General features: G+C 73.1%; 51 protein-coding genes and 1 tRNA gene (2 of these 52 cut by a window edge). 35 read left to right on the top strand and 17 right to left on the bottom strand.

Annotated features, from left to right (window positions below; all coding sequences use genetic code 11):
* The 4 genes from LPC08_RS16510 to LPC08_RS16495 form a co-directional block, all read left to right on the top strand.
* Positions 1–1,444, top strand: the 3' portion of a protein-coding gene (locus LPC08_RS16510) for an ABC transporter ATP-binding protein (RefSeq protein ID WP_230449327.1). 278 nt of this gene lie to the left of the window's left edge; 1,444 of the gene's 1,722 nt are visible here — the last part of the coding sequence; the start codon falls outside the window, past its left edge; its stop codon occupies positions 1,442–1,444.
* A gap of 124 nt (positions 1,445–1,568) precedes the next feature.
* Positions 1,569–2,411: an ABC transporter ATP-binding protein gene (locus tag LPC08_RS16505; RefSeq protein ID WP_230449326.1), complete on the top strand. Its 843-nt coding sequence runs from the start codon at positions 1,569–1,571 to the stop codon at positions 2,409–2,411.
* A gap of 4 nt (positions 2,412–2,415) precedes the next feature.
* A complete protein-coding gene (locus tag LPC08_RS16500) occupies positions 2,416–3,159 on the top strand; it encodes an ABC transporter ATP-binding protein (protein WP_441295818.1) in 744 nt (247 codons plus the stop codon).
* Positions 3,160–3,309: 150 nt separating this feature from the next.
* The gene (locus tag LPC08_RS16495; RefSeq protein WP_230449325.1) at positions 3,310–3,516 is read left to right on the top strand and encodes a hypothetical protein; all 207 of its coding nucleotides are present in this window, start codon (positions 3,310–3,312) and stop codon (positions 3,514–3,516) included.
* Between the two features lie 254 nt (positions 3,517–3,770).
* Here LPC08_RS16495 and LPC08_RS16490 read toward each other — a convergent pair whose 3' ends face one another.
* The 7 genes from LPC08_RS16490 to LPC08_RS16460 form a co-directional block, all read right to left on the bottom strand.
* Positions 3,771–4,013, bottom strand: coding sequence for a hypothetical protein (locus LPC08_RS16490; RefSeq protein WP_230449324.1), 243 nt, complete (start codon positions 4,011–4,013; stop codon positions 3,771–3,773).
* Between the two features lie 11 nt (positions 4,014–4,024).
* A complete protein-coding gene (locus LPC08_RS16485) occupies positions 4,025–4,222 on the bottom strand; it encodes a hypothetical protein (RefSeq protein ID WP_230449323.1) in 198 nt (65 codons plus the stop codon).
* A gap of 204 nt (positions 4,223–4,426) precedes the next feature.
* Positions 4,427–4,807, bottom strand: a complete 381-nt coding sequence (locus tag LPC08_RS16480) for a rhodanese-like domain-containing protein (RefSeq protein WP_230449322.1) — start codon at positions 4,805–4,807, stop codon at positions 4,427–4,429.
* Positions 4,808–4,925: 118 nt separating this feature from the next.
* Complete coding sequence (locus tag LPC08_RS16475) at positions 4,926–5,300, bottom strand: hypothetical protein (protein WP_230449321.1); 375 nt, start codon at positions 5,298–5,300, stop codon at positions 4,926–4,928.
* Between the two features lie 174 nt (positions 5,301–5,474).
* Positions 5,475–6,221: a hypothetical protein gene (locus LPC08_RS16470; RefSeq protein ID WP_230449320.1), complete on the bottom strand. Its 747-nt coding sequence runs from the start codon at positions 6,219–6,221 to the stop codon at positions 5,475–5,477.
* Between the two features lie 216 nt (positions 6,222–6,437).
* Complete coding sequence (locus LPC08_RS16465) at positions 6,438–8,435, bottom strand: DEAD/DEAH box helicase (protein WP_255702352.1); 1,998 nt, start codon at positions 8,433–8,435, stop codon at positions 6,438–6,440.
* Positions 8,436–8,586: 151 nt separating this feature from the next.
* Positions 8,587–9,165: a DedA family protein gene (locus LPC08_RS16460; RefSeq protein ID WP_230449318.1), complete on the bottom strand. Its 579-nt coding sequence runs from the start codon at positions 9,163–9,165 to the stop codon at positions 8,587–8,589.
* A gap of 686 nt (positions 9,166–9,851) precedes the next feature.
* Here LPC08_RS16460 and LPC08_RS16455 point away from each other — a divergent pair.
* Entirely contained in the window at positions 9,852–12,002 is a 2,151-nt protein-coding gene (locus LPC08_RS16455; RefSeq protein ID WP_230449317.1) for a family 16 glycosylhydrolase, read from the top strand.
* Between the two features lie 60 nt (positions 12,003–12,062).
* Here the strand turns inward: LPC08_RS16455 and LPC08_RS16450 are convergent.
* Positions 12,063–12,146: transfer RNA gene (locus LPC08_RS16450), tRNA-Leu, on the bottom strand.
* Positions 12,147–12,279: 133 nt separating this feature from the next.
* Between LPC08_RS16450 and LPC08_RS16445 the strand changes: the two genes are divergently transcribed.
* A complete protein-coding gene (locus tag LPC08_RS16445; protein WP_230449316.1) occupies positions 12,280–12,993 on the top strand; it encodes a DUF1194 domain-containing protein in 714 nt (237 codons plus the stop codon).
* A gap of 46 nt (positions 12,994–13,039) precedes the next feature.
* Here LPC08_RS16445 and LPC08_RS16440 read toward each other — a convergent pair whose 3' ends face one another.
* On the bottom strand, positions 13,040–13,963 hold the full coding sequence (locus tag LPC08_RS16440) for an SAM-dependent methyltransferase (RefSeq protein ID WP_230449315.1): 924 nt from the start codon (positions 13,961–13,963) through the stop codon (positions 13,040–13,042).
* 183 nt (positions 13,964–14,146) lie between these two features.
* Between LPC08_RS16440 and LPC08_RS16435 the strand changes: the two genes are divergently transcribed.
* Together LPC08_RS16435 and cysK are read left to right on the top strand one after the other, a co-directional pair.
* Positions 14,147–15,214 (top strand): YihY/virulence factor BrkB family protein, encoded by a 1,068-nt coding sequence (locus LPC08_RS16435; protein ID WP_230449314.1) that lies wholly within the window; start codon positions 14,147–14,149, stop codon positions 15,212–15,214.
* A gap of 264 nt (positions 15,215–15,478) precedes the next feature.
* On the top strand, positions 15,479–16,474 hold the full coding sequence (cysK, locus tag LPC08_RS16430; protein WP_304622031.1) for a cysteine synthase A: 996 nt from the start codon (positions 15,479–15,481) through the stop codon (positions 16,472–16,474).
* Positions 16,475–16,892: 418 nt separating this feature from the next.
* Here cysK and LPC08_RS16425 read toward each other — a convergent pair whose 3' ends face one another.
* Positions 16,893–17,864, bottom strand: coding sequence for a MurR/RpiR family transcriptional regulator (locus LPC08_RS16425; RefSeq protein ID WP_230449313.1), 972 nt, complete (start codon positions 17,862–17,864; stop codon positions 16,893–16,895).
* 184 nt (positions 17,865–18,048) lie between these two features.
* Between LPC08_RS16425 and LPC08_RS16420 the strand changes: the two genes are divergently transcribed.
* The 4 genes from LPC08_RS16420 to LPC08_RS16405 are packed head-to-tail and all read left to right on the top strand — an operon-like array spanning position 18,049 to position 21,078.
* On the top strand, positions 18,049–18,723 hold the full coding sequence (locus LPC08_RS16420) for an extensin-like domain-containing protein (protein ID WP_230449312.1): 675 nt from the start codon (positions 18,049–18,051) through the stop codon (positions 18,721–18,723).
* Positions 18,724–18,776: 53 nt separating this feature from the next.
* On the top strand, positions 18,777–19,619 hold the full coding sequence (locus tag LPC08_RS16415) for an SDR family oxidoreductase (protein ID WP_230449311.1): 843 nt from the start codon (positions 18,777–18,779) through the stop codon (positions 19,617–19,619).
* A 21-nt stretch (positions 19,620–19,640) separates the two neighbouring features.
* Complete coding sequence (locus LPC08_RS16410; RefSeq protein WP_230449310.1) at positions 19,641–20,831, top strand: M20 aminoacylase family protein; 1,191 nt, start codon at positions 19,641–19,643, stop codon at positions 20,829–20,831.
* 10 nt (positions 20,832–20,841) lie between these two features.
* Positions 20,842–21,078 (top strand): hypothetical protein, encoded by a 237-nt coding sequence (locus LPC08_RS16405; RefSeq protein ID WP_230449309.1) that lies wholly within the window; start codon positions 20,842–20,844, stop codon positions 21,076–21,078.
* A gap of 498 nt (positions 21,079–21,576) precedes the next feature.
* Here LPC08_RS16405 and thrC read toward each other — a convergent pair whose 3' ends face one another.
* Positions 21,577–22,983 (bottom strand): threonine synthase, encoded by a 1,407-nt coding sequence (thrC, locus tag LPC08_RS16400; protein ID WP_230449308.1) that lies wholly within the window; start codon positions 22,981–22,983, stop codon positions 21,577–21,579.
* A 173-nt stretch (positions 22,984–23,156) separates the two neighbouring features.
* On the opposite strand from thrC, the gene LPC08_RS16395 reads away from it, so the two are divergent.
* The 11 genes from LPC08_RS16395 (at position 23,157) to LPC08_RS16345 (ending at position 35,192) form a co-directional block, all read left to right on the top strand.
* On the top strand, positions 23,157–24,185 hold the full coding sequence (locus LPC08_RS16395) for a Gfo/Idh/MocA family protein (protein WP_230449307.1): 1,029 nt from the start codon (positions 23,157–23,159) through the stop codon (positions 24,183–24,185).
* Positions 24,182–24,634 (top strand): hypothetical protein, encoded by a 453-nt coding sequence (locus tag LPC08_RS16390; protein ID WP_230449306.1) that lies wholly within the window; start codon positions 24,182–24,184, stop codon positions 24,632–24,634. The genes LPC08_RS16395 and LPC08_RS16390 overlap by 4 nt, the downstream gene beginning before the upstream one ends.
* 34 nt (positions 24,635–24,668) lie before the next feature.
* Positions 24,669–25,946 (top strand): ABC transporter substrate-binding protein, encoded by a 1,278-nt coding sequence (locus tag LPC08_RS16385; RefSeq protein ID WP_230449305.1) that lies wholly within the window; start codon positions 24,669–24,671, stop codon positions 25,944–25,946.
* Between the two features lie 5 nt (positions 25,947–25,951).
* Complete coding sequence (locus LPC08_RS16380; protein WP_230449304.1) at positions 25,952–26,911, top strand: carbohydrate ABC transporter permease; 960 nt, start codon at positions 25,952–25,954, stop codon at positions 26,909–26,911.
* On the top strand, positions 26,908–27,789 hold the full coding sequence (locus tag LPC08_RS16375; RefSeq protein ID WP_230449303.1) for a carbohydrate ABC transporter permease: 882 nt from the start codon (positions 26,908–26,910) through the stop codon (positions 27,787–27,789). Before LPC08_RS16380 ends, LPC08_RS16375 begins: the two co-directional genes overlap by 4 nt.
* 24 nt (positions 27,790–27,813) lie before the next feature.
* Positions 27,814–28,716 carry a nucleoside hydrolase gene (locus tag LPC08_RS16370; protein ID WP_230449302.1) on the top strand — a complete coding sequence of 301 codons (903 nt, stop codon included), beginning with the start codon at positions 27,814–27,816 and terminating at the stop codon, positions 28,714–28,716.
* 13 nt (positions 28,717–28,729) lie between these two features.
* Complete coding sequence (gene nanR / locus LPC08_RS16365; protein WP_255702278.1) at positions 28,730–29,458, top strand: transcriptional regulator NanR; 729 nt, start codon at positions 28,730–28,732, stop codon at positions 29,456–29,458.
* A complete protein-coding gene (locus tag LPC08_RS16360; RefSeq protein ID WP_230449300.1) occupies positions 29,455–31,293 on the top strand; it encodes a D-apionate lactonase family protein in 1,839 nt (612 codons plus the stop codon). Before nanR ends, LPC08_RS16360 begins: the two co-directional genes overlap by 4 nt.
* The gene (locus LPC08_RS16355) at positions 31,290–32,639 is read left to right on the top strand and encodes a ribulose-bisphosphate carboxylase large subunit family protein (protein ID WP_230449299.1); all 1,350 of its coding nucleotides are present in this window, start codon (positions 31,290–31,292) and stop codon (positions 32,637–32,639) included. Before LPC08_RS16360 ends, LPC08_RS16355 begins: the two co-directional genes overlap by 4 nt.
* The gene (locus LPC08_RS16350) at positions 32,639–33,994 is read left to right on the top strand and encodes a four-carbon acid sugar kinase family protein (protein WP_230449298.1); all 1,356 of its coding nucleotides are present in this window, start codon (positions 32,639–32,641) and stop codon (positions 33,992–33,994) included. Before LPC08_RS16355 ends, LPC08_RS16350 begins: the two co-directional genes overlap by 1 nt.
* A 352-nt stretch (positions 33,995–34,346) precedes the next feature.
* Positions 34,347–35,192, top strand: coding sequence for a phosphogluconate dehydrogenase C-terminal domain-containing protein (locus LPC08_RS16345; RefSeq protein WP_230449297.1), 846 nt, complete (start codon positions 34,347–34,349; stop codon positions 35,190–35,192).
* A gap of 84 nt (positions 35,193–35,276) precedes the next feature.
* Here LPC08_RS16345 and LPC08_RS16340 read toward each other — a convergent pair whose 3' ends face one another.
* Both LPC08_RS16340 and tssH read right to left on the bottom strand, forming a co-directional pair.
* On the bottom strand, positions 35,277–35,741 hold the full coding sequence (locus LPC08_RS16340; RefSeq protein ID WP_230449296.1) for an Hcp family type VI secretion system effector: 465 nt from the start codon (positions 35,739–35,741) through the stop codon (positions 35,277–35,279).
* Between the two features lie 64 nt (positions 35,742–35,805).
* A complete protein-coding gene (gene tssH, locus LPC08_RS16335) occupies positions 35,806–38,514 on the bottom strand; it encodes a type VI secretion system ATPase TssH (RefSeq protein WP_230449295.1) in 2,709 nt (902 codons plus the stop codon).
* Positions 38,515–38,750: 236 nt separating this feature from the next.
* Here tssH and tssA point away from each other — a divergent pair, with 236 nt between their 5' ends.
* The 11 genes from tssA to LPC08_RS16280 all read left to right on the top strand — a co-directional run bounded on the left by tssA (position 38,751) and on the right by LPC08_RS16280 (position 51,932).
* Entirely contained in the window at positions 38,751–40,052 is a 1,302-nt protein-coding gene (gene tssA, locus LPC08_RS16330; RefSeq protein WP_230449294.1) for a type VI secretion system protein TssA, read from the top strand.
* A 173-nt stretch (positions 40,053–40,225) separates the two neighbouring features.
* A complete protein-coding gene (gene tssB / locus LPC08_RS16325; RefSeq protein ID WP_230449293.1) occupies positions 40,226–40,735 on the top strand; it encodes a type VI secretion system contractile sheath small subunit in 510 nt (169 codons plus the stop codon).
* Positions 40,736–40,739: 4 nt separating this feature from the next.
* Positions 40,740–42,236 (top strand): type VI secretion system contractile sheath large subunit, encoded by a 1,497-nt coding sequence (gene tssC, locus LPC08_RS16320; RefSeq protein ID WP_230449292.1) that lies wholly within the window; start codon positions 40,740–40,742, stop codon positions 42,234–42,236.
* Between the two features lie 6 nt (positions 42,237–42,242).
* Entirely contained in the window at positions 42,243–43,889 is a 1,647-nt protein-coding gene (tssC, locus tag LPC08_RS16315) for a type VI secretion system contractile sheath large subunit (RefSeq protein ID WP_230449291.1), read from the top strand.
* Positions 43,890–43,931: 42 nt separating this feature from the next.
* Positions 43,932–44,717 carry a type VI secretion system accessory protein TagJ gene (locus tag LPC08_RS16310; protein ID WP_230449290.1) on the top strand — a complete coding sequence of 262 codons (786 nt, stop codon included), beginning with the start codon at positions 43,932–43,934 and terminating at the stop codon, positions 44,715–44,717.
* A 10-nt stretch (positions 44,718–44,727) separates the two neighbouring features.
* Positions 44,728–45,216, top strand: a complete 489-nt coding sequence (gene tssE, locus LPC08_RS16305; RefSeq protein WP_230449289.1) for a type VI secretion system baseplate subunit TssE — start codon at positions 44,728–44,730, stop codon at positions 45,214–45,216.
* Positions 45,213–47,036, top strand: coding sequence for a type VI secretion system baseplate subunit TssF (tssF, locus tag LPC08_RS16300; RefSeq protein WP_230449288.1), 1,824 nt, complete (start codon positions 45,213–45,215; stop codon positions 47,034–47,036). Before tssE ends, tssF begins: the two co-directional genes overlap by 4 nt.
* Positions 47,033–48,265, top strand: coding sequence for a type VI secretion system baseplate subunit TssG (gene tssG / locus LPC08_RS16295; protein WP_230449287.1), 1,233 nt, complete (start codon positions 47,033–47,035; stop codon positions 48,263–48,265). The genes tssF and tssG overlap by 4 nt, the downstream gene beginning before the upstream one ends.
* A gap of 96 nt (positions 48,266–48,361) precedes the next feature.
* A complete protein-coding gene (locus tag LPC08_RS16290; protein WP_230449286.1) occupies positions 48,362–49,009 on the top strand; it encodes an OmpA family protein in 648 nt (215 codons plus the stop codon).
* Between the two features lie 37 nt (positions 49,010–49,046).
* Complete coding sequence (locus LPC08_RS16285; protein WP_230449285.1) at positions 49,047–50,051, top strand: hypothetical protein; 1,005 nt, start codon at positions 49,047–49,049, stop codon at positions 50,049–50,051.
* A 171-nt stretch (positions 50,052–50,222) separates the two neighbouring features.
* Positions 50,223–51,932: a hypothetical protein gene (locus tag LPC08_RS16280; protein WP_230449284.1), complete on the top strand. Its 1,710-nt coding sequence runs from the start codon at positions 50,223–50,225 to the stop codon at positions 51,930–51,932.
* 461 nt (positions 51,933–52,393) lie between these two features.
* Here LPC08_RS16280 and LPC08_RS16275 read toward each other — a convergent pair whose 3' ends face one another.
* The 3 genes from LPC08_RS16275 to LPC08_RS16265 form a co-directional block, all read right to left on the bottom strand.
* Positions 52,394–53,782 carry an amidase gene (locus tag LPC08_RS16275; protein WP_230449283.1) on the bottom strand — a complete coding sequence of 463 codons (1,389 nt, stop codon included), beginning with the start codon at positions 53,780–53,782 and terminating at the stop codon, positions 52,394–52,396.
* A 14-nt stretch (positions 53,783–53,796) separates the two neighbouring features.
* Complete coding sequence (locus LPC08_RS16270) at positions 53,797–54,339, bottom strand: cupin domain-containing protein (protein WP_230449282.1); 543 nt, start codon at positions 54,337–54,339, stop codon at positions 53,797–53,799.
* A gap of 99 nt (positions 54,340–54,438) precedes the next feature.
* Entirely contained in the window at positions 54,439–56,040 is a 1,602-nt protein-coding gene (locus LPC08_RS16265) for an ABC transporter substrate-binding protein (RefSeq protein WP_230449281.1), read from the bottom strand.
* A gap of 192 nt (positions 56,041–56,232) precedes the next feature.
* Here LPC08_RS16265 and LPC08_RS16260 point away from each other — a divergent pair, with 192 nt between their 5' ends.
* Positions 56,233–56,958, top strand: coding sequence for a TetR/AcrR family transcriptional regulator (locus LPC08_RS16260; RefSeq protein WP_230449280.1), 726 nt, complete (start codon positions 56,233–56,235; stop codon positions 56,956–56,958).
* A 15-nt stretch (positions 56,959–56,973) separates the two neighbouring features.
* Here LPC08_RS16260 and LPC08_RS16255 read toward each other — a convergent pair whose 3' ends face one another.
* Positions 56,974–57,293: the end of a M23 family metallopeptidase gene (locus LPC08_RS16255; RefSeq protein WP_230449279.1), read on the bottom strand. The gene runs 526 nt beyond the window's last position; only the last 320 of its 846 coding nucleotides appear in the window; its start codon lies beyond the right edge, outside the window; the stop codon is at positions 56,974–56,976.

The following is a 57,293-nucleotide window of genomic DNA, read 5'->3' as shown; positions in this document are numbered from 1 at the left end:
CTTCGACCATCTCCAGAAGCTGTCCTTCCGCTTCTACGACGAGCAGAAGACGGGCCACCTCGTCGCCCGCGTGACCAAGGACCTGGAGGAGGTGGGCGAGGTCGCGCATCACGGGCCGGAGGACCTGTTCATCGCGGTCATGACCTTCCTCGGCGCCTTCGCGCTGATGTTCACGGTCAACCCGACGCTCGCCCTGCTCACCACGCTGATCGTGCCGCCGGTCGCCATCCTCTCCACCCGCTACGGCAGCCGGCTGACCGCCACCTGGCGCTCGATCTTCGGCCGGGTCGGCGCCTTCAACGCGCGCATCGAGGAGAATGTGGGCGGCATCCGCGTGGTGCAGGCCTTCGCCAACGAGGAGCACGAGCGGGCCCTCTTCGCGACCGACAACGCGCGCTACCGCGACACCAAGCTCCAGGGCTACCGCATCATGGCGGCGAGCCTGTCGCTCTCCTACCTCGGCATGCGGCTGACCCAGATGGTGGTGATGGTCGCGGGCTCGTACTTCGTGCTGCGCGGCGAGCTGACGGCGGGCGACTTCGTCGGCTTCCTGCTGCTGGTCGGCGTGTTCTTCCGCCCGGTCGAGAAGATCAACGCCGTGCTGGAGACCTATCCCAAGGGCATCGCCGGCTTCCGCCGCTACCTCGAGCTGCTGGAGACGCAGCCCGACATCGCGGACGCGCCGGACGCGGTGGCGGTCGGGCGGCTGCGCGGCGAGATCCGCTACGAGGGCGTGACCTTCGGCTACAGCGCCGAGCGGCCCGTGCTGCGCGGCGTGGACCTCGCCATCCGGGCGGGGGAGACCATCGCCTTCGTCGGCCCGTCGGGGGCGGGCAAGACGACGCTCTGCTCGCTGCTGCCGCGCTTCTACGAGGTGCAGGGCGGCCGCATCACCGTCGACGGCATCGACATCCGCCGGATGACGCTGGCTTCGCTGCGCAGCCAGATCGGCATCGTGCAGCAGGACGTCTTCCTGTTCGGCGGCACGCTGCGCGAGAACATCGCCTATGGCCGGCTCGACGCGACGGAGGCGGAGATCCTGGACGCCGCCCGCCGCGCCCGGCTGGACGCGATGATCGCCGGCCTGCCGGACGGGCTGGACACGGTGGTGGGCGAGCGCGGGGTGAAGCTCTCCGGCGGGCAGAAGCAGCGCCTGGCGATCGCGCGCATCTTCCTGAAGAACCCGCCCATCCTGATCCTGGACGAGGCGACCTCGGCGCTCGACACGGAGACGGAGCGCGCCATCCAGCAGTCGCTGGCCGAGTTGTCCCAGGGCCGCACCACCCTGGTCATCGCCCACCGCCTCGCCACCATCCGCAACGCCGACCGCATCGTGGTGGTGGACCGCCACGGCATCGTGGAGCAGGGGCGGCACGGCGAGCTGGTGGCGGCGGACGGCGCCTATCGCCGGCTGCACGAGGCGCAGCAGGGGCTGGCGTCGTAGGGCGACGCCCGCCATCGGCGCCCTGCATCCGGTCCGCGGACCGGCCCGTGGCCCCGGCGGCGGGGGTGGCGGGCCCGGCCCACCCTTCCCGCAGGCCGCGGCGGCGCCTTAAGCTGCGCACCGCATGACCGCACCCCTCGTCGAGATCGCCGACCTCCGGGTCGACTTCGCCTCCGCCACCGGCGTCACCAGCGCGGTGCGGGGCGTCTCCCTCACCCTGGGACGCGAGAAGCTGGGCATCGTGGGAGAGAGCGGGTCGGGCAAGTCCGTCACCGGCCGGGCGTTGATGCGGCTGCTGCCCGGCTCGGCCCATGTCTCGGCGAAGGCGCTGCGCTTCGGCGGCACCGACATCCTCGCCGCCTCGGAGCAGGAGATGCGCCGGCTGCGCGGCGGGCGGATCGGGCTGATCCTGCAGGACCCGAAGTTCAGCCTGAACCCGGTGATCCCCATCGGCCGGCAGATCGCCGAGGCGCTGCGCCAGCACAAGCGGCTGGGCCGTGGCGAGGCACGGGATGCCGCCCTCGCCCTGCTGGAGAGCGTGCGCATCCGCGATCCCCGCCGCGTGCTGGATTCCTACCCGCACGAGGTCTCGGGCGGCATGGGGCAGCGCGTGATGATCGCGATGATGCTGGCCCCCGAGCCGGACATGCTGATCGCCGACGAGCCGACCAGCGCGCTGGATTCCACGGTGCAGGCGGAGATCCTGCGGCTGATCGGCGAGCTGGTGGACAGCCGCGGCATGGCGCTGATGCTGATCTCCCACGACCTGCCGCTGGTCAGCCATTTCTGCGACCGCATCGTGGTGATGTATGCCGGCCGGGTGATGGAGGAGCTGAAGGCCGCCGACCTGCACCGGGCGGAGCATCCCTATACCCGCGGGCTGCTGGCCTGCATGCCCTCCCTCTCGAAGCCGCGCGGGCGGCTGCCGGTGCTGACCCGCGATCCTGCCTGGCTGGGGGCATCCTGACATCATGGCGATGATCGAGGTTGCGGAGCTGCATGTCCGCTTCGGTGCCAACCACGCCGTGCGGGGCGTCTCCTTCGCCGTGGAGGCGGGCGAGACCTTCGGCCTGGTCGGCGAGAGCGGATCGGGCAAGTCCACGGTGCTGCGCTGCCTGGCCGGGCTGATCGAGCCCTCCGGGGGGCGGATGGAGATCGACGGCCGGCCGCTCGGTCGCCGCCGCGACAAGGCCTTCCACCGGCTGGTCCAGATGGTCTTCCAGGACCCCTACGGCAGCCTGCATCCGCGCCAGACGGTGGACCGGCAGCTGTCGGAGCCGCTGGCGATCCACGGCATCGGCGATGCCGACCGCCGCATCGCCCGCGCGCTGGACGAGGTGGCGCTGCCGCAGGCCGCGCGCTTCCGCTTCCCGCACCAGCTCTCCGGCGGGCAGCGCCAGCGCGTGGCCGTCGCCCGTGCCCTGATCGCGGAGCCGCGCGTGCTGCTGCTGGACGAGCCGACCAGCGCCCTGGACGTCTCCGTGCAAGCGGAGGTGCTGAACCTGCTCGCCGACCTGCGCGCCGCGCGCGGACTCACCTGCGTGCTGGTCAGCCACAACCTGGCGGTGGTGGCCCAGCTCTGCGAGCGGCTGGCGGTGATGCAGGGCGGCCAGATCGTGGACCGCTTGACCGAGGCGGAACTGCGGGCAGGGGAGACGCACCACCCGCATTCGGAGGAGCTGGTTCGCCTGTCGCGGGAGCTGGAGGACAGCTAGGCCGTCATCGGGCCGCTGGGCGCTGGGGGGCTGTGGGACCCCTTGGCCGGGGCTGCAGGGCATGCCTGCTCACCGAGTTGGGAACCGGCGATCATGGCATGTGGGATACGCGCTCCCTATGCTGCATTGCAGCAAGAGAGGCGGCCTCCCATGCCGGATGGATGGATCAAGCGAGAGATCGTCAAGCGGATCAAGGACGCGGGCGGCAGGCTGCAAGGCGAACGGCCCTTCGAGGCCGCCGAATATACCTTCCAGGCGCGTCAGGAACGGGCCCTCGCCGAGTTGGTGGCGAAGGGGGATGTCGCCATGGAACGGGGCGAGTGGTTCTTCCCCAAGGGCTCCTCCTATCGGGCGTGACGCGGGGAAGGCCCGGCACGCCGCGCCGGCTTCCCCTTCCGCCCCTGGCTGATCGGGCCTGCGGCCGCCCCCGCCGCGGCAGGGTCCGCCACGGCACCGGCCGCGGGACGACGCCGGGGAGGCACCGGACGCCGCCATCGGGGCCGGCAAACCCACGCCAGCCGCCGGGCTGGCGCGCGATCCTCCCTTCCACCGGTCCCAACGCCCGCTCCCGCGCCCGATCCGGCGCGCCGAAGCCGGGATTGGCGCGGCCCCTATCCCTTGATGGCCGGATCCAGCGGCTCGGGCAGCTTGTCCTCGGCCTCGCGGGGAGCGTCCTCGGCCGCCTTCAGCGCCTGCTTCCGCTGCTCCTTGGCCTGGGCCTTCGCAGCCTTGTCCCGTTCGCGCTGCAAGCGCTCCTGGTTGTAGTTCGGCTTCCGCAAATTCAGTTCCCTTTCGATCAACGCGACCCGTGAGCCGCTCCAGGGCGCTTCGGCGGCAGCTGCGTGCCGTGCCACCGCGCCCGGACTCAACGCAGCATGTAGAGCCCCACGGCCCCCAGGCCCAGCAGGGCCAGGGTCAGGCGGAGCAGGGGCAGGCGCCGTCCGCTGCGCACCGGGCGCGACTGGAGAACGGACCCCGCGCCATTCGCATTCGCCAATCCGATGGCCAGGAGGAGTCCGGGTGCCAGTCGCGCTGCCGGCACGGAAACGGCGAGGCTTTTCATGGGCGGCGCGTCCGGGGAGGGTGGTGCTCTGGTGCTGCGGGCCCACCGCTACCATAGCCGATGGCCCGCGTCTCGGCGCCTGGGAACCCCGTCTCTGGGAACCCCGCCTCGGCTCACCCGGCCCGGTGCGGCATCCGGCGGCGCGGGGGGATGCCGACGGGCGGCGATGGAGGCCTGCCTCCGATGCCGGTTTGCCGGACCGTCCTAGCCGCGTTCCACCGCCCCGCCGGCCTCGACCCAGTCCTTGAACCCGCCCAGGTTCCGCACGTCGCGATAGCCCAGCTCCCGCAGGGTCTTTCCGGCCAGGGCCGAGCGGCCGCCGGAGGCGCAGTAGACCAGCACGGTGCGGTCGGGGTCGAAGGCCGGGTCGTGCGACGGGGCGGAGGGATCGGCGCGGAACTCCAGCATCCCGCGGGAGACGTTCACGGCCCCCGGGACCTTGCCGCTGGCCTGGACCTCGGCGGCATCGCGGACATCCACGACCAGGGCCCGGCCGTCGCGCATCAGCGCCTCCGCCTCCTCGCGGCGGATCGACGGCACCGCGGCGCGGGCGGCGGCGAGCATCTCCTGCACGGTGGTGGGCATGGCGGTCCTCTCCTGAAAAGAAGAGCATCCGCCGGGGCCGGCGCGGCGTCCACGCACCTTGCCGTGCCGGCCCCGGCTCCCCGGTCAGCGCGCCGGGGTGCCGGCCCCGGCTCCCCGGTCAGCGCGCCGGGGTGCCGGCGACCTTGTCGAGCAGCGCCGAGGCGGCGGCGACGCAGGCCTGCATCGGCTCGTTCGGCGCGCAGCGCACGCCGATCTTCACGTCGCCGCGCTCGATGCGGAAGGAGGCCGCGGGCGGCGGCGGCGGGCCGCCGGCGCGCATCCAGGGGCCGTGCGGGCCGCCAGGGCCCCGGGGACCGCCCATGTGATGCCCGCCGAAGCGCGGCCCGCCCGGAGGCGTCGGCGCGGCGCCGGGGCCGCCCGGGGGGGACTCGGCCTGCGCGGCCGGCGGCGGGGCGGGCGGGGTCTGGGCGGTGGCGAGCTGAGCAGCCCCGAACAGGGCCAGGGCGGCGCCGAGGAAGAGTGCCTTCCGCATGCTGCGTCCTTCTACCTTTCTGGCGGCCCGCCCCGGGAGGGGCGGTGCCGGGAGGGAGCCGGGACGCGAGGGAGGCGGCGCCCCGGCGCGGGGCCGGTGGCCTCGCTGTCCCTGATACGGAGGCCGGGCGGAAAACCCCCGCGGCCAAATCGGGCGGGGCCCGGACCGCGCGGGTCAGATGGCGGTGGTGGTGCCCTGACCCGGGGGGTGGGCCGGTGCCGGGGCGCTGCTCGGCGCCGTGGCAGCGGGTGGGGCGGTCTCGCCGGCGGCCGGGGCGGGAAGGGATTCCGTCGATACCGCCGGCGGCGCCGGGGCCGCCGTGCCGGGTGCCGGATTCCCTGCGCCGCCGGGCGATGCGCTGTCGCCAGCAGCGTTGCCGGGCGGCGGCGAGGTGCCGCCCGCGTTCCCCTGGGCCGTATTTCCCTGGGCCGCCGGGCTGCCGGGCTGGCCGGCGGCCGCGTCCTGCACCGTGTAGTCGGGAACGATCCGCGCCTGGTTGCCGGCGATGACCAGCACCTTCTGGCCCAGGGACAGCGGCACCGCATCCACCTGGACCACGGAGACCAGCTCGTTGTTGCTCTTCTTCACGATGTATTCGGTCGCCGGGCTGTCCCCGGCCGCCCGCTCCGTAGCGGAGCCGAGCAGCCCGCCCACCAGCCCGCCGCCGATCGCGGCGAAGGAGCTGGCGACGCCCCCCTGGCCGATGGTCGAGCCGGCCAGCCCGCCGGCCGCGGCGCCGGTCGCGGCGCCGGTGGTGCCGTCGGCGCGGATCTCCACCTTGCGGACGCCGACGATCACGCCCTGCTCGGCCTTGTTGGCCTGCTGCACGGCGCGGGTCGCATAAGTATCGGGGGAGTAGCTGGTGCCGCAGCCGGCCAGGCCGGCCAGCAGTGCGAGCAGCGGAAGGGCGCGGCGCGGCATGCTCAGCGGCTGCCGGTCCGGGGTTGCGCCGCCCGCGCGGATGGGGCTGCTGCCATGCTGCTCACCTCTTGCCCTGCGGGCCCGGGCCCCGGCCCCCGCATCCTCGCTCCAGACGCCCGGCAGGCCGTCCGGACCCGTGCCGCCAGGGACGGTCGGGTCGCGCCGGGGCTGTCGGGAGCGTCTCGGCGCGTGACCTAGGACGGCCGGCGGCCGGCCTCAACCCCGCTCCGTCCCGGCGCGGCCCGTGCCCGCCCCGCCGGACCGGCACCCGGGCGCGTCGCCCGCCGGCCCGCCGCGTGCCGGCCGGGAGGCGGGGCGCCTCGCCGGGCGACCGCTCGGCGGGTGCCAGGGCTGGCGCTGCCGCGCGGCCCAGCCGTAGCGGGCATCCCCCTCGAGCAGGTGCAGGTGGTCGGAGAGGCGGTTGCGCTCCAGCCAGGCGACGGCGGCCTCCAGCTCCGACAGGTGCATCTCCGCCCGGCCCCTGTTGCCCAGCACCCGCTTCAGGGCGGCGTTGTAGGCATGGTAGCTGCCCTGGCCGCGGGGCACCTGCAACCGGCCCTCATCCTCCACCACCTGGGCAGCCACCAGCTCCCCCAGCTGGGCGCGCAGCCGGCGCTCGGCCACCGAGGGCGGGTCGAGCAGCTCCCCCTGGGCCTCGGCGAGGCCAGGGCGGGCGGCGGCCAGCCCGGCGGCGAGGTCCGGCCCGGGCCGCAGGGTCGAAAGGCGCAGCGCCAGGGCGTTGCTCTCCAGCGGCACGATGGCGTCGCGCTCCCTCACCGCCTCCATCCGCTCGCGCAGCCAGAGCGGCAGCATGCCCTGGCGCGGGGCCTTGGGGGCGCGGGCGCGGGTGCCCTGCTCCTCCTCCATGCGCCAGCGGAACTGGCCGAAGAAGGGGTCGTCCGGGTGGAAGACCAGCGCCTGCTGCGCCTCGTAGGGGCCGGCGCGCGGATCGACCCGGGTGGCGCGGGCGACCATCTGCTCCAGCCAGGGGCGGGAGCGGATATGGGTCAGCGCCGCCACCACCGCGACCTCCGGCGCGTCCAGCCCCTCATAGGCCATGGCGACGGTGACCAGGATCGAGGGCTCCGGCCGCAGCCGGAAGGCGGCCAGCGTCTCGTGCGCGTCGCGCTCGTCCGAGGTGGCGAGGCGCAGGCTCTCCGCCTGGGTCCCCGGCACGCGGCGGCGCAGCGTATCGAGGTAGCGCCGCGCCTGGGCCTGGTCCGGCGCCACCACCAGCAGCTTGCCCAGCCCCCGCGCCACCGCGCCGGGCGGCAGGCCCATCGCCGCCCGCCGTTCGGTCCGGACCCGCCGGGTGGCGCGGAACGCCTCCTCCAGCAGCGCCTCGGCGAAGCCGGTGCGCAGCGCGGTGAACAGGGCAGGGCGGGTGGTCTCGGCCGGGTGGCTGCCGGAGAGCCGGTGCGGCCCGGCCTGCGGCCTTGCCCCCGTGGCGTCCGCCGGCTCCAGCCAGGACGCCATGCCGTCCAGCGCGCCGAAGGTCACCGGGAGAACCGCCTTCTCGGCCAGGGCCTGGGCGCGGGAATAGCCCACCACCGCCCAGCCCGGCGCCTCCAGGTCCACCTCGCGGGTGGCGGCCCTGGCCCCGCGCCGGTAGGGCAGCCACAGGATGCGCCGCCCGTCCGCCCGCTCCAGCGTGCCGGAGAGCAGCAGCCGGACCCGCGCGCATTCCAGCAGCGGCAGCAGGGCGGCGGACCACGCGGCCGCCTCGTCGGCCGGTCCGTCGCCCGGCGCCTCGGCGTCGCGGCCGTCCGGGTCCAGCCCGGCCAGGGCGGGGAGGTGATGCACCTCGTCCACCACCAGCAGGGTGCGATGGCGGCGGAACTCGGCCAGGTGCAGGTCGGGCGCCGCGGCGACGCCCTGGTAGGTGGTGACGTAGCCGGACAGCCCGCGGCTGGGATCGGGCGCGTTCTCGGCGGCGCGGACGGAAAGGGCATGGCCCAGCGCCAGCCGCCAGAGCGGATCGGCGAAGGCCTCCTCCGCCTGGAGCCGCAGGCTGTCGCGTGGGACCACCCAGCAGATGCGTTCCACCACCCCGGCCGCGATCAGCGGCTGCGCCATCAGGATGGGAAGCAGGGACTTGCCGCCGCCGGGGGTGACGGCGGCCAGCACGTCCCGCACCTCCGCCCCCTCGGCCAGGGCATGGGCGATGGCGTGGACGCGTCGCTGGTGATCGCGGAGCGGGCGGAGGCTGGACAGGGGAATCGGCGGTGTTGCTGAGACGTTCCGTGAAGAAGACTCCGGAAACGCCTGTCCTGTCCAGCTTCCAGGTGGACGGCCCCGCATCGCTGCGGGGCGGTTCCAAGAATTCGTTGTCGTGGTGGCGGGCGGAAGCGGCCCCGGCGCGTCCCTACTTCGCGACGAGCAGGGTCTTCCGCCGGCTGCGGATGATCTTGTAGGCAAAGAAGCCGATCATCACGATGCCGATGCTGGCCAGGGCCCAGAGCGTGCCCTTCTCGCCCAGCCAGCCCACGGCGAACCAGCCGGCCCAGACGAAGGAGGCGGCCCACAGTCCCGCGGCGATGAAGTTCAGCGAGGCGAAGCGGACCCGGTTCATGCCCGCGATGCCGCAGGCCGCGGCGGCGACGTTGCGTACGCCATAGGCGAAGCGGAAGGTCAGCACGAAGGCGGTGCCGTACTTCTCGAGGAAGCCGATGGCGTTGTTGAGCTGCTTCTCGGCGCCCGGGATCTTCTTGACCGCCTTGACCCCGTACTTCTGCCCCAGGGTGAACCAGGTCTGGTCGCCCAGGAAGGATCCGGCCCAGACCGCGAACATGAGGATCCAGGGGTCGATCAACCCCGTTGCCCGCCCCGCGGCGGAGGCCAGGAGAACGAAGGTCTCACCCTCGAAAAACGCCCAGGCTGCTGCCCCCAGATAGGCCAGCGCCCCCCAGTTCGCCCAGAACTCCGCCACCCCGGAATGCCCCACGCTTTCTTGTTGTGAGGCCAACCTGCCCCATCGGTGGAGCAGATGGAACAAACTTTTGACGTCCGGGCGACTATTCCGCAGCCAGCCCGAATTTCCGGCCCTCAGGAGCCACGGCGGGCTGCCAGGCAGGACGCCTGGTGCCCTGGCCAGTCGCAGCCGGACGGCGGCGCGCCGAGGTGTTCAAGGGCCATGGGCGTAGGAGCGGAATGGCCGCTCCGACAAGCCCGAACCCTTCCCCCTGGCGTCGATCGGGCGCGTGGCCGGTCCGCTGGGTCGGGCCTGGACGGGCATGATAACAGCCAACTCCCGCGCGGTGCTGTCACACGATGCCAAGGTGCGTCCTTCGCGGCCGCAACCTTGGTTGCCGGCTCAGACGGCAGTCGGGAACATGAAGCCTGTCACAAAGCTTTTAATCAAAATCATGTGATGTTACAAAACTAATCGTTACCTCAACCCTCGTCTTTTCGGTTGAACCTGCTTGCTGCGTTGCACAAGATCGGCTGAACAGAATTGTCCAGAAGTTTGGAACTCAGCCTCCAGGGTCGCATTGCGTTGGCACGTCCTACCCAGGGTTGTGTTTCCTCATGCGGCCTGTGTCGTAAGCCCGACGGATGTCACGAATTTTGGACGATTCGGGCGCTGCACTCCGCCCGCACACCGACCTAGCTGCGAATGGGAACACCAACTTGGCGCAGAACAACCCGCTGCTCTATGCAACCGACTACCAGGGCAACGTCCTGCCGCTCAGCGCGGCGCCCACCCGCACGGTCACCGGGATAGGGAAGGGCGAGACCGTCACGGCGGGCGACGGCCCCTATGCGGTCTGGAGCCGGGGCGGCGCGAGCACGCTGGTCGGCGGGCAGGGCGACGACACCTTCTACGTCTCCGACGCCAGGGACATCGTCCTCGCGCAGGACGGCTATGTCCACACCATCGTCTCCTGGTACGCGACGGAATACACCCTTCCCGACAACATCCGGAACCTGACCGTCCGCGGCAACAACTTCTGGGCCAGCGGCAACGACCTGGACAACGTCATCCGCGCCGACAACGCCAGCCAGACGCTCTACGGGGGCAAGGGCAACGACGTGCTGAACGGCGGCGGCGGCCGCGACATCTTCGCCATCGCCCCGGGCGACGGGCACGACGTCATCGTGGACTTCGCCCATGGCAGCTCCATCCTCCGCCTGAACGGCTTCACGGGGCTGCAGACGCTGGCCGACGTGCAGGCCGCGATGGAGCAGGTCGGCGACGACGTGCGCCTGACGCTGGGCGAGGACCAGAGCATCCTGTTCCGCAACCAGACGGTGAACGCCTTCACCGCCGCGGACTTCTTCCTGCCCCTCGATCCCTCCCGCATGACGCTGACCTTCGCGGAGGAGTTCAACCAGTTCGACTGGTCGTCGGGCGGGCAGGGATCGGCCTGGCGCACAAGCTGGGACTACGGGCGGTGGATGCCGTGGCTGGGCGACCAGCAATACTACTCGGATGCCACGATCGGGGTGGATCCCTTCACGGTGCAGGACGGCGTGCTGACCATCACGGCCGCGCCGGGCCCCAACCCGGTGAACACCCCCTACAACTCCGGCATGATCAACAACCAGGAATCCTTCGCGCAGACCTACGGCTATTTCGAGATGCGCGTGGACCTGCCGGCGGGGCAGGGCCTGTGGCCGGCCTTCTGGCTGCTGCCGGTGGACGACACCTGGCCGCCCGAGATCGACATCCTGGAGATGCTCGGCCAGGACCCGACCACGATCCATTTCAATGCCCACTACACCGGCGGCCGCACCGGCACGCAGGTCCGCACGGAGGACATGTCCGAGGGCTTCCACACCTTCGGCATGCTCTGGGGTCCGGACTGGCTGACCTGGTACGTGGACGGCGACGCCTATGCGCGCATCGCCACGCCGGCCGAGATGCACAAGGCGATGCACATCATCACCAACCTCTCCGTCGGCGGCACCTGGGTCGGCCGCCCGGACGAGACCACCCAGTTCCCCGCCGAGATGCACATCGACTACATCCGCGCCTATGCCTACCAGGACCCGGAGAGCCTGGCCCCGCTGTCCGGCACCCCCGCGCCGCCGGCCGTCCCGGTGGCGCCGGTCGTGACCGCGCCGGGCACGCTGACCGCGACCGCGGGCCGCACCCTCTCCTTCGGGAATGCGCTGAGCGTCGCCGATCCGGATGCGGGCGAGTCGCTCACGGTGACGCTGACCACCGGCTTCGGCGTGCTGCAGACCTCCGCCAACGGGGCCGGGGTGACCGAGGCGGGCGACGGCACCTCACGCCTGACCCTGACCGGCACGGCCGAGGCCATCAATGCCGAGCTGGCCTCGCTGACCTATGCCTACCGCAACCACGGCATCATCCCCGGCAGCACGGTGCAGGACTCCGTCACGGTGCTGGTCGAGGATGCCGCGGGGCACCAGGACGTCGAGACCGTCGTCGTCCCTGTCACCGCCCAGTCGGGCATGAAGGTGGTGGAGATGGGCGACACGCCGTCGCGCAAGGCTGCCAACGGCAACACGCTCTTCGTCTTCGACGAGGACATCCCCAGCGGCGGGCTCACCCACATCCTCAACTTCCGCACCGCCGCCCAGCATGGCGGCAGCGGCGACATGCTGCTGTTCAAGGGCTTCGGCGGCGATGCCACCCTGCAGTTCCACCACATCGCCTGGGTCGGCAACCAGCCCAACCCGCTGATGCAGTACTACACCATCGAGTCCGACAGCGGTCAGAGCACGCTGTTCATGGTCCAGCTCTCGCCGGATGCCATCAACCCCGACGGTTCCTACGCGCGGCTGGGCATCGGCGACTACGCCTTCCTCTGACGGCATCCTTCGGCGGCTCCGGGCGGCGGCCACCGTCCCGGGGTTGCCGGCGCGCGAGGATGCCCGCCGGGGGATTCGAACCCCCACGCCCACCAAGGGCCACAGATTTTAAGTCTGGCGCGTCTACCGTTCCGCCAGGCGGGCGAATCCGTCCTTCGCAGAATCGCCCGGACGGGGACGGCCGGCAATGGCCCGCCCCGCCCGGACGGGGCGGGTTTCCGTTGACAGCGGCGCCGGCGTTTCCGGACGCTGGGCGCTTCCCCTGAGGAGACCCGGCGTGACGGAACGGTCCAGCCCTGCGACCCCGCCCACCTTCCGCCGCCGCGGCGCATTGCTGCTGCCGGGCGCGCTCGCCCTCGGCGCTGCGGCGGCCGCGCGGGCCGAGCCGGGCGAGGTGGATCTGCTGCTGGTCCTGGCCATCGACGCCTCCGGCAGCATCGACGCGGACGAGTTCCGCCTGCAACGCGAGGGCTGCGCGGAGGCCCTGGCGCATCCCGCCGTGCTCTCGGCCGTCGCCTCCCGGCCGCTGGGCGCGATCGGCGTGGCCATGGTGGAGTGGGGCGCGCCGGGCGGGGCGGCGACGGTGGTGGACTGGCACCGCCTCGACGGCGTCGTGGCCGCGGAGCGGCTGGGCCGGGCGGTGATGGAGGCGTCGCGCTCGCGCCAGTCCTTCAACGCCATCGGCGACGCCGTGGACCATTCCGCCCGGCTGATCGCCGCGGCCCCGTGGCGGGCGCGGGAGAAGGTGATCGACGTCTCGGGCGACGCGCCCGACATGCGCAGCCTGCGTCCCATCGAGCAGGCGCGGCAGGATGCCGTGGCCCAGGGCATCACGGTCAACGCGCTGGCGATCGAGGGAGGTCGCACGGGGCTGACCGCGACCTACGAGGCGACGGTGATCGCGGGGGACGGGGCCTTCGTCATGACGGCGGAATCCCGTGCCGACTTCGCCCGGGCCTTGCGGGCGAAGCTGGTGCGGGAGATCGCGTGAGGCGGGTCATGGCCGGTCGCCGCAGGGCAGGCGAGCCGGAACTGCGCTAGCCGCCCGGATCGAGCCGCGTGAACATCAGCTCGTGCTTGTTGTTCACCCCGTGCGACAGCACCGCGCCGGGGATGGCGGCGAACTCCGCCGCCACGTCGTGGTCCGTCCCACCCTGGAACTTGATGGTGCAGAGGATGTTGCGCGCCGCGCCGGCCTCGATCCAGCGCCGCACCAGCCCCAGCAGCCGCACCGGGTAGCTGATGATGTCGCTCAGCAGCCAGTCCACCGGCGGCTGGCCCTTCGGGTCCAGGCCGAAGGCGCTCTCCAGCCGCACCGACACGCCCGGCATCGCCGCCACGCGCGGGTCGAGCGGCGCCTTGTCCACCGCCGTCACCCGTGCCCCGAGCCGCGCCACGGCCCAGGTCCATCCCCCCGGCGCGGCGCCCAGGTCCAGGCAGCGCTCCCCCGGCAGCGGCCATCGCCGCGCGTGCAGGAAGGCCTCCTGGAGCTTGAGGTAGGCGCGGCTCGGCGGCCCCTCCCGGTCCTCGGCCAGCACGGGCGCGCCGCCGGGCCAGGGGCTGGTCTTGGTGGGGCTGGCCAGCATCCGGTCCGGCGCCAGCAGGGTCCAGGCGCCCAGCGGCGCAGTGGGGACGGGCGAGGGGAAGACCACCTCGCGCGCCTTGATCGGCGGCAGCGCCTCCTGGATCAGCGCGGCGCGGCGGTGATGGTCCACCGAGACCAGCGACCAGTTGCGCTGCATCGCCCGCAGTGCGGCGGCGGCCGGCTTGATCGCCGTCACCGGCAGGTCCCTCGGGTCGGTCCACACATCCAGCGCCCAGGGGCAGGCCACCGGCGGGTCGGGCGACAGGGCCAGCGGCCCGTGCCAGGCGGCGACCCGTGCCCCGGCACGGCGCAGCGTCTCCGCCACCTCCGCCTCGAAGCCGGCATGCGCCTGGTAGACGGAACGGATCGCGCTCATGGCCAGGACGGGCATAGCCGGGACAGGGGGGGCGGCATGGCCATGCCTTAGCCTGCGCCCGCGTCGCGGTCAGCCCCGGTTTACGACCGGCGTGCGGATCGCGACGGCGCCGCAACCCGGCGCCGCGACCGGTCGTTCAAGCGCCGGAACGGGGCATCGGCCCCGTGGCGGGGGCTGGCTGGGATGTTCGGCAGGATCTGGGCGCTCATCAAGGACACGGTCGAGGGCTTCGTCGCGGACGAATGCATGAGTCGCGGCGCCGCCATTGCCTACTACACCGTCTTCTCCATCGCCCCGCTCCTGGTCATCGCCACGGCCATCGCCGGCTTCTTCTTCGGCGACGAGGCCGTGCACGGCGCGCTGGACGACCAGCTGCGGTCCCTGATCGGCGCCCAGGCCGCCGAGACCGTGCAGACGATGGTCAAGGGGGCAAGCGACACGGGGCGGGGCGCCATCGCGACGATCATCAGCATCGTGACGCTGCTGTTCACCGCCAGCGGAACCTTCGGCGAGCTGCAGGCCTCGCTCAACGCCGTCTGGAAGGCCGAGGCGAAGACCACGGACACCGAGGGCACCGTCTCCCGGCTCGTGCGCGCCCGTGCCGCCAGCATCGGGCTGGTCGCGGCGACGGGCTTCATCCTCCTGGTCTCGCTGATCGCCTCGACGGCCATCTCCGCCGTGGCGGACTGGCTGGGCGGGCTGCTGCCGGGGACTGAACTGCTGCTTTCCGTTCTGAACTTCGCCGTCTCGCTGCTGATGATCACGCTGCTCTTCGCGGCCATCTACAAGGTGCTGCCGGACCGTCGCATGGCCTGGCGGGACGTGCTGGTCGGTGCGCTGGTGACGGCAGTACTCTTCGTCATCGGCAAGTCGCTGATCGGCTGGTACCTGGGCAGCGGGGCGGTCACGACCTCCTTCGGCGCGGCCAGCGCGCTGATGGTCCTGTTGGTCTGGGTCTACTACTCGGCGCAAATCTTCCTGATGGGCGCCGAGTTCACCCGGGCCTATGCCGGGCTGGAGGGCAGCCGCCAGGATGCTCCCATCCCCGCCAAGGCCCAGGCCCCCGGCACCAGCCGGGGCGCGGTCAGCGCCACTCCCGCCGCCATCGCGCCGGAGCCGCTGTTGCCCAAGACCAGCACGCTCTGGACCGTCGCGGGCGGCGCATTGGTTGCCATGGCTGCGGTGAAGCAGTTGCGCCGTGGTGGAACCGTGGTGCCGGCCTTGATGCGTCGCTTCGCACGACAGGGTTGAGGCAAGGGATTGGCCGGCCTCCGCCCGGCCGTCCGGGGGAGGCCCCTTTCCTCAACAACCATCGACCGGAAGCTGAGTAGCGGGGTTCCTGTCATAGGTTTGCGGAGGTCCGGGCATGGCACCCCCCTCCGTTCCGGGCCGCGGCGATGCCGTTCCGCAGACCCGGCCCGCCGCCGGTCGCAACACGGAACTCTGCAACGCCGCGCGGGTGATCCAGGTCCAGGGGGACTGAACCACGGCGTGCCGTTGTGGTAGGCATGCGTCATGCCCGACGGAAACACGCCAGCCGCCCGTTCTTCGGACCACGCCGCGGCCCCGCCGCGCGGCCGGATGTTCGGCAGCGTGCTGGAGGTGGTGGGCGGCACGCCGCTCGTCCGCCTGCCGCGGCTGGAGGCGCAGGAGGGACTGGCTGCGCGGCTTGCCCTGAAGCTGGAATATGCCAACCCGCTCGGCTCGGTGAAGGACCGTATCGGCCTGGCGATGGTCGAGACGGCGGAGCGGGAGGGGTTGATCGAGCCGGGACGGTCCGTGCTGGTCGAGCCGACCTCGGGCAATACCGGGATCGCCCTGGCCTTCGTGGCGGCTGCCAAGGGCTATCGGCTGATCGTGGTGATGCCCGATGGCGCCAGCATCGAGCGGCGCCGCATGATCCGCCTCCTGGGCGGAGAGGTGGAGCTGACCCCGGCCCGCAAGGGCATGGCCGGGGCGATCGCCCGGGCGGAGGCGATCCTGGCAGAGACGCCCGGGGCCTGGATGCCACGCCAGTTCGACAACCCGGCCAACCCCGCCATCCACGCCGCGACCACGGCCGAGGAGATCTGGGCCGATACCGGGGGCGAAGTGGATGCCGTGCTGGGCGGGATCGGCACCGGCGGCACGCTGACGGGCATCGCCCGCGCCCTGAAGCCACGTCGCGCCGGGCTGCGGGTGATCGGCGTTGAGCCGGCGGAATCCGCCGTGCTGTCTGGCGACGAGCCCGGGCCGCATGCGCTGCAGGGGATCGGCGCCGGCTTCCGCCCGGCGGTGCTGGAGCTGGAGGCGCTGGACGGGGTGATGCGCGTGAGCGAGAGTCAGGCCTTTGCCGCCGCCCGCCGCTGTGCCCGGGTGGAGGGGCTGCCGGTCGGCATCTCCTCCGGCGCGGTGCTGCATGCGGCCATGGACGTGGCCCGGGACCCCGCGATGCAGGGCCGGCTGGTGGTGGGCATCGCCGCCTCCTTCGCGGAGCGCTACCTGTCCACCGAACTGTTCACGGGCCTTTGATCCCGACGGCGGAATGACCTGACGCGTCATGCTGTGATGTTGCAGCGTCGGACCGGGAGGGGACGCCGGCCTGCGGTATCGACGCCGTGCGTCGATCCCCGTCCCATACCCTCCCCCTCGGGGGCCACAGGCGGGCCCCGGTCCCCGCTGGGAGTTGGCTCTTCACGGTAGACATCAGCCTCTGGGCTGAACCCTGACGGAGCACGGGCAGGCGGGACTCCGAAAAAGCTCAGAAGGCGTCCGCGAGGGCGGTGGCCGTACCCGCCGAGGAGCATGGCTCCTCGGCGCCTCGACCCCGTCGCAAGCTGTCCCGCGGCAGCGCTGATCGGGTCCAGGGCCCGCAGGGTCCTGGCGGAGTGGGGGTACGGGGGCGAGGCGGAGCCTCGCCCCCGGGACAGGGGCGCCAGTTCGGCACGGATCAACGTATTCCGCCGTCCGTATGAGACCGGCCTGCCGGGTCTTCCGCCACGTCGGCCGGCATCGCGGGCGGGGCCGCCGCGTGCCGGGGCCGCTCAAGGGGTGGGCGAGCCCCTGCGGTCGGTGCCGCGTCGCCCGCAGGGGCGCTCTCCTGCCGCCGCTCCGCGGTCAGCACCGCCAGGGTCAGCGCCACGGCGAAGCTGGCGGCCAGGGAGCGGAAGGCGCCGCTGTCGGCTTCCACCACCTCCAGCCAGGCCTTGGCCATGGGTACCAGCGGGCTGAAGTCGGAATCGGTGATGGCGACGACGGCCACGCCGCGCCGGGCGGCGGCGGCGGCCATCTCGACGGTCGAGGGGGTATAGGGGGTGAAGCTGATCGCCAGCAGCGCGTCCCCCGGTTCCGGCAACCCCGCCTGTTCCGTCAGCAGCCCGCCGACATTATCCAGCAGCACCGCCCGCAGGCCCAGCTTGGCGCAGGCATAGGCAAGGTAGCTGGCGATCGGGAAGGCGCGCCGCTGTCCCAGCAGGTAGATGGTGCGCGCCCCGGCCAGGGCGGCGGCGGCGCGGTCGAGTTCCTGCGTGCTGACGCTGTCGCGCAGCCGGGCGAGGGAGGTCACGGAGGCATCGACGAAGCCGGCCAGGAGCGTCGCGGCCCCGCCCTCCGCCTGTGCCGCGGCGCGGAGCGAGTCCAACCGTTCGCGGTATTCCGGCCAGCGTTCGCGCAACCGGGTGCGGAAGACCTGCTGCAGGCCGGAGAAGCCGGAGTAGCCCAGGGCCTGCGCGAAGCGGACCAGGGTCGAGGGCTGCACGCCCGCCCCCCGCGCCACCTCCGCCACCGTGCCCAGCGCCATGTCGTCCGGGTGCTCCAGGACGTAGCGGGCCACCTGCTGCAGGCGGCGCGGCAGGCCCGCATGGCGCTCGACCAGGCGCTCGCGCAGCGCCCTGAACTCGGCATGCTCCGTCTCGGACCTCATGACCTCCCTCCCTGGACCGGGGGCCGTGGCCATGCCCGTCCGCGTCGCGGTCGTTGCCGCGTCGCCGGCATTTGGAACACGAATTCCATGCGGGGGACAACCGGCACCATCCGGAGCGGGAACGAAGTGTTACCGGCCCGCGCCGGAGCGGCGGCGCGATCCCAGATGATGGCGGGTGCGCCCGTTGCTCCTGATCCTCCTGATTCCCCTCGCCCTGGCCGGCCTCGTCCTCAGCGGCGCGCTGCGCCTGCCGCCGGCCTGGGACCCCTTCGCGCCGCTGGACCTGAAGGCGGCACCCAATCCGTTGACGCGCTGGAAGCTGGCCCGGATGGAGTGGCAGCCGGAGGCCTGTTTCGCCGCCTTCGCCGCCTCCGGCCTCTCCGTCGCGCGCTTGCCCGGCCGCGCCTCGGGCGAGGGCTGCACGGTGGAGGATGCCCTGCGCCTGGGCGGGACGCCCGCCCTGTCGCCCCCGGCCCCGATGGCGACCTGCCCCCTCGCCGCCGCCTGGACGATCTATGCCGGGCAGGTGCTGCAGCCGGCGGCCGAGCGGCATCTGGGCCAGCCGGTGGTCCGGGTGCGGCAACTCGGCACCTATGCCTGCCGCGACGTGCGCGGCGGCACGCGGCGCAGTCAGCACGCGACCGCCAACGCCATCGACGTGGCGGGCTTCACCCTGGCGGACGGGCGGGAGGTCAGCCTGGCCCGGGACTGGGACGATCCCGGCCCGCGCGGGGCCTTCCTGCGGGACGCGCGGGACGGCGCCTGCCGGCTCTTCGACGCGGTGCTCGGGCCGGACTACAACGCCGCGCACCGCGACCACTTCCACCTGGATCGCGGACCCTGGAGGACCTGCCGCTGAGCGACGATCCCTCTGCTCCCACGCCGCTCCCGCCCGAGGCGGGCCCCATCGCCGTGCTGGGCGCCTCCGGCCGCTCCGGCGCCGCGCTGTGCCGGGCCCTGGCCGAGGCGGGCGAGCCCTTCATCCCCGTGGTGCGGGACGTCGCGCGCTGGGCCTCGACCGGGCTGCCCGGCCAGGCCCGCGTCGCCGACCTGCGCGATCCGGCCGCGCTGCGCGATGCCCTGGCGGGTGCCACGCGCGTCGCCTCCACCGCGCATGCGCGCCACACCCGGGCGGTGATCGCCGCCGCGCCGCCAGAGGCGCGTTTCGTTCTGATGGGCAGTACGCGGCGCCACTCCCGCTGGCGCGACGACCACGGCGACGGCGTGCGCGCCGGCGAGGCGGCGTTGCTCGGCAGCGGCCGGCGCGGCGTGATGCTGCACCCGACGATGATCTACGGCGCGCAGGGCGAGGACAACGTGCAGCGCCTCGCCGCGCTGCTGCGCCGCCTGCCGGTGGCGCCACTGCCGGGCGGCGGGCGGGCGCTGGTGCAGCCGATCCATCAGTCGGACGTCACGCGCAGCCTGGTCGCAGCGCTGCGGCGCGACTGGCCGACGCCTGCCACGGTGATCGTCGCGGGTCCCGTGGCCGTTCGTTACGCGGACTTCCTGCACGCCGTCTGCCGCGCCGCCGGCGTGCGCGCGCCCCCGGTCGTTCCGGTTCCGCTTACGCCGCTGCTGGCCCTGGCCCCGCTGACGCGGCTGCTTCCGGGCGTCCCACGCATCCGCATGGACGAGCTGCGCCGGCTGACGGAGGATAAGGGCTTCGGTATCGAAACGATGCGGCGCGAACTGGGTATCGAGCCGATCGGCCTCGAGGAAGGGCTTGCACGCACCTTCTCGGCTCCCCAAAGCTGAGCGGAACAGTTGGAGATCGCGATGCCCGTCCTGAACCGCGTGGCAGAGTTCCACGACGAGATGACGGCTTGGCGGCAGGATTTCCACCGCCATCCGGAGCTGGCCTACGAGGAGATCCGCACCAGCGGCATCGTGGCGCAGCGGTTGCGCGACTTCGGCGTGGACGAGGTGATCACGGGCATCGCGGGCACCGGGGTGGTCGGCGTGCTGCATGGCCAGGGCGGGCCGGCGACGGGCGAGGCGAAGGCGATCGGCCTGCGTGCGGACATGGACGCGCTGCCGCTGGAGGAGGAGACGGGGCTGCCGCACGCCTCCACCGTCCGCGGCAAGATGCACGCCTGCGGCCATGACGGGCATACGACGATGCTGCTGGGCGCCGCCAAGTACCTGGCGGAGACGCGCAACTTCGACGGCACCGTCTACCTGATCTTCCAGCCGGCGGAGGAGAACCTGGCCGGTGGCGACCGCATGGTGAAGGAGGGGCTGTTCCGCCGCTTCCCGATGCAGCGCGTCTTCGGCATCCACAACTGGCCCGGCGCCCCGGCGGGGCATTTCCTGTGGCGCGTCGGGCCGGTGATGGCGGCCGTGGCGAACATCGAGATCCGCGTCATCGGCAAGGGCGCACACGGCGCCATGCCGAACAACGGCAACGACCCGATCGTCATCGCCGCGCAGATCGTCACGGCGCTGCAGTCCATCGTCGCCCGCAACATGGAGCCGGTGGAGGCGGGCGTCGTCACCATCGCCCACATCGCCGGCGGCCACACCTTCAACGTCATCCCCGAGAGCGTGCTGATGCAGGGCACGGCGCGCTGGTTCGAGCCGGAGGTGGGTGACCTGCTGGAGCGCCGGGTGCGGGAGATCGCGCTGGGCATCGGTGCCGCCTTCGGCGCCACGGTGGAGGTGATGTTCCAGCGCGCCTACCCGGCGACGGTGAACGAGCCGGAGAGCACGCGCCTGGCCCGCGACGCCGCCCTGTCCGTGGTCGGCGCGGACCGGGTGCACGAGATGGCCAAGCCGACCATGGGCGGCGAGGACTTCTCCTTCATGCTCAACGTCAAGGATGGCGCCTACCTGATGCTGGGCGGCGGCCGGACGGAGAACGACCCGCAGGTGCATCACCCGATGTACGACTTCAACGACGAGATCCTGCCGGTCGGCGCCTCCTACTGGGCCCGGCTGGCCGAGCAGCTGCTGCCGCGCCAGGATTGAGGAAGGGCCGGTGAGGCACGGCCGGGCCCTGCTCCTGGCCTCCCTGGCCCTCCTGTGCCTGGGCGGCTGCGTCCAGGTGACGGTGCCCGACCCCTATGCGCCAGGCCCCTACGGCATGGGCCAGGCCGCCGCGGCGGGGGCGCTGCTCGGCGGCATGATGGGCGCGGCTCTGGAAGGCGCCGCCCGCCCCCTGCCGCCCATCTATCCGCCACCCCCGCCCGGTGGAACAGGACCGCTCAAGGAGTAGCGGCCGGGCGGCATATCCATGCGCCCGGCGCCAGGAAGGCAGCACCGCGGCGCGACCGGTCAGCGGAAGACCCGGCGCGTCTCATACGAACGTCGCGATGTCTTGACCCGTCGCGCTGCGGTGTTCCGGCGGCGGACCGGGAGGGGACGCCGTCCCCTCCCGGACCCTCCCCTGCCGGGGCCACAAGCGGGCCCCGGACCCCGCTGGGAGTTTGGTGCTTCCGATAAGCGTCAGCCTGCGGGCTGAACCCTGACGGAATGCGGACAGGCGGGACTCTGGAAAACATTCAGAAGGGGTCAGCGCGAGCGGCGGCCGGTCCCGCCGAGGAGCATGGCTCCTCGGCGCCGTGACCCCGTGTCCGGCTGTCCCGCGGCAGCGCCCATCGGGTCCAGGGCCCGCAGGGTCCTGGCAGATAGGGGGGATGGGGGGAAAGACGGCGTCTTTCCCCCGGGCCACGGGTGCCAGTCCGCCAGACGTCAACGCATCACGCCGCGCCGATCAGGCGGCGTTGCGCCGCGCATGTCCGCGCACGGCCGCCTCGATCTCCTCCAGCCGATTGGGCAGGACGCTATAGCGTTCCTCCCGTTCGTAGAGGTCCGCCAGGCGCGGCGGCAGTGCCGGGCGGAAGCCGACCGCCTGCTCCGCCGCGTCCGGGAACTTGGCCGGGTGGGCGGTCGCGGCCACCACCACGGGGATCGCCGCGTCCTCGGGCAGCAGCAGGCGGGCGGCGGCGGTGGCGGTGGCGGTGTGCGGGTCGGGCAACCAGCCGGTGGTGGCGTGGACGCGCCGCATCTCCTCCAGCGTGCCGGCGTCGTCCAGCGCCGCGCCGTGGAACAGCGCGGTCGCCTGCCGCCAGGCGGCGTCGGGCACCGGCATGCGGCCGGTTTCGCGGAAGGCCCGCATGGCGGCGCCGGTGGCGGCGGCATCGCGGCCCAGCAGCTCGAACAACAGCCGCTCGAAGTTGGACGAGACCTGGATGTCCATGCTGGGGGAAAGGGAGGGTTCGACCGGTCGCGCGGTCATGTCGTTGGTGGCGAGGAAGCGCACGAGGATATCGTTGCGGTTCGACGCCACGATCAGCCGCTCGATCGGCAAACCCATGCGCCGCGCCGCCCAGGCCGCCAGCACGTTGCCGAAGTTGCCGGTGGGAACGGAGAAGGCCACCGGCCGGTCCGGCGCGCCGAGCGCGAGGGCGGCATAGGCGTAGTAGGGGATCTGCGCCGCCACCCGGGCCCAGTTGATCGAGTTGACGGCGGAGAGCCGCATCTCCCGCCGGAAGGGGGCGTCGGCGAACATCGCCTTCACCAGGTCCTGGCAGTCGTCGAAGTCGCCCCGCACCGCGATGTTGCGCACGTTGGGCGACAGGACGGTGGTCATCTGCCGCCGCTGCACCTCGCTGGTGCGGCCTTCCGGGTGCAGGATGACGATATCGACGTTCGCCCGGTCGCGGCAGGCCTCGATGGCCGCGGAGCCGGTGTCGCCGGATGTCGCGCCGACGATCGTCACCCGCTCCCCGCGCTTCTCCAGGACGTGGTCGAAGAGCTGCCCCAGCAGCTGCATCGCCATGTCCTTGAAGGCGAGCGTCGGGCCATGGAACAGCTCCAGCGCATGGGTGCGGTGGTCGAGCTGCACCAGCGGCGCCACGGCGGCATGTCCGAAGCCCGCATAGGCCACGCGGGTCATGCCCTGCAGCGTCGCCTGGTCCAGGCTGTCCCCGGCGAAGAGGCCGACGATCCGTGCCGCAAGATCCGGATAGGGCAGGCCGCGCAGGGCACGCCATTCGGCGGCCGACAGCTCCGGCCAGGTCTCGGGCACGAAGAGGCCGCCATCCTCCGCCAGGCCGGCGAGCAGGACAGCTTCGAAGTCGCGGGGCGGGGCTTCGCCGCGGGTGGAGACGTAGCGCATGGCGGCACAGTAACGGTCCCGCCCCGGCGGCACCATCCGGCCCCGGCCCTGCCGCGGGAGAGGCGGCCATGCCGCCGGCGCGGCCCGGCGACAGCCGGCGGCGGCGAAGGCTTGCGGCGGATCGTTCACTGGTATAATGACCATACCAACGTCCAAGACAGACAGGTCAGCCCATGACCGTTCGGGGAGCGCTGGTTGGCGCCGGGTTCTTCGCCCGGAACCACTTGGCCGCCTGGCGCGAGATCGCCGGGGTCGATGTCGTCGCCATCTGCGACCGGGAGGAGGACAAGGCGCGTCGCCTGGCCGGCGAGTTCGCCATCCCTCGCCACTACGCCGATGCCGCCGCCATGCTGGAGGCGGAGCGGCCGGACTTCGTCGATATCGTCACCACCGTGGAATCGCACGACGCGCTGGTGCGGCTGGCCGCGGCGCATCGCGTGCCGGCCATCTGCCAGAAGCCCTTCGCTCGCAGCCTGGAGGAGGGGCGCGGCATGGTGCGCGCCTGCGCCGGGGCAGGCGTGCCGCTGATGGTGCACGAGAACTTCCGCTGGCAGTCGCCGCTGCGGGCCGCGAAGGCCGCGCTGGAGGACGGCGCGATCGGCACGCCGGAGGTGGCGCGGATCAGCTTCCGCCACGGCTACGACATCTATGCCGGCCAGCCCTACCTGCTGCGGGAGGAGCGGCTGGCCATCATGGATATCGGCATCCACGTGCTCGACGTCGCGCGCTGGCTGCTGGGCGAGGTCACGCGCCTCTCCTGCCTGACGCAGCGGATCGACCCGCGCGTGGCGGGCGAGGACGACGTCTCCCTGCTGCTCGACCATGCCGGCGGCGTGCTGTCCTTCGTGGATTTCTGCTTCGCCGCCGTGCGGCACCCCGATCCCTTCCCGCAGACGCTGCTGCGCATCGACGGCAGCGCGGGCCGGCTCGCCCTCGACGCGGGCTATCGGCTGACGGTCGAGGGGCGGGAGGGGCGGCGGACGACGGAGGTGGAACCCGCTGTCCCCGACTGGGGCGCGAAGCCCTGGCACGGCATCCAGGAGAGCGTGCGGTCGATCCAGCAGCACTGGATCGACGGCCTGCGCGAGGGACGGGAGCCCGCGACCTCCGGCGCCGACAACCTGCGCACGCTGGAGCTGGTGGAGCTGGCCTATCGCAGCGCCGGGGCCGGCCGCGCCCTGCCGGTGGGAGAGGCCGCGTGAGTGCCGCCTCGGTGGCGGCGCTGCTGTCGGCGGGGGGGATCGGCGAACCCTTCTTCTGCCACCTGCGGCTGGAGGGGCCGGCGGCGGGCGACGAGCAGGCTGCTGCCCTGCTCGCCCTGGCCGAGCGGCCGCTGGGTGAGGTGGGCAGCCTCGTCCTGCGCCGGCGCGACGGCGCCGGCGGCGCTTCGCACTGGCTGGTGCAGGCGCGTCACGCCCGCGGGGTGACGCAGCTCCACCTCCACCTCGGTGTCGCCATGACGGTGATCGAGGCCGCGCTGGACGGGCGGGAGGGCACGCTGAGCCTGGAGCGGGACGGCACCGTCCGGCGGCAGGGCCGCGCGGGCGCGGAGACGATCCGCCTCCCCGGGGCGCCACCGGCCGAGGCGGCCGCCTGCCGCCGCCTGCTCGCCCTGCTGCGCGCCACCATGACGGAACCAACGGCCGCCTGAGACGGCCAGGACAACCACCGAGGGAGGATTGCCGATGACCACGCTGCGCCGCCGGGACCTGTCGCTGGGGCTGCTCGGCCTCGCCGCCACCGGGGGGCTGGCCCGCCCCGCCCTGGCGCAGACCGCGCCATCCGGGCCGGTGACGGTGGAGCTGTTCGGCCTCGCCACCAATGGCTGGGACGGGGTGATCGAGGGCTTCCAGAAGGAATACCCCAACGTCACCATCCGCTGGACGCGCTTCGGCACGGACGAGATGAAGCAGGCGCTGCGCGTCGGCGCCGGATCGGGCAAGATGCCCGACCTGTGGTTCAACTGGGGCGGCAGCCTCGCCTCGCCCTACAACCGCGCCGGGCTGGCGATGGACCTGACGCCGCGGGTGAGCGAGCTGAAGCTCGACCAGACGCTGATCCCCAGCGCCATCGCCCTGGCGCAGGATCAGGGCAAGCTGTTCGGCGTGCCGAACCGGCTGGTGCCGATGAGCATCTTCTACCGCAAGGAGATGGTCGAGAAGGCGGGCATCAAGGAGGCGCCGGCCAGCTTCGCCGCGCTGGAGGAGGCCTGCGAGAAGCTGCGCGCGGCGCGCATCACGCCCTTCTCGCTGGGCGGCAAGTTCAGCTGGATGACGATGCGCTTCACCGACTTCTTCATGGAGCACTTCGCCGGGCCGGAGGAGCACGACCGCATCAAGGCCATGGAATCGTCGTGGGATTCCGAGCCGGTGATCAAGGCCTTCGCCAAGCTCAAGGAGTGGGTGGACAAGCGCAACTTCAACCTGGGCTTCCTGAACACCGACCCCGCGACGAACATGCAGCTGGTCTACCAGGGCCGCGCCGCCATGGTCTTCGAGGTGCCGACCATCGAGCTGACGCGCATCAGGCGCGAGGGACTCGACCCCTCCACCTACGGCACCTTCCCAGCACCCAGCGACCACGCGAGGAAGCGCGTCTCCGGCTTCCAGCAGCAGCTCCAGGTCTCCGCCAAGGCGCCGCGCGAGGTGCAGGAGGCGGCGCTGCTCTACGCCACCTACGTCGTGCGGCCGGATCTCGCGGCGAAGCACATGCAGTTCATCGGCGGGCCGAGCGCGGTGCGCGGCGTGATGCCGGGCGAGGAGTTCCCGCTGCAGCGGCAATGGGCGCAGTGGCTGCAAGGCGAGGTCAGCCTCTATTTGCCCGGCGACCAGGCGCTGCCGCAGGAGGTGGTGGCCGCCTATTTCGAGGCCCAGGATTCCGTCGTGCTCGGCTCGCTCTCCCCGCGCGAGGCGGCGCAGCGGGTGCAGCAGGCGATCGTGGCCTACAAGGCCCGCCGGAACTGATCCGCATGGCGGGGGAGGGGATGGGCGCGGCGACGGCCGGGTTGGGGATGCGGGCGGCGGCCCCTCGCCCCATCCTGGGGCTGCGCGCGCGGGACTGGCGGCGGACGGGGGCGGCGCTGCTCTTCCTGGCGCCGGCGCTGGCGGTCTATGCCACCGTCATCCTCTACCCCATGGTCTATTCCGCCTGGCTCAGCCTGCACGACTGGGACGGCGTCGGGCCGCAGAAGACCTTCGTCGGGCTGGACAACTACCGCATCCTGCTCACCGAGAACCGCGTCTTCTGGGTCGCGCTGAAGAACACCGCCGTCTGGACGGTGGTGGCGCTGACCGTGCCGACCTCGCTCGGTCTGCTGCTGGCCCTCGCCTTGAACCGAAGGCTGCGCGGCATGGCCTTCTACCGCAGCGTCTTCTACTTCCCCGCGCTGCTGTCGATGAGCATCACGGGGCTGATCTTTACCTGGATCTACCACCCCAGCCTGGGCTTCCTGAACCAGATGCTGGAGGTGCTGGGCATGCCGGACCTCCAGCGGGCCTGGCTGTCGGAGCCCTCCATCGCCCTCTACGCCGTGATGGTGGCCGCCGCCTGGCATAACACGGGCCTGCCCATGCTGCTCTACCTCGCGGGGCTCCAGACCATCCCGGGCGAGGTGCTGGAGGCGGCGGAGGTGGACGGCGCTCGCCCGATCCGCCGCTTCTGGAGCATCACCCTGCCGATGCTGCGCGAGACGACCTTCGTCGTGCTGGCCATCACCTTCATCAACGCGCTGAAGGTCTACGACATCGTCTATGTCATGACCTTCGGCGGGCCGGCCAACACCACCCAGGTGCTGGGCACCTGGATGTACTTCCTGACCTACAACTTCAACCGCGTCGGGCTGGGCACGGCCATCGCCGTCATCCTCTTCGCGCTGACCATGATCTTCGCCATCCCCTACCTCCGCCGCGTCGGGAAGGACGCGCCGTGAGCGCCGCGCTGGACAGCTTCCCCGGCGCGGTGCCGCTGCGCCGGCGGCGCCGGACCCTGCGGCGGGACGGCGGCAACCTCGCCTTCTACCTGGCGCTGACCATGGGCGCGCTGGTCTGGATCGCGCCCATCGCCCTGCTGCTGATGACGGCGATGAAGTCGGCGGCCGAATTCGCCCATGGCGACACCTTCGCCTTCCCCGAGACGATCGAATGGGCGAACTTCGCCCGCGCCTGGGCGGCGGGGGTGCGGACCTACTTCCTCAACTCCCTGCTGATGACGGCGGTCAAGGTGCCGGTGGGCGTGGTGATCGCCGCCATGGCCGCCTTCGCCCTGACCTGCATGCCGATGCGCGGGGCGCGGCCGGTCTTCTTCCTGTTCCTGATCGGGCTGGTGGTGCCGATCCAGATGGCGCTGGTGCCGCTGACCATCCTGCTGCGCAACCTGGGCCTGCTGGACAGCCTGGTGGGGCTGTTCTGGCTCTATCTGGGCTTCGGCCTGCCCTTCGGCATCCTCGTGCTGCGCGGCTACATGCGCACCCTGCCGAAGGCGCTGATCGAGGCGGCGGTGATCGACGGCTGCTCCTGGTTCGGCGTGTTCTGGCGCATCGTCCTGCCGCTCAGCAAGCCAGCCGTGGTGGCACTGCTGATCTTCGACGGCATCTCCACCTGGAACGAGTTCATCCTGGCGCAGATCTTCCTGCGCACCGATTCCATGCGCACCCTGCCGCTCGGGCTGGTGAACTTCCAGACGGAGTTCTCCACCGCCTACGAGCTGCTGGCCGCGGCGCAATGCATCACCATCGCCCCGCTGGTCGTCGTCTACCTGATCTTCCAGCGGCATTTCGTCAGCGGCCTGGCCGGTTCGGTCAAGGGCTGAGAACGAGCAAGGGAGAAACGTCCGATGAGCCTGCCGCCCAGCAAGAGGGTCCGCGTCATCCTCAACACCGACGCGAAGAACGAGGCGGACGACCAGTACGCCATCGTCCATGCCCTTCTGACGCCGCTCTTCGACCTGCACTGCGTCATGCCGGCGCATTTCGGGACGCGGAAGTCGCAGACCAGCCTGAAGGACAGCCATGACGAGGTGATCAAGCTCCTCGACCTGATGGAGCTGAACGGCCGCGTGCGGGTGGTGGACGGCGCGACCGGCGCCATGCCGGACGAGCGCACGGCGGCGGAATCGGAGGGCGCGCGCTTCATCGTCGACCAGGCGATGAAGGACGATCCGCGCCCGCTGCACGTCGCCTTCCTCGGCCCGCTCACCGACATGGCGGCGGCGATCCTGATGGAGCCGCGGATCGCGAAGCGCAACGTCCGGGTGGTCTGGATCGGCGGCGGCGTCTGGCCGGTCGGCGGCAACGAGTACAACCTGTCCAACGACATCGCCTCGGCCAATGTCGTCTTTCGCTCCGGCATCGAGATCTGGCAGATCCCCAAGCCGCTCTACCGCGTCATGGCCGTCAGCCACACGGAGTTGCGCGAGCGGGTGGAGCCGCAGGGGGCCATCGGCAAGTACCTGGTGGACCAGCTGATCGAGTTCAACGCGAGGCGCCCCGAGCCCTTCGAGCACCGCTCCCTGGGGGATTCCCCCGCCATCGGCGTGATGATGTACCCCGAATGCGGCACCTCCGACTTCCGCGCCGCGCCGGAGTTCAACGCGCTGATGAACTACGAGCACACCGGCCGCAACGGCAGCGTGAAGGTCTACACGGACATCGACCAGCGCTACATCCACGAGGACTTCTTCGCCAAGCTCGCGCGGTTCCACCGGGGCCTGGGGGAGTTCGCGCGGTTCGACGGCTGAACGGGGGCATGGGGTGGCGGGCGAGGGGCAGATCCAGAGGCGGAAGCTCTCCCAGGCGGTGCTCGACCGCCTGCAGGCGCGGATCGACGCCGGCGAGTGGCAGCCGGGCGACCATCTCCCCTCGGAGCGCGAGCTGATGGAGAGCCTCGGCGTCGGCCGCCCTGCGGTGCGGGAGGCGCTCCAGTCCCTGGAGCGCTCCGGCATCATCGCCATCACCCATGGCGAGCGAGCGCGCCTCGCCGTGCCCTCGGCGCAGTCGCTGGTGGCACAGATCGCCGACGGGGCCGCCCATCTGCTGCGCGCCCAGCCCGGCTCGCTGGAGCACCTGAAGGAGGCGCGGGTCTTCATGGAGGCCGGCTTCGCCCGCCTCGCCGCGGAGCGCGCCACCGCGGCCGGGCTGGAGGCGCTGCGCGACCGGCTGGAGGCGCAACGGCGGGTCCGGCCGCAGGCGGTGCGGTTCCTGGAGGCGGACATGGCCTTCCACCGCCAGATCGCGGAGATGACGGGCAACCCGATCTTCCCCGCGGTGATCGAGGCGATGTTCGGCTGGCTGTCCTCCTCCTACTACCGCTCCCTCATCCGGGCCCCGGGGGCGGAGAGCCTGACCCTGGCGGAGCACGAGCGCATCCTGGCCGCCATCGCCGCGCGCGATCCCCCCCAGGCCGAGACGGCGATGCGCGAGCACCTGACCCGTGCCAACACCCTGTACGGCAGCCTGCTGCGCCCGGAGGAGGAGGCGTGACCGGACGCCGCCGCCTCGCCGCCGGGCCCTTCGAGGCGTGGCTGGAGGAGGGCGCGCTGCGCCACCTGCGCTGGCGCGGCGCGGAGGTGCTGCGCGGCGCCGCCTACCTGTTCCGCGACCGCGACTGGGGCACGGCCACGCCGGAGATCACGGACCTGTCGGTCGAGACGGCGGCCGATGCCGTCGCCGTCCGCTACCGCGCCCGGGTGGCGCTGCCGGAGGGGGCCTTCGCCTGGGAAGCGCGGATCGTGCTCCAGGCCGGCGGTCTCTGCACCTTTGTCGTGGAGGGCGAGGCGGAGGCGCCGGTGGAGACCAACCGCTGCGGCCTCGTGCTGCTGCACCCCGCCGCCTGTGCCGGGCTGCCGCTGCGGGTGACGCACACGGACGGGCGGGAGGAGGAGACCGCCTTCCCGGAGCGGATCAGCCCCGGCCAGCCGGTGCTCGACATCCGCGCCCTGCGCTACGCCCCCGTGGATGGGCTGGAGGTCGCCTGCCGGCTGGAGGCGGAGCTGCCGCACGACCCGCGCGGCCGCTTCGAGATGGAGGACCAGCGCAACTGGTCCGACGCCTCCTTCAAAACCTATGTCGGCTCGCTGCTCGATCCCTGGCCCTATCGGCTGCAACCCGGGCGCCGCACCCGGCAGAGCCTGGAGCTGCGCGTGTCGGACCGCCGCGCCGCCCGGCCCGCCAAACCGGGATCAGGGCCGGTGCCGGCACCGCGCGCGCTGCGGGCCGTGGGACCCACGGGGGAGCGGCTGCCTGCCATCGGCCTCGGTCTGCCGCCCGGCGCCGCGTCGCTGGCCCCGCCCGCCCGCGCCGCCCTGGCCGTGCTGCAGCCGGCCTGGCTGGTGGGCCGCTGTGAGCCGGGAGCGGAGGGACAGGAGGCGGAGCTGGCCGCCGTCGCCGCGCTGGCGCGACAGCTCGGATCGGCGGTGCAGCTGGAGATCGTGCCGCCGCAGGGGATGGCGCCGGAGGACGCGCTCTCCCGCGCCGCCAGGCTCTGCGCCGCCGCGGGGCTCGCCCCCGCCGCCGTGCTGCCCTGCCCGGCGCCGCTGCTGCTCAGCCACCAGCCCGGCGGCCCCTGGCCGGAGCTGCCGCCGCTGGAGGCCTACTACGCCGCCGCCCGCGCCGCCTTTCCCGGGGCGCGGAGCGGCGGCGGCATGCTCACCTACTTCACCGAGCTGAACCGCTGCCGCCCGACCGGCGAGGGCATCGACTTCGTCAGCCACGCCACCGCCCCCATCGTGCACGCGGCGGACGACCTCTCGGTGATGGAGACGCTGGAGGCGCTGCCCCACATCGCCCGCAGCGTCCGCGCGCTCTGGCCGGGGCTGGGCTACCGGATCGGGCCGTCCTCCCTGGCCATGCGCAGCAACCCCTATGGCAGCGCCACCGTCCCGAACGAGGCGGGCCGCCGCGTGCCGCTCGCCGCGCGCGACCCGCGCCAGGCGACCTTCTTCGCCGCCGCCTGGACGGTGGGCTATGCCGCCGCCCTGGCCGGGGCGGGGCTGGAGGTGCTGTCGCTGCACGCGACCCACGGGCCGTCCGGCGTGCTGGACGCGGCGGCCAAGCCGCTGCCGGTCTTCCGCGCGCTGCGAATCCTCGCCATGGCGGGCGGGGCGGAGCGGGTGGCGCTGGACCCCCTGCCCGACGGCATCGCCGCCCTGGCCTGGGCCTTCCAGGGCGGCACCATGGCGTTGCTGGCCAACCTCACCGGCGAGACCCGCACCCTGCCGCTGGCGGGACGCTGGTGCCAGGACGGCGGCCAGGCGCTGGGCGATTCCCTGGAACTCGGCCCCCATGCCCTGAACCTCATCCGCGAGGCGTCCCCATGACCGGCGATTCCGTGACGGGCGATTCCATGATGGGCGAACTCGCGGCGCGGGCCCTGGCGGATGGCCGCATCTGGGCGCGCTACTGGATCGAGACGCCCTGGCCGCTGGCGAAGGCGGCCGAGGTCCTGGCCGGGGAGCAGTCCGCCGGCACCTTCGTCCCCGTCCCCGGCCACACGCCGGAGCTCCAGGCCGCGGCCGGCGCCCGGGTGGAGGCGATCGCGGAGCAGCCGGACGCCCCCGGCCCCTCGCTGCCCGGCTGCCGCCCTCCGTCCATGGCCCCGGGGGGCGGCGCCCCGCGCTGGCGGCGGGCGGAGATCCTGGTCTCCTGGCCGTTGGCCAACCTGGGCGCCTCCCTGCCCAACCTCCAGGCGACGGTGGCGGGGAACCTGTTCGAGCTGTCGCAGTTTTCCGGGCTGCGCCTGCTCGACCTCGGCCTGCCGCCTGCCTTCCTGGACGGCTGCCCCGGCCCGGGCTTCGGCATCCCCGGCACGCGGCGCCTCGCCGGCGTGCCGCGCTTGCCGCTGATCGGCACGATCATCAAGCCCTCGATCGGCCTCTCGCCCGCGGCGACGGCGGCGCTGGTGGACCGGCTCTGCGAGGGCGGCATCGACTTCATCAAGGACGACGAATTGCAGGCCGACGGCCCACACTGCCCCTTCGACGCGCGCGTCGCGGCGGTGATGGGCGTGGTGGAGCGTCATGCCGACCGGCTGGGCCGCAAGCCCATGGTCGCCTTCAACCTGACCGGCGAACCGGACGAGATGCGCCGCCGCCACGACACGGTGCTGGCGGCGGGCGGCACCTGCGTGATGGCCAGCATGCATTCGGTCGGGCTGGCGGGGATGCTGGCGCTGCGCCGCCACGCGCAGTTGCCCATCCACGCGCACCGCAACGGCTGGGGCCTGTTCGGCCGCAGCCCGGCGGTGGGCGTGTCCTACGTGGCGTGGCAGCAGCTCTTCCGCGCGGCCGGGGCGGACCACCTGCACGTCAACGGGCTGCGCAACAAGTTCGCCGAGGACGACGCCTCCGTCCTCGCCTCCGCCCGCGCCTGCCTGACGCCGCTCTCGGCCGGGCGCGACGACGCGGCCCAGGACGATCGGGCGATGCCCGTCTTCTCCTCCGGGCAATGGGCGGGGATGGCGGCGGACACCTTCGCCGGGCTGGGCTCGGCCGACCTGATCCACGCGGCGGGCGGCGGCATCGTCGCGCATCCGGACGGGGTGGCGGCCGGCGTGCGGTCGCTGCGCCTGGCCTGGGAGGCGGCGCTGGCGGGCGAGGCCTGGGATGATGCGGCGCGCCGCCACCCGGAACTGGCCCGCGCGGCCGAAGCCTTCGGACGCGGCTGATGGCGCCGCGCCCCCCTTTGCTCGGCTGGTACGGCGACGACTTCACCGGCAGCACGGACGTGCTGGAGGCGCTGGGCCTCGGGGGCCTGCGCGCGCGCCTCTTCGCCGCCCCGCCCACGCCCGAGGCGCTGGCGGAAGCCGGCGAGCTGGACGCGGTCGGCATCGCCGGCGAAGCGCGTAGCCGTTCGCCGGAGTGGATGCGGGAGCACCTGCCAGAAGCCTTCGCCGCGCTGCGCGATTCCGGCGCGCGGCTGATCCACTACAAGGTCTGCTCCACCTTCGATTCCTCGCCGACGCTCGGCTCCATCGGCTGCGCCCTGGAGATCGGGCAGGACCTGCTCGACACCCCCTGCGTGCCCATCCTGGTCGGCGCGCCCAGCCTGGGGCGCTGGGTGATGTTCGGCACCCTCTTCGCCCGCGCCGGGGACGGCGCCGTGTACCGGCTCGACCGCCACCCCACCATGTCCCGCCACCCCGCGACGCCGATGGACGAGGCGGACCTCGCCCGCCACCTGGCACGGCAGACGGCGCGGCCCATCCACGGCCTCGACCTGCGCGGGCTGGAGGCGGCGGCGCAGGACGGTGCCGCCGCGCTGCGTCGCGCCGCGGTCGCCGGCGCGCGGGCGCTGGTGCTGGACGGGCACGACGCCGCCACCCTGGCGGCCGGCGGGCGGCTGCTGCTCGGCGCCGTGCGCGGGCAGGGGCGGGACGGGGGGCCGGTCTTCGTCATCGGCTCCTCCGGCGTCGAGCACGCCCTGGCCGCGGCGCGCAACGCCCCCGTGCCGGAGCGGCCCGCCCCCGGCGCGGCGGGCCCGGTGCTGGTGCTCTCCGGCAGCGCCTCGCCGCAGACGGCGGCGCAGATCGCGCAGGGCGAGCGCGCGGGCTTCGCCGCCTTCCGCCTGGACCCGCTGGACCCCCGCGCGGCCGAGGCGCTGCACGCCCCCGTCCTGGCGGCCCTGGAGCGCGGGCCGGGCGCCATCCTCTACACCGCGCGCGGGCCGGGGGATGACAGCCTCGGCGCCATCCGCGCTGCGCTGGGCGGGCCGGAGGCCACGGGGCCGGCGATCGGCGGGCTGCTCGGGCGCCTCTGGTCCCGCCTGGGCGCCGCCCGCCGCATCCCGCGCGTCGTTGTCTGCGGCGGCGACACCGCCAGCCATGCCTGCCAGGAAGTGGGCGCGCGCTGGTTCGACCTCGTGGCGCCCCTGGCCCCGGGCTCGCCGCTGATCCGCCTCGCCGCGCACGATCCGGGGGCCGATGGGGCGGAGGTGGTGCTGAAGGGCGGGCAGGTCGGCGGGCCGCGCCTGTTCGAGGCGGTGGCGGCGGGGTCGGCCGCGCTCGCCGTGGCGGGGGTGTGATGGCGTCGTGCCGGGCCCCCGGGGGAAAGACGCCGTCTTTCCCCCGATGCCCCCTATCTGCCAGGGGCAGAGCCCCTGGACCCCCTTTCACGCGCGCCTGTCGCCGGGGTCGCGCCGGAGGCCGCCGGCCTCCGGAGGCTGCGGCCGCCGCTTGCGCGGTCATGGGGATGCTTTTCGTGCCCCGCCTGTCCGCGTGCCGCTCCGGTTCCGCCCGCGGGCGGACCGATGCCACGGGAAACAGCGGCCGGCGGGGTCCGGGGGCAGCCTGTGCCCCCAGCCGAGGGGGTAGCGGGGGAGGCGGCGCCTCCACCGGGGAACGCGGGCGAGGCAGCCCGACAAAGGAGAACGCAGCATGAGGAACGTCGCGTTGCTGGGCGCTGGCGGGAAGATCGGCGGCCGGGTGATCGGCAAGCTGGCGGGGGCGGGCTTCGCGCTGCGGCCGGTGGAGCCCTCGCCCGAGGGCCGCGCCCGGCTGGCGGACCAGGGCTTCCAGGCCATGGAGCTGCCGCAGGCGCTGGAGGGCGCGGAGGCGGTGGTGCTCGCCCTGCCGGACCGGCTGATCGGCACGGTCGTGGAGCAGATGAAGCCGATGCTGCGGCCGGGGACGATGCTGGTGATCCTGGACGCGGCGGCGCCGTACTCGGACCACCTGCCGAAGGACCGGCCGGACCTGACCTACTTCATCACCCATCCCTGCCACCCGCCGCTGTGGAGCGACAGCGACGACCCGGCGGAGCGGGCGGACAGCTTCGGGCTGGTGGCGCCGCAATCCATCGTCTGCGCGCTGATGCAGGGGCCGGAGGAGCACTACGCCGCCGGCGAGGCGATCGCGAAGGCGATGTGGGGGCCGATCCTGCGCTGCCACCGCGTCGAGGCGGAGCACATCGCCATTCTGGAGCCCGGGCTGTCGGAGATGGTGGCGCTGCCGCTCTGCGTCGCCATGGGCCAGGCGATCGACCGCTGCGTCGAGATGGGCGTGCCGCGCGAGGCCGCCTACGACTTCATGGTGGGGCATCTGAACGTGATGCTGGCGGTGGTGCTGGGGCGGCTGCCCAACATCTTCTCGGACGGGGCGAAGATGATGATCGACTTCGCGACGCCGATGATGCTGCAGCCCGACTGGCGGGAGACGCTGGAGCCGCACCGGCTGAAGCAGGCGGTGGAGCTGATCACGGAGGGGAAGGCGCGGGCGGCCTGAACGCCGCGCCCGCGGCGGCCGCCAAACGAAACGGCCCTGGCCTTGCGGGCCAGGGCCGTCGGACCTCCGCCCGGTGGCGGGCGATCAGACCTTCTTGGCGGTCGAGAGGTCGTAGCCGGACTTGGCGGTGCCGCCCGACTGGTCGTCGCCGATGGTGCCGTACTCCATCTGGAACTTGTCGAAGTTCAGGCTCAGGCTCTCGCTGGGGCGGTCGCCGCCGGAGCTGAGCGAGTAGCCGCTGATGCCGCAGCCCGTCAGCGTGTACTTCAGGTAGGCCTGCACGCCGCCACCGGTCTGGGTGCGGGTGAAGGTGATCTCCACCTCGTTGTCCAGCTCGCCGTAGAGGGACTCTTCCATCAGCTTCAGCGAGGCGCCGTCGCTCAGCTTGGTCACGGTGATCTCGGAGACGCTGGCCTCCGACGACTCACGGGTGGAGGTGCCGCGGGCGCTGGCGATGCCGCGGCCGATGCCGAACTGGAAGGACTGCAGCTCGATCTGCTTCTCGAAGCCCGCCGTCGTGCTCTCGCCGTCGACGTCAGGGTACTTCATGTAAATCGCCATTGCCTTGGCTCTCCTCTGGGCCAGTGTCGGGCGTCGGGCGCCTTGCCTGACGTCAGCCGATCTCGTAGCTGAACTCGCCGTCCTTCATCTCCACCCGAACGGAGGTAATCTCTCCACCTTCGGCGAGCCGGGCGAGGATGCGCGACGACAGTTCGGGCAGCAACGTGCGGGTAAGGATCGTCTCGATGTTGCGCGCGCCGCTGTCCACGTCGCGGCAGCGGGCGGCGATCGCCTCCGGCACGCTGTCGTCCACCTCCATCGTCACGCCGTAGGATTCCTTCACGCGACGCGCGATCCGCTTCAGGTTCAGTCCGACGATCATCTTCAGGATGGGATCGGGCAGCGGATAATATGTTACGACATTGCATCGACCAAGGAAAGCCGGCTTGAACGACTTCAGCAGGTCGGGCTTCAGCGCCTCGGTCAGCTGCTCCGGCTCCGGCGCCATGTCCGGATCGGCGCAGAGCTTGGCGATGGTGTCCGTGCCGGCGTTGGAGGTCATGATGATGACGGTGTTGCGGAAGTCGATGTCGCGACCCTCGCCGTCCTTCATCTGCCCCTTGTCGAAGACCTGGTAGAAGACGTCCTGCACGCCGGGATGCGCCTTCTCCATCTCGTCGAGCAACACGACGGAATAGGGGCGGCGCCGCACGGCCTCCGTCAGCACGCCGCCCTCGCCATAGCCGACATAGCCGGGCGGCGAACCCATCAGGAGGGAGACCTTATGCTCCTCCTTGAACTCGCTCATGTTGATGACGGTCAGGTTCTGCTCGCCGCCGTAGAGCAGGTCGGCGACGGCCAGCGCCGTCTCCGTCTTGCCGACGCCCGAGGTGCCGACCATCAGGAACACGCCCACGGGCTTGCGCGGGTCGGTGAGGCCGGCGCGGTTGGTGCGGATCGCCTGGGCGATCGCCTCCAGCGCATGCGGCTGGCCGACGACCCGCTCCTCCAGCTTGTCCTTCAGCTTCAGGATGGTCTGGATCTCGTCGCCCAGCATCCGGCCGACGGGGATGCCCGTCCAGGTCTCCACCACCTCCGCCACCGCGGCGCCGTCCACCACCGGATGCACCAGCGGCTGCTCGCCCTGCAGCGCGCGCAGCGCCCTGACGGCCTCGGCGAGTTCGGCCTTCAGCGTCGCGACATCCGGCGTCGCGGCGGGCGTCGTGGCCGTGGCCTCGGCCACGGCGGCGGCCCCGGCCGAGGCGGGGGAGGGGTGCGTCGCCGCCTCGACCTGGGCCCGCAGGTCGCGGATGCGGCCGACGAGGTCGATCTCCTCCTTCCAGCGGACATCCAGCGCGGCCAGCTCGCCCTCGACCCTGGCGCGCTCCTCCTCCAGCGCGGCGGCGCGCGAGGCATGGTCGGCACCCGAGGCGCTCTCGCGCCGCAGCACGCCCATCTCCGTCTCGATCAGGTCGAGCCGGCGGCGGCGATCCTCGATCGGGGCGGGGATGGCGGCCTGGGACATGGCGACGCGGGCGCAGGCGGTGTCGAGCAGCGACACGGCCTTGTCCGGCAACTGCCGCGCGGGGATGTAGCGCGCGGAAAGGCGCACCGCCTCCTCCACCGCCTCGTCCAGGATGCGCACGCCGTGGTGCTTCTCCAGCGTCGCGACCAGGCCGCGCAGCATGGCGGCGGCGAGCGGGTTGGAGGGCTCGCCCACCTGCACCACCTGGAAGCGGCGGGTCAGCGCCGCGTCCTTCTCGAAGTACTTCTTGTACTCCGCCCAGGTGGTGGCGGCGAGGCAGCGCAGCTCGCCGCGCGCCAGCGCAGGCTTGAGCAGGTTGGCGGCGTCGTTCTGCCCCTGCTGCCCGCCCGCGCCGATCAGCGTGTGCGCCTCGTCGATGAAGAGGATGATCGGCTTGGGCGAGGACTTCACCGCGTCGATCACGCCCTTCAGGCGGTTCTCGAACTCGCCCTTCACCCCGGCGCCCGCCTGGAGCAGTCCGAGGTCGAGCGACATCAGCCGCACGTCCTTCAGCGCCTCCGGCACGTCGCCGGTGGCGATGCGCAGCGCGAGCCCCTCGGCCACCGCCGTCTTGCCCACGCCCGGCTCGCCGGTGAGGATCGGGTTGTTCTGGCGGCGGCGGGTCAGGATGTCGACCGCCTGCCGGATCTCCGAATCGCGGCCCAGGATCGGGTCGATCTTGCCCGCCTTTGCCTGGGCGGTGAGGTCGGTGCAGAACTGGTCGAGCGGCCCGCCGGAGCGCGGCGCCTCGCCGCCGCCCGCCGCGCCCGTGGCGGCGCCGCCGGCGGGCGAGGATGCCAGCGCCTCGGCCGCCTTCGCCTCCTCGCTGCCGGCCGCCATGTCGCGCATGCCGCGGCGGATCGCCTCGGGCGAGAGTTCCGCCAGGCTCGGCGCGCTGTCGCGCACCGCGCGGCGCAGCGCCTCGTCGGACAGCAGCGCGCCGAGCATGTGGCCGGAGCGGATCTTCGCCGACTGGTCCTCCAGCGAGGCGATCAGCCACGCTTCGCGCAGCCAGGTGACGATGTCGGGCGAGAGCGAGGGCGCGCGGGCATTGCCGGTGCGCAGCTTGTCCAGGCCGCGGTTGATCTCCGTCGCCACCCGCCCGGCATCCAGCCCCTGCGCGCGCAGGATGGCGGCGATGTCGGAGCCGGGCGCCTCGACCAGCTTCAGCAGCAGGTGCTCGATCTCGACGTTGTAGTGGCTGCGGGACAGGGTCAGGCCCGCGGCCGCCTCAAGCTGGCGGCGGCAGAGCTCATCAAGCCGCCCGACGAGCGACTTCAGGTCCAGTGCGACCATGCTTCAACCCTGCTCCCTATCGCGCCTTTGGGCCTGCCGCGTCAGCTTTTCCTTGACCGGCCTGCCACGTCACCATTCGTTTGAAGGGTGCCCCGCTGGCGCGCATCGGTCAGAAAATATGACAGCGGGCCTCACGGCTGACCGTTCCGTGAGGCTAACTTGATGTGTGTCGGCCTGTCCAGCACACTCCATGCGCGTAATCCTGTGCGAAACCCCTTGGCGGAGCCTCCTGGCGTATGGATGGTGACGGCGTTCTGGACCTCGGGCGTCTCCTGGCCCCGTTGCCGACCGGGGAGGGCGGGGTCGGCGAGGATCTGCGGGAGGATTACTCCCCCAGCTCGTCCTATCAGAAGCTGCGGGATGCACGGGCGGAGGCGCGGGCCGAGGAGCGGGCGCAGGACGCCGCCGGCGGCGAGGCGGTGGTGCCGATGCCCTGGCGGGAGGTGAAGCGCCTCGGCGTGCTCTGCCTGTCGGAGAAGACCAAGGATTTCGAGATCGCGGCCTGGCTCACCGAAGCCCTGGTGCGGCTGGACGGGCTGGCGGGGCTGCGCGAGGGAGCGCTGCTGCTGCAGGGGCTGCTGGACCAGTACTGGGACGGCGGCTTCCCCCTGCCCGACGAGGAGGGGATGGAGGTCCGCACCGCGCCGCTGGGCGGGCTGGCCGGCGATGCCGCCGACGGCATGCTGCCGCAGCCGCTTCGCCGCATCACCCTCTTCCCCCGCGTCGACGGCACGCCGGTCTCCCTCTACCTGTGGGCACAGGCGCTCGATACCGCCGGCATCACGGACCAGAAGCGGCGCGCGGCGCGGCTCGCTGCCGGCATCCCGGATCTCGAGGCGCTGGAGGCCGAGGCGCTCGTCGCCGGCCCGTTCCTCCGCGGCGTGGCGGCGGAGGCGAAGCGGACGGAGAAGATCTGGGCCGGCTTCGACGCCAAGCTGACGGAGCGGCTCGGCGCGGAGGCGCCCCCCACCCGCCGGGTGCGCGACGTGCTGCTGCAGATGGTGGAGTTCGCGGAGCGGGTGCTGGGCCCGATCGCCGACGACGCGCCGCCCCCCTCGGCGGAGGAGGTGGCGGCCGTCGCGGCGGCCGGCCATGCCGCCGCGACGGCCGGCGGGCCGGTCGGAGGGATGGCCATGCCGGGCCTGGCGGCGGCGCCGCTGCACAGCCGCGAGGATGCGATCCGCCGCCTGGAGGAGTTGGCCGGCTTCTTCCGCGACACGGAGCCGCACTCCCCCCTGGCCTATACCCTGACCGATGCGGTGCGCCGAGCCCGCCTGCCGCTGCCTGAGCTGCTGGCCGAGGTGCTGCCGGACGAGGGCGCGCGCAACGCGATGCTGACGATGCTGGGTATTCGCACCGCCGTGCCGGTGATCCTGCCCGCCTCCGCCCTTCCCCCCGTGGCCGCCGCCGCGCCCGCCCCCGCCGCGAGGCCGGCCGCCGCGCCGACGGCCGCCCCGGCCGAGCCGGCCGCGGCTCCGGCGGCCGCCCCGGCTCCCGCCGCCGCCCCGGCCGAGAAGCCGAAGGGAATTGTGTGGTGAGGGCCGGCCGGACGGCACCGCCGGAAGCTCTTTTCGTCAGCCGCGCGGAGGCGGCTGGAACCGGCTGCGGGGGCGGGCTATCGTTTGACCCGTTCCTGCTCCGAACCTATTCTCCGCAACCGGGGATGATCGAGAGCACGTCCGTGCTCGCCACCGTCTAAGGAAAAGCTGCCATGAGCGGAAGCGTTCACGACAAGCTTGCGCGCGTGCGCAAGCCACGCGTGCACATCACCTACCAGGTCGAGACCGAGGGCGCCGAGATCCAGCGGGAGCTGCCCTTCGTCGTCGGCATCATGGGCGACTTCGCGGGCGATCCCGGCGAGCCGCTGAAGCCGCTGGCCGAGCGCAAGTTCGTCCAGATCGACCGGGACAACTTCGACGACGTGATGGCGCGCATCCAGCCCGGCTTGAACCTGAAGGTGGACAACACCCTGGCGGGCGACGGCAGCCAGATGGCCGTCAGCCTGAAGTTCCGCTCGATGGAGGATTTCGAGCCGGCGAAGGTGGCCGACCAGGTGCCGGCGCTGAAGGCGATGCTGGAGACCCGCGCCAAGCTGCGCGACCTGATGAGCAAGGTGGACCGCTCCGAGGAGCTGGAGGGGCTGCTCGAGGGGGTCCTGCAGGACAAGGACAAGCTCGCCAAGCTGTCGGGCGAGCTCGGCCTCGACAAGAAGGAGGGCTGAGCCCGTGAGCGAGACCCAGACCTCCGCTGCCGGCGCCACGACGACCACCGAGGCCGAGGGCGGCCTCGGCCTGCTCGACCAGGTGATCGGCGCGACGCGGCAGACCGAGCGCGACCGCGCCCAGGACCTGATCAAGGCCCTGACCGAGGAGGCGCTGAAGGGCACCGTCACCTTCAGCCGCAACCTGCAGGTCACCTTCGACCGCGCCATCGCCGAGATCGACCGCAAGGTCAGCGAGCAGCTGAACGCGGTGATGCACAACGAGCGCTTCCGCAAGCTGGAAGGCTCCTGGCGCGGCCTGAAGTACCTCGTCCAGAACAGCGAGACCGGCACGGGCATGAAGCTGCGCCTGCTCCAGGCCAGCAAGAAGGAGCTGTCGCGCGACCTGCAGCGCGCGACCGAGTTCGACCAGTCGCAGCTGTTCAAGAAGATCTACGAGAACGAGTTCGGCACCCCGGGCGGCGAGCCCTACGGCGCGCTGATCGGCGACTACGAGTGGACCAGCCACCCCGACGACGTGGAGACGCTGCGCCTCGTCTCCAACGTCGCCGCCGCCTCCTTCGCGCCCTTCATCTCCGGCGTCGGCGCCGGCATGTTCGGCTTCGACGACTGGCGCGAGCTGTCCAAGCCCCGCGACCTGGCCAAGATCTTCGAGACGGCGGAATACGCCAAGTGGCGTTCGTTCCGCGACACGGAGGACAGCCGCTTCGTCAGCCTCGTCATGCCGCGCGTCATCGCCCGCCTGCCCTACGGCGAGGCGACGGTGCCGGTGGAGGAGTTCAACTACGAGGAGGCGCCGAAGGACGCCGCCGGCCGCGCCCAGCAGATGGGCCACCACGACTACTGCTGGATGAACGCCGCCTATGTCATGGGCGCGCGGCTGACCGACGCCTTCGCCCAGCACAGCTTCTGCGTCGCCATCCGCGGCGCCGAGGGCGGCGGCAAGGTGTCGAACCTGCCGACCCACACCTTCACCTCCGACGACGGCGACAGCGACGCCAAGTGCCCGACGGAGATCGGCATCACCGACCGGCGCGAGGCGGAGCTGTCGGGCCTCGGCTTCCTGCCGCTCTGCCACTACAAGAACACCGACTACGCCGTGTTCTTCGGCGCGCAGAGCACGCAGAAGCCGAAGAAGTACGACAAGCCCGAGGCGACGGCCAACGCCGCCATCTCCGCGCGCCTGCCCTACCTCATGGCCACCAGCCGCTTCGCCCACTTCCTGAAGGTGATGGCGCGCGACAAGATCGGCTCCTTCATGGAGGCGAGCGACTGCCAGACCTGGCTGAACCGCTGGATCAGCAACTACGTCAACTCCAACGAGAATGCCGGCCAGGAGAGCAAGGCCAAGTATCCGCTGCGCGAGGCGCGGGTGGAGGTGAAGGAGGTGCCGGGCAAGCCCGGCGTCTACAACGCCGTCGCCTACATGCGGCCGTGGCTGCAGATGGAGGAGCTCAGCACCTCCATGCGCATGGTCGCGCGCATCCCGCAGAAGGCCTGATCTGCGATGGACGGGCCGGCGGCCGGCGCGGCCGCCGCGCCGGTCCGGGACGCCGCCCCGGGCAGCCAGCCCCCGCCGGGGGCCGCGCCCGGCGGCATGCCGCTGCGTGAGGCGCTGCTGACGGGGCGCTATCTGGGTGCTGCCCAGGCCGGCATGGCCCGGGCGGTGGCGGAGTTCGCGGCCGGCAGCGCCACGCCGCTGCGCGACTGGTTCGGCGATGCCGGGCTGGCCGCGATCCTGGGCCATGATGGGGGCCATGATGGGGGCCGGGACGGGGGGGCTGACGGGGCGGGGGGCGGCGCGCCGCGCGCCCGCCGGCGGGCGCTGGAGCGGCTGCGCGAGGCGATCGACCGCGACATCGCCGCGCTGGACGCCCGGCTGCACGAGCAGATCGCGACGATCCTGGCGCATCCGCGGCTGCAGCGCCTGGAGAGCTCCTGGCGCGGGCTGGAATGGCTGACCGAGCGCGTGCCCTATGGCGCGCGGGTGCAGCTCCGCCTCTACGCCGCGCGCTGGGCGGAGCTGTGCCGCGACTTCGAGCGTGCCGCGGAGTTCGACCAGTCCGCTCTGTTCAAGGCTGTCTACGAGGAGGAGTTCGGCCGTCCCGGCGGCCAGCCCTACGGCCTGCTGCTGGCCGATTACGAGCTGCGCCACGCCCCCGGCCCCGGCAGCCCGACCGACGACGTGGCGGGGCTGGACGGGCTGGCCGGCGTCGCCGCCGCGGCCTTTTCCCCCACCGCCGTCGCCGCCCATCCCGTGCTGTTCGGCCTCGACGCCTATGCCGATGCGGGCGCCAGCCTGGACCTGACCGAGATCCTGCGCGGGGCGGACCGGCAGCGCTGGCGCAACCTCCAGGGCCGGGAGGACTCGCGCTTCCTGGCGGTGCTGCTGCCGCGCGTGCTGGGCCGTGCGCCCTGGCCGGACGAGGCGGTGCGGGCGGACGGCTTCCGCCCGCGCGGCGCGCTGGGGCCGCGGCTCTGGACCAATCCGGTCTATGCGCTGGGGGCGACGGCGCTGCGGGCCTTCGCGCAGTATGGCTGGCCGGCGGACATCCGCGGCGCCACCGTGGCGGAACGCGCGGCAGGCGGCGTGGTGGACGGGCTGCCGGCGGAGCGGCTGTCCGGCGACCCGCCCGGCCCCCCGCCGCGGCCGCCGGTGGAGCTGGCCCTGACCGACCTGCAGGAGCGCCAGCTCGTCGAGGCGGGGCTGCTGCCGCTGCTGGGGCTGGAGGGCCTGCCGGAGGCGAGCTTCGCCGCCACGCCCGGCCTGCACCGGCCGCCGCGCATGATGGCGGAGGGGGCGGAGGCGAACCAGCGCCTGTCGGCGCAGTTCAACGCCATCCTCTGCGTCAGCCGCTTCGCGCATTGCATCAAGGTGATGGGCCGCGACATGGTCGGGTCCTTCCGCACCGCCGAGGAGATCGAGCTGAAGCTGCAGCGCTGGCTGGGCGGCTTCGCCAACAGCTCCGCCAGCGGCAGCGGCGAGAGCGCGGCGCGCTATCCGCTGCGCGGCGCGCGGGTGGAGGTGCGGGAGCAGCCCGGCAGGCCCGGCGTCTACGGCTGCATCATCCACCTTCAGCCGCACTACCAGCTGGACGAGGTGGGCGCTGCCTTCCGCCTCGTCACCGACCTGCAGGCGGCCAAGGCTGCGTGACGGGAGCCGCGTGACAACCGCATGACCATCGGGGGAACACAGATGAAGGATCCGGCTGGCGATGCCTTCCGCGCGGGCGACCTGCCCGGCGCGGTGGCCGCGACCATCGCCGCGGTGAAGGCCAGCCCGCGCGATTCCGGGCTGCGCTGGCTGCTCGCCGAGATGCTGCTGTTCAGCGGCGAGGTCGAGAAGGCGGACCGCGCCCTGGACGCCGTGATCGCCGAGGAGCCCAGCCCCGCCGTGCTGGAGTTCCGCCGCCTGCTGCGGGCCGAGGAGCACCGCCGCCAGGTCTTCCGCGACGGGCGCATCCCGAAGTTCCAGGGGGACGACCCGACCCCCGCCCAGCGCGCCGCGCTGCGCGCGCTGACCCTGACGCGGTCCGGCGACCTCGCCGGCGCGGCCGAGGCGGCGGCGGAGGCCGAGGGCCTGCGCCCGGCCACGCCGGGCCAGATGGACGGCAAGCCCTTCGACGACCTGCGGGACGTCGACGACGTCTTCGCGCCGCAGTTCGAGGTGCTGACCGCGGGCGGCGACTACATGTGGGTGCCGGTCGAGCGGCTGCGCAGCCTAGTGCCGGACCCGGTGCGCCGGCCGCGCGACCTCTACTGGCGGCGCTGCATGCTGGAGCTGAAGGATGGCACGGAGGGCGCGGTCTTCCTGCCCGCGGTCTATGCCTGGGCCGGCACGCCGGCGGATGCGGTGAAGCTGGGCCGGGAGACGGAGTGGACCCAGGGCGAGGGGCCGGTGCGCGGCATCGGCCTGCGCCTGCTGCTGGTGGGCGAGGAGGCGGTGCCGCTGACCGAGCTGGGCGCGCTGGAGTTCGCGTGAGGCCCCTGGCGTGAGCGACACCGCCCGCTCCCGCGGCAACGAGCCGCAGCGGCTTCGCCTGCCGCTGCTGGACCGGCTGCTCGACACCGAGACGGAGCTGTCGCGCGACGCGGCGGTGGAGGTGCTGCGCGCGGCGGTGCGGCGGGACATGGAGGCGTTGCTGAACGCGCGCCGCCGGCGCCTGCCGCTGCCGCCCGGACTGACGGAGCTGGTGGTCTCGCCGCTGGGCTACGGCGTGCCCGACCCCACCGCCGGCAGCTTCACGGCCGAGGACAGCCGGCAGGCGCTGGCACGGGAGGTGGAGCTGGCGCTGCGCCGCTTCGAGCCGCGGCTGAGCTCGGTCAGCGTCACCCTGGCGGAGATGGAGAACCCCACGCTGGACCGCACGCTGCGCCTGCGGGTCGAGGCGGTGCTGCGCACCGACCCCGTGCCCGAGCAGATCGCCTTCGAGACGGTGCTGCGCCCGGCCACGCTGGATGTCGCGGTGCGCGAGCGGTGAGCGAATCCCTCCTTCCCTACTACAACCGTGAGCTCGCGGCGCTGCGGCGCGATGCCGGCGAGTTCGCCCAGGCCTTCCCGAAGGTCGCCGGCCGGCTGCGGCTGTCGGCCGACATCGCCGACGATCCCTATGTCGAGCGGCTGCTGGAGGGCGTCGCCTTCCTGGCCGCCCGGGTGCAGCACCGGCTGGACGACGAGCTGCCGGAGATCTCCGACGCGCTGCTGGAGATGCTCTCGCCGCAGCTCCTGGCCCCCGTTCCCTCGATGACCACGCTGCGGCTGCGGGGCGGGGCGGAGCTGCGCGCGCCGGTCCGGGTGCCGCGCGGCCTGGCGGTGGAGAGCGAGCCGGTGCGCGGCGAGCCGGTGCGCTTCCGCACCTGCCACGACGTCACCCTCTGGCCGCTGGTGCTCGACCAGGCGCGCCTCTCCGGCCTGCCGATCGTGGCGCCGCCAAATCCGGCCGGGACCGGCGCGATGGCCTGCCTGCGCCTGTCCTTCCGCACCAGCGTGCCGGACCTGCCGGTCGCCGATCTGGGGCTGGACCGGCTGCGCCTGCACCTGCGCGGCGCCGGGCCGCAGGCGGCGCTGCTGCACGAGCTGCTGTGCCAGTCCGTGCTGTCCGTCGCCGTGGCGGACGGGCCGGCCGATGCCGCGCCCACCCTGCTGGGAGCAGGCGCGCTGCGGCCGGCGGGCTTCGAGCCGGAGGAGGCGGCGCTGCCCTGGCCGCGCCGCGCCTTCGCGGGCCACCGGCTGCTGACCGAGTGGTTCGCCTTCCCCGAGAAGTTCCTCTACCTCGACCTGGAGGGGCTGGAGGCGCGCAGCCTGGTGCAGAAGGGCGACCGGCTGGAGGTCTTCATCTGGCTCTCCCGCGCCGTGCCGGAGCTGGAGCGGGTGGTGACGGCGGAGAGCTTCGCGCTGGGCTGCACGCCCGCGATCAACCTCTTCCCGCAGCGCTGCGAGCCGGTCGCGCTGGATGGCACGCGCAGCGAGTGGATCGTGGTGCCGGACGCCCGCCGCCCGGCCGCGCTGGAGGTGCATTCCATCGAGGAGGTGCGGGAGAGCCGCCCGGACGGATCCCGGCGCATCGTGCTGCCCTTCCACCGGCTCGGCCGGGCGGAGGCGCGGGAGGAGGTGGCGGAGGTGAACTACCTCGCGCTGCGCCGCCCCGCCCTGTCGCCGCTGACGGGGACGCAGACGGCGCTCTCCCTGCGCGACGTGGCCTTCGACCCGGCGCAGCCGGCGGATGCGGTGCTGAGCATCGACGCGCTGTGCTGCAACCGCGACCTGCCGGCCATGCTGCCCTTCGGCGGCGGCCAGCCCCGCCTGACCATCGCCGAGGGCGGCACGCCCGTCGCGTCCGCCGAATGCCTCTCCGCGCCGACCCCGACGCTGCGGCCAGAGCTGGGCGAGCGCAGCGCCTGGAAGCTGGTCTCGCACCTGGCGATGAACCACCTGGGGGTGACCGGGGGCGGGGAGGGGGCGCTGGCGCTGCGCGAGATCCTGCGCCTGCACGACCTGCGCGACAGCGCCGAGAGCCGGGCCGCCATCGCGGCGCTGGTGTCCGTCGACGCCCGTCCCGGCGTGGCGCGGCTGCCGGGCGGGCGGCCCGGTGCCTTCGTGCGCGGGCTGGAGGTGACGCTGGGCTTCGACCCGGGCGGCTGGCAGGGGGGCGGGCTGCACCTGCTGGCGGCGGTGCTGGAGCGCTTCCTGGCGCTGCAGGTCTCCGTCAACGCCTTCGTCCGCACCGCGGCGGTGCTGCGCGGCAGGCCGGGCCTGGCCGCGCGCTGGGCGCCGCGCAGCGGCACGCGGGTGCTGCTGTGAGCGGATCGGGCGAGGAGGACGAGGAGGGCACCATCCTCCTCGACGCCGTGCTGGCACGCAGCCTCGCCGCCGCGCCGGCGCCGGAGGCCGCCCACGGGCCGCCACCCGAAGCGCCCGCCGCGCCCGTGGCCGCGGCGCAGCCGCCGCGCCAGCCGGCCGCCCCTGTCGCCCCCCCCAGCATCGCCCAGGCGTTGCGCGCGGGCGATCCGGCGCTCAGCCGCGACCGGGGCAACCTCGCCCCGCGCGAGCGCCTCGCACGCCAGCCGGAGCGCTTCGACCTCGACCAGGGGATCGCGGTCGCCGCGCATGGCGCCGATGCGCGCGACCTGCGCTACCGCAGCACCGCCCGGCTCTCCCATGCCCAGGGCGCGATCGTGCAGGCGGAGCCGGGGACGCGCAGCCTGACCCTGGGCGCCTTCGGCCTGATCGGACCGGGCGGCGTGCTGCCGCGCCACCAGACGGCGACGGTGGCGGCGGAGCTGCGCAAGCGCTCGGCGGCGCTGCACGCCTTTCTGGACATGCTGGGCGGCCGCTTCGCCGGCCTCCTCGCCAAGGCCGGCGCGAAATACCGTCCGACCAGCGACCCGGCGGCCGCCGACCGCGCCCTGGCCGCGGCGGTCGGGGTGGGTACGGGGCACCTCGCTCCCCGCGCCGGCGCGCCGCTGGAGGCGCTGCTCTACCATGCGGGCCACCTCGCCGCCCGCACCCGCTCCGCCGAGCGCCTGCGCGCCATGCTGGAGGAGGAGGCGGGCGGCCGGGTGGAGCTGGTGGAGTTCACCGGCGGGTGGCTGCGCCTGCCGGAGACGGAGCGGACCCGGCTGGGCATCCCCGCCTCCGGCGCGCTGGGCCTGGCCCGGGCGAAGCCGGGCGCCGGCCAGCACAGCGCGCTGGGCCAGGGCGCGACGCTGGGGGCGCAGGTCTGGGACGCGCCGTCCCGCTTCCTGATCCGCATCGGCCCGCTGCCGCGCGAGACCTTCGAGGCGCTGCTGCCCGGCACGCCCGGCCATGCCCGGCTGGTGGCGCTGACCCGCATGGCCGTCGGCCTGGACACCGGCTTCGCGCTGAACCCGATCCTGGCGGCCGGGGAGGTGCCCGCCCTGGCGCTGGGCAGCCCGCGCCCGGGCGGGCCGGGCACCCTGGGCGGCGGGCGGCTGGGCTGGTCCTCCTGGCTCACCCCCGCCCGGCCGCGGCGGCGGGATGGCGACGAGCCGGTCTTCGATGCCCGCTGACCGCCCCCGGCCCGGCGGGCCGCTTCACCTGTTTGAGCGCAGACGGCCGCCGGTCGCCTGCCCTAAGCTCCGGTGCATCTCGGGAGATTGCCAGCCATGGCCCGCAACCTGATCCTGGCGGCCGGTGCCGCCCTCCTCCTTGCCTCGCCCCTGGCCACCCCGGCCCAGGCGCAGAGCGACCCGGCCTCGCGCTCGCTGATCGACCGCCTGCGCCCGCAGGCGGGACAGACCCGCGGCATCCGCCTCCCGGGGAGCGAGGCGGCCCCCCCGCCCGCCCCGTCCCCGGCACAGCCGGCCGCCAGCGCCGCGCCGGCCCCGGCCAGGCCCGCCGCGCCGTCGCGCCCGGCCGTGGCCGCGCCCCCGCCGCCGCCCGCCACCACGGCGCCGGCGGGCGTGGCCGCCGTCTCCATCACCGTGCGCTTCGCCACCGGCTCCTCGACCCTGACCCCGGCTGCGGAGCGGGAGCTGGCGCCGCTCGGCCGCGCCCTGTCCTCGGCGGAGCTGGCGCCCTATCGCTTCCGCATCGAGGGCCACACCGACACGGTCGGCACGGCCGAGGAGAACCAGCTCCTCTCCGAGCGGCGCGCCGCCGCGGTGCGCGAGTACCTGGTGCGGCAGTTCCGCGTGGCGCCGGACCGGCTGGAGGCGGTGGGGCTGGGCGAGTCCCAGCTTCTGGTGCCCACGGGCGACCAGGTCCCTGAGGCGCGGAACCGCCGGGTCCAGGTTCTGAACATCAGCGGCTGAGGCGACCCGGCCCGCGCGCTCCCGCCCGAGGCGCAGCATGGCTGTCGAGGATGACGATACGGTCCGGCTCCGGCCGGCGCGCTCCCGGCCGGTGGCGGCCGCGGCGCCGTCGGCCCGACCGCGCCCCGCAGGCGGGCACCCGGCGCGCTGGCTCGCCGCCGGCGCCGCGGGACTCGCCCTGGCCGCGGCGATCGGCTGGACGGCGCTGCGGCTGGCCGCGCCGGGACCGGTGGCCGAGCTGCCCCCGCCGGCGCCGGTGCAGCCCGTCCCGGCGGTGGCCACCGTCCCGGAGCCGGCCCCCGAGCCGGTCCGGCTGCTGCCGGAGGCGGACATCGCCGATCACCGCTCCGTCTGGCCCACCCTGCTGCGCCTGGCGGAGAACCCGCGTGTCTTCGTCATGGACTTCCCGGACCTCGCGACCCAGGGCGCGGCGCTGAACCGGGTGGCGGCGATGATCGAGAAGGCGGGCCTGCCGCGCGACCGCGTGCTGCCGGAGGCGGAGATGGCGGCGGTGCTGGCCCGTGCCGGCGAAACCGCTGAGACCTACTACTTCGGCCATGACTACCGCGGCGCCGACCTCGACCGCTTCTTCGCCGCGGCGGCGCGCGACGGCCTGGCGCTGAGCGAGGCGGAACGCTGGGTCGAGGCGCAGCTGGCCCGCGCCCGGGCCCTGGCGGGGCCGGGCGAGGTGGCGCTGATCTCCGTCGCGGCCCCCGGGGCGCGGCTGGACGCGGCGGCGCGCCGCACCATCCTGCACCACGAGGTGGGGCATGGGCACGACTTCACCCTGCCCTTCTACGCCGCCCACGTCCGCCGCGTCTGGGCAGAGCGCTTCACCGAGGCCGACCGCGCCGCCTTCCGCGACTTCCTGGGCCGCGAAGGCTACGACACCACCAACGAGGACCTGATGGCGGGGGAGATGCAGGCCTACCTGCTGTTCACCCCGGACGAGCGCTTCTTCTCCCCCCGCATCGTCGGGCTGGCGCCGGAGCGGGTCGAGGATCTGCGGCAGATGCTGCGGGAGCGCGCCCCGCTGCCCTGATCCGGACGGCTGGGCAGCGTCCTCGCGGCAGTCCCGGCGTGCCGCCCTCCCCGGAGCCGCGGCCACCCCGCCTTCGCGCTTGCCGGCGGGCTGCCAAGCATGATTGTGTTGGCATCGAAACCATATCGGTCCCCTGCGGCGTGCCGCGCGGTGCCGGCTGGGGAGAGGACGATGCCGAACGCCGAGGACATCCGGTGGTTCAAGGAGCAGTTCCACCAGGAGATCGAGGCGGCCGTGGCCGGTACGCCCTTCGACCTCGACATGCTTGCCGCCCTCGCCTGCCAGGAGACGGGGGAGGTCTGGCCGCTGCTGCGGCGCAAGGGAATGCCGCGGGAGCAGATCCTGCCGCTCTGCGTCGGCGACACGCTGGATGCGGACCGGGGGCGCAGCGCCTTCCCCCGCACCAAGGCCGATCTGCTCGCCCGCCCCAACGGCCAGGTGATGTTCGACCTGGCGCATGCGGCGCTGGTCGCCATGGCCGCGCACATCCCCTCCTATGCCGCGGTGTCGAAGCGGCCGAACAAGTTCTGCCGCGGCTTCGGCCTGTTCCAGCTCGACCTGCAGTTCTTCGAGAGCGATCCGGACTACTTCCTGGAGCGGCGCTACGAGCGCTTCGACCAGACGCTGGGGCGGTGCCTGGGCGAGCTGCGCGATGCGCTGCGCAAGCTGGGCTTCCAGGATCGCCGCACGCTGACCGATTTCGAGTTCGCCTGCGTCGCCATCGCCTACAACACCGGCGGCTTCCGCCCGCAGAAGGGGCTGCGCCAGGGTTTCCAGAACGACGCCGGGCGCTTCTACGGCGAGGAGATCTTCGCCTTCGTGCAACTGGCCCGCACCGTGCCGCTTCCCGGCGCGGCTGCCGCCATCCCGGCGCCGCCACCGGGCCAGGCCATCGTCCCGCCGCCGCAGCCGGTGACGGCGACGGGGCCGATGCTGCTGGTGGATACGCGCGAGGGCATGCTCCGCCTGCGCAGCGCCCCGGAGAAGACCGAGCCGCCGGGACAGAATGTCCTCGCCCACCTGCCGGACGGCCATCCGGTACAGGCGGTGGGGGCCCGCGCGGTGAACGGCTTCCGCGAGGTGGAGACCAGCCTGTCCGGTGCGCTGCTGCGCGGCTTCGCCTCGACGAAGTTCCTGCGTGCGGCGCCGGAGGCGACCGGCATCCCCGTCGAGGCGCCGGCCCCCGTGCCGCCCGCCACGGGCATCGTCGCCGTCACCATGCCGCGGCGGCCCGGCACGGTGACGCTCCGCCGCGACCTGGCGAACGCGCATTCGCTGAACGAGCCGCGCCAGCCCGGGCGCGCCGGGACCACGCCCTCGGAGCTGGTGGCGGAGATCGCGGCGATCGTCGCCTGGCTGGACAGCGAGGACCCGGACCACCTGCGCTACAAGCCTCGCAGCGGGCTGACCTTCTGCAACATCTACGCCCACGACTTCTGCCACCTGGCCGGAGCCTACCTGCCACGCGTATGGTGGACGCAGCGCGCCCTGCTGCAACTGGCCCAGGGCGCGACCGTGCCGCCGCTGATCGGCGACACCATCACCGAGATGCGCGCCAACGACCTGTTCCGCTGGCTCCGCGCCTCCGGCGCCAGCTTCGGCTGGCGCCAGGCGGGCACGCTGGACGAGTTGCAGCAGGCAGCGAACCAGGGCGCCCTCGGCCTGATCGTCGCCCGCCGCAAGGAGGACGGGAGATCGGGGCACATCGTCATGGTCGTGCCGGAGACGGCGGCGGCAGCGGCGCGCCGCAACCCCGCCGGCGAGATCACAGCGCCGCTGCAAAGCCAAGCGGGAGCGAGCAACTTCCGCTACGGCACCGGCCGCGCCAACTGGTGGCGTGGCGACGAGTTCGCCGAGAGCGCCTTCTGGATCCACGCCTGATCCGCGCGGCGTGATGCGTCGCCGTCTGCTGGCGTGTACCCGTGGCCCGGGGGCAAGGCTCTGCCTCGCCCCCGTACCCCCACTCCGCCAGGACCCTGCGGGCCCTGGACCCGAGAGGCGCTGCCGCGCGGATGATTGCGACGGGGTCGAGGCGCCGAGGAGCCATGCTCCTCGGCGGGTACGGGGTCCGCGCTCGCGGACGCCTTCTGAAGCGTTTTCAGAGTCCCGCCTGTCCGCGCTCCATCAGGGTTCAGCCCGGAGGCTGACGCCCACCAGAAATACTAGACTCCCAGCGGGGTCCGGGGCCCGCTTGTGGCCCCGGCAGGGGAGGGTCCGTGGAGGGGACGGCGTCCCCTCCCGGTCCCCCGCCCGAACACCATAGCGCGACGGGTCAGGTCATCCCGCCGTCCGCATGAGTCGCGACCGACCGGCCGGCTGGGCAGGGCGCGCCGCTGGCTGCATTACGTCCCCGGCAGGTCCGGCCAGCGGTCTGCGAGCCCGAGCGCCTCCTCCAGCGTGGCGGCGAGGCCGAGGATGCGCTCCTCGCCGAACCAGGGGCCGATCAGCTGCAGCCCGACCGGCAGGCCGGTGGCGGTGAAGCCGGCCGGCACCGAGGCGGCCGGATGGCCGGTCAGGTTGAACGGATAGAGCGTGGCGGCCCAGGCCGCGTACATCTCCGAGGCGACGGAGCCGCCGGCATCGACGGTTGGCGGCGGCGCCGTCATGGTCGGGGTGGCCAGCACGTCGAAACGTTCGAACAGCGCCTGCACGGACCGGAACAGGCGCGTGCGGTGGTCGTGCGCCGCGACCCATTCCACGGCCGACCAGCGCCGGCCGTAGGCGATGCATTCGCGCATGGACTCGGTCATCGCCTCGCCGTCGAAGCGGCCGAGGCGCGAGGCCTGTCCGGAGGAGGAGAGGATCCGGTAGCTGGGGAAGACATCGTCGAAGCAGGGGTCGGAGACCGGCTCCACCAGCGCGCCGCGATTGGCCAGCGTGGCGACGGCCGCGCCGGTCAGGGCGGCCGTCTCGGCTTCCGTGCGGTAGGGGCCGAAATGCTCGATCCAGCCGATGCGCAGCCCGGCGAGGGGGGCGGGCCGGTCCGGGGGCGGGGCGCCGATCGAGTAGGGATCGTTGGGGTGGGGCCCCCGCATCACGGAGAAGAGCAGCGCCGTGTCCTCGGCCCGTCGCGCCATCGGTCCGACGAAGGCGAAGTTGCCGAAGCCGTCCGGCATGGCCTCGTTCGCGATGCGGCCGAGAGTCGCCTTCAGCCCGACCAGCCCGGCGCAGGAGGAGGGGCAGCGGATCGAGCCGCCGCCATCCGTGCCGATGGCGAGCGGCGCGATGCCCGCGGCGAGCGCGGCGCTGGCGCCGCCGCTGGAGCCGCCCGGCGTGTGCGCCAGGTTCCACGGGTTGCGCGTGACGCCGTTCGCCTTGCTGTCCGTCAGCACCTTGTGGGCGAATTCCGGCAGGGTGGTCTTGCCGATGATGATGGCACCCGCCGCCTTCACCCGCGCCACCACGGCGGGATCGGCGGCGGGCATGACCGGCGGCGCGGCAAGGCTGCCGTTGCGCAGCGGCACGCCGGCGACGGCGACGTTGTCCTTCACGGTGATCGGCACGCCGTGCAGCGGGCCGAGCGGCAGCCCGCCCATCACCGCGATCTCCGCGGCCTTCGCCGCGCTGCGCGCCGAATCCGCCATGGATTCGGCGAAGACGTTCAGCACGGGCTGCAGCCGCTCCGCGCGGGCCAGCACCGCCTCCGTCACCTCGACCGGCGAAAGCCGGCGGGAGGCGATGAGCGCGGCCAGGCGCGTGGCGGGGAGGGTACAGATCTCGTCGCCGGTCATCGCGTCCTCCTGGCTCAGGCCGGGCCGCCGGCAGCGGGGGCCGTGGTGGTGATCTTGCCGGCGGCGTCGAAGCCGTAGCCCTTGGCCCGGGCCGCGTCCATCACGTCCTGCACCCATTCCACGCGGCCCGGATCGGTGCCGCCCAGCACGACCAGCAGCAGCGCCTCGTGGTCGCTGTCGTTGCGGAAGCCGCGCATCACGCCGACGGGGACGGAGATGGTGTCGTACTGGCCGATGGTCAGCTCGTTCTCGCCCTGGTCGCCCCACTGCACGGACCAGGTGCCGGAGAGCGGGACGAAGACCTCGACCGTGGTGTGGTTGTGCAGCCCGGTGCCCTTGCCCGGCCCGCAGCGGACGACGGACAGGTTGAACCCTTCGGGCGCGATGGGCGGGCGCACCGAGGCATCCTCGGTCACGCCGCTGCCGATGATGCTGTAGATTTGCCGCTCGTACTGCGGCAGCGCCGCGTCGATCAGCGGCATGCGGCTGGGCTGCATGTCGCGGAACAGCGCGACGCGGGCACGCATCTCCTCGACGCTCACCTGGCGGTTGGCCATGGCTCGTTCTCCTCTGGCATTTGGCATTGGGGCGGATCGCGGCCGGACCGGGATCGGCCGGCCGCGTGACGGTGCTGGGCGGGCGATGGCCGTGGCGGGTCAGCGCTTCTCGATGTTCCAGTAGGCGAGGAAGTAGGAATCCAGCACGCCGCGGACGTTGTCGCGCCAGGCATGCACCACGTCGAACTGCCCGGCCGGGACATAGGGGATGAACTCCCACAGCCGCTTCTGGAACGCCTCGAAGGCGGTGCGGCGGGAGGCGTCGTCGCCCGCGGCCAGGAAGCGCTGGCGCAGTGCCTCCCCCTGCTCGTCGCAGGGGAAGCCGGGCCAGTTGCGTCCCCCGCAGGAGAGGTCCAGCGGCACGTTCATCAGCGGATGGAACCAGGAGCTGCCGACGGCATAATAGGCGAAGAGGTTGTAGCCCCCGGCCTGCGGCGCGCGGTCCTTCGCGTTGATCCGCTGCAGCATGGTGGGGAAGTCGGTGAGCTGCACGTCCACCTTGACGCCGATATCCTCCAGGCGGCGCGCCAGCACCTGGGTCATCGCATTGATCGGCGCGAGCGTCGGCGTGCCCAGCAGCACGATGGTCTCGCCCCGGTATCCCGCCTCCGCCAGGAGCTGCCGCGCCCGCGCCGGATCGGGCGTGCGGAACGGCTCCGACCCGACCTCCGTGCCATAGGCGGAGCCGCAGATGCTGAAGGAGAAGCACTTCGACCAGGCGGCGCCTTCGCCGTTCACGGCGGGCATCATCTCCGCCTGGTCGACCAGCAGCGCCAGCGCCTGGCGCGCGCGCACGTCGTTGAAGGGCGGCGCCTGGAAGTTCGGCCGGATGAAGGCGACCGAGGGCAGGGTGTTGGTCCGCCGCACCGTCAGCCGGCGCTGGCGGAGGAAGGCGATCATGTCCGGGTTGACCGACTCCCACAGGTCGACCTCGCCCGTCGCCAGCGCATTCGCCGCCGTGGTCGGGTCCGGCATGATGGTCCACTCGACCCGGTCCAGCTTCACCACCCGCGCCCCGGCCAGCCCGTCCGTCGGCTCGCTGCGCGCGGGGTAGTCGGGGTTGCGCTCGAAGACGACGCGGTTGCCCTCCTGCCGCTGCCCGGCCACGTAGCGGAAGGGGCCGGAACCGATCGGCCGGGTCAGCGGCACCGTCGCCTCGCGCCTCGCATCCGCCTCCGGCATGATGGCGGCGATCGGCGCGCCAGGCCCGGCCAGCATGAACTCCACCAGGCCGAAGGGCTGGTTCAGCGTCAGGGTGAAGCGGCGGTCGTCGGCGACAGCCATGGCGGCCACGCGCGACTTCAGTTGCGCGCCGATCGAGGTGCCGGACATCCAGCGGTCGATCGAGGCGACGACGTCGCGCGTGGTGACCGGCTTGCCGTCGTGGAAGCGCAGCCCGTCGCGCAGGGTGAAGTCGTAGGTCAGGCCGTCCGCGCTGACCGAATGGCGCTCCACCATCATCGGCCGGGGGACGAGCTGGCTGTCCAGCGCGAAGAGCGTGTCGAACACCATCTGCGCGTAGATGCGCGCGATGAGGTTCGGTCCGCGGGTCGGGTCGAGCTCCGCCACGTCGGCGCTGGGCACCACGCGCAGCACCCGCGGATCGCCCTGCGCCGATGCGGCGCCGGGAAGCAGGGGCGGAAGCGCGCCGGCGAGGAGCGAAGCGAGCAGCGCGAGGCTGCGGGGAGCGGAACGTCTCACGACCAACTCCTTCCGTGGCGGATCGGCCGGACCGGTTGGCTTGTCCCTGGTTCGGCCTGTGCGGCGGCCTTGGCGGCATGCTCCCCCGAGGGTGGCGCATGAGTCAACCATCCGGTTGGTTGATTCGCGCGTTCCGATGGCCCGGTGACGTTTTGCCGCCCCGGCGGTGCTACGCTATGCGCAATGGGTGTGATGGATGACGGGGAAGGACGGTCGCTGGGCAGCACGACCGATGCGCCGGCCGCGACGGGCCCCGTCCGACGCCGCCGGGCCCCCGCCGCGGCGCGCCGCGACCCGGCCCGGACCCGGCGCAACCTGATCGAGTCCGCCTACCGCGAGTTCGCGCGGGCCGGCTACCACGGCGCCAGCATCGAGCGGATCTGCCGCGCCGCCGGTGTCAGCAAGCAGATCCTGTCGCACCATTTCGGCTCGAAGGAGAACGCCTACCTCGCCGTGCTGGAGCTGGCCTACGAACGCTCCCGTGCCCGGGATGCGGGGCTGGAGGGCGAGGGGCTGGACCCGGCCGCGGCGATGCGCGACTTCGTCGGCTTCGCCTTCGACCACCTGCGGCAGAACCGCGACTTCGTGAGCCTGCTGGCGGACGAGAACGTCAACAAGGGCATCCATATCCGGCGTTCGGCCAGGCTTCGCGCCAGCTATGGCCCGCTGCTGGCCCGCATCGCCGCCCTGCTGCGGCGCGGCGAGCAGGCCGGCGTGTTCCGCCCGGGCATCGACCCGAAGCAACTCTACATCTCCATCAGCGGCCTGTGCTTCTTCCTCTTCTCCAACGGCCACACCCTCTCCGCCGTCTTCGGCGAGGACCTGCTGACGGAGGAGGCCCTCTCCGCCCGGCGCGCGCATGTGATGGATTTCGTCATGGCCGCGCTGGCGCCACGGCCCGCCGCAGCGGCGCCGTAGCGGCCGCCCGCGCCATCAGGCGGGCAGCAGCGGCTCCGGATCGACCGGGGTGGAAAGCCAGAACAGGCCGAGATGCAGGTGCGGCCCGGTGGCACGCCCGGTGGCGCCCACCAGGCCGATCGTCTGCCCGCGCCCGACCTCCTGGCCCTCCGCCACGTCGACGCGGGACAGGTGGGCGTAAAGGCTGGTGATCCCCAGGCCGTGCTCGACCAGCAGCGTGTTGCCGGTGAAATAGAGGTCCCCCGCCAGGGTGACGCGCCCCGCCGCCATGGCGCCGATGGGCGTGCCCTGGGGCGCGGCGATGTCCAGCCCCAGATGCGGCGCGCGGGGCTGGC

Source organism: Roseomonas sp. OT10 (assembly GCF_020991085.1).
Taxonomy (GTDB): Bacteria; Pseudomonadota; Alphaproteobacteria; order Acetobacterales; family Acetobacteraceae; genus Roseomonas; species Roseomonas cutis.
This window is presented reverse-complemented; position numbering and strand designations above follow the sequence as displayed.

Coding starts and splice junctions, on each gene's coding strand:
- LPC08_RS16505 (WP_230449326.1), top strand. CDS start 1,569: ATGACCGCACCCCTCGTCGAGATCGCCGACCTCCGGGTCGACTTCGCC.
- LPC08_RS16500 (WP_441295818.1), top strand. CDS start 2,416: ATGGCGATGATCGAGGTTGCGGAGCTGCATGTCCGCTTCGGTGCCAAC.
- LPC08_RS16495 (WP_230449325.1), top strand. CDS start 3,310: ATGCCGGATGGATGGATCAAGCGAGAGATCGTCAAGCGGATCAAGGAC.
- LPC08_RS16485 (WP_230449323.1), bottom strand. CDS start 4,222: ATGAAAAGCCTCGCCGTTTCCGTGCCGGCAGCGCGACTGGCACCCGGA.
- LPC08_RS16480 (WP_230449322.1), bottom strand. CDS start 4,807: ATGCCCACCACCGTGCAGGAGATGCTCGCCGCCGCCCGCGCCGCGGTG.
- LPC08_RS16475 (WP_230449321.1), bottom strand. CDS start 5,300: ATGCGGAAGGCACTCTTCCTCGGCGCCGCCCTGGCCCTGTTCGGGGCT.
- LPC08_RS16470 (WP_230449320.1), bottom strand. CDS start 6,221: ATGCCGCGCCGCGCCCTTCCGCTGCTCGCACTGCTGGCCGGCCTGGCC.
- LPC08_RS16440 (WP_230449315.1), bottom strand. CDS start 13,963: ATGAGCGCGATCCGTTCCGTCTACCAGGCGCATGCCGGCTTCGAGGCG.
- LPC08_RS16435 (WP_230449314.1), top strand. CDS start 14,147: ATGTTCGGCAGGATCTGGGCGCTCATCAAGGACACGGTCGAGGGCTTC.
- cysK (WP_304622031.1), top strand. CDS start 15,479: ATGCCCGACGGAAACACGCCAGCCGCCCGTTCTTCGGACCACGCCGCG.
- LPC08_RS16425 (WP_230449313.1), bottom strand. CDS start 17,864: ATGAGGTCCGAGACGGAGCATGCCGAGTTCAGGGCGCTGCGCGAGCGC.
- LPC08_RS16410 (WP_230449310.1), top strand. CDS start 19,641: ATGCCCGTCCTGAACCGCGTGGCAGAGTTCCACGACGAGATGACGGCT.
- thrC (WP_230449308.1), bottom strand. CDS start 22,983: ATGCGCTACGTCTCCACCCGCGGCGAAGCCCCGCCCCGCGACTTCGAA.
- LPC08_RS16395 (WP_230449307.1), top strand. CDS start 23,157: ATGACCGTTCGGGGAGCGCTGGTTGGCGCCGGGTTCTTCGCCCGGAAC.
- LPC08_RS16385 (WP_230449305.1), top strand. CDS start 24,669: ATGACCACGCTGCGCCGCCGGGACCTGTCGCTGGGGCTGCTCGGCCTC.
- LPC08_RS16380 (WP_230449304.1), top strand. CDS start 25,952: ATGGCGGGGGAGGGGATGGGCGCGGCGACGGCCGGGTTGGGGATGCGG.
- LPC08_RS16370 (WP_230449302.1), top strand. CDS start 27,814: ATGAGCCTGCCGCCCAGCAAGAGGGTCCGCGTCATCCTCAACACCGAC.
- LPC08_RS16355 (WP_230449299.1), top strand. CDS start 31,290: ATGACCGGCGATTCCGTGACGGGCGATTCCATGATGGGCGAACTCGCG.
- LPC08_RS16350 (WP_230449298.1), top strand. CDS start 32,639: ATGGCGCCGCGCCCCCCTTTGCTCGGCTGGTACGGCGACGACTTCACC.
- LPC08_RS16345 (WP_230449297.1), top strand. CDS start 34,347: ATGAGGAACGTCGCGTTGCTGGGCGCTGGCGGGAAGATCGGCGGCCGG.
- LPC08_RS16340 (WP_230449296.1), bottom strand. CDS start 35,741: ATGAAGTACCCTGACGTCGACGGCGAGAGCACGACGGCGGGCTTCGAG.
- tssH (WP_230449295.1), bottom strand. CDS start 38,514: ATGGTCGCACTGGACCTGAAGTCGCTCGTCGGGCGGCTTGATGAGCTC.
- tssA (WP_230449294.1), top strand. CDS start 38,751: ATGGATGGTGACGGCGTTCTGGACCTCGGGCGTCTCCTGGCCCCGTTG.
- tssB (WP_230449293.1), top strand. CDS start 40,226: ATGAGCGGAAGCGTTCACGACAAGCTTGCGCGCGTGCGCAAGCCACGC.
- tssC (WP_230449291.1), top strand. CDS start 42,243: ATGGACGGGCCGGCGGCCGGCGCGGCCGCCGCGCCGGTCCGGGACGCC.
- LPC08_RS16310 (WP_230449290.1), top strand. CDS start 43,932: ATGAAGGATCCGGCTGGCGATGCCTTCCGCGCGGGCGACCTGCCCGGC.
- LPC08_RS16290 (WP_230449286.1), top strand. CDS start 48,362: ATGGCCCGCAACCTGATCCTGGCGGCCGGTGCCGCCCTCCTCCTTGCC.
- LPC08_RS16285 (WP_230449285.1), top strand. CDS start 49,047: ATGGCTGTCGAGGATGACGATACGGTCCGGCTCCGGCCGGCGCGCTCC.
- LPC08_RS16280 (WP_230449284.1), top strand. CDS start 50,223: ATGCCGAACGCCGAGGACATCCGGTGGTTCAAGGAGCAGTTCCACCAG.
- LPC08_RS16275 (WP_230449283.1), bottom strand. CDS start 53,782: ATGACCGGCGACGAGATCTGTACCCTCCCCGCCACGCGCCTGGCCGCG.
- LPC08_RS16270 (WP_230449282.1), bottom strand. CDS start 54,339: ATGGCCAACCGCCAGGTGAGCGTCGAGGAGATGCGTGCCCGCGTCGCG.
- LPC08_RS16260 (WP_230449280.1), top strand. CDS start 56,233: ATGGATGACGGGGAAGGACGGTCGCTGGGCAGCACGACCGATGCGCCG.